Consider the following 57671-nt stretch of genomic DNA (forward strand, 5'->3'; position numbering starts at 1 on the left):
CACCTGTGCAGAGCATGCGGGCGCGCCCAGGACACCACGCACATCACCTGGTGCGGATGAACACCAGGACGCCGTAGGCCGCACTCAGGCCGGCCAGCATGGAGCCCGCGAAGCGCAGCACGCCGGCCACGGTGGGCCAGGCGCCCGGCAGTCCCGCCAACCACAGGGAACCGCCGAGGACCACCAGGCCGATGCCGAAGGCGACGAGCGGCCAGCGCAGTGCACGGGCACGCGTGCGCCGCGCAGGCTGCGGGGACCTCGGTTCCGGAGAAGACTTCACACCCCCAGTCTACGGGTGCGCAAGTGGTACCACCGAAAAGGCATGGCCCTCAGTCCCGCCGGCCCCGCACCGCATTGCTCAGCGTGGCGGCGGCACTGGCCACCAGCAGACCGCCGCTCATCACGAAGATCGCGGCCACGCCCACCGAGGCGCTCAGCGCCGAGGCCGCCAGTGGGAACGCCACCTGGCTCAGCCGGTTGCCGGCCAGGCGCAGCGACATCACGGCACCGCGGTTGGCGGCATCGGCCAGGGAGGACACCAGGGTCATCGTCAGCGGCTGGGTCATCCCGAAGGCGAACCCGCTGAGCACCATCATGAGCGCCAGGGGCCAGACCTGTGGGAACACCGGAATCGCGAACACACACAGGCCAGCCAGCAGACTGGCGGTCCACAGCAGCCGCAACAACCCCACCGTGTGCGTGAGCTGGGTGGTGAACAGCCTGGCCACGATCGTGGCCAGGGTGCGCACCGTGAGCAACAGGGTCACGGCCTCGACCGAGATCCCATGGGTCTGGCCCAGCACCGGCAGGTAGGCGCTCATCAGGTCGATCGCGGCCAGGGTCGACATGGACGCCAGGATCGCCGGCTTCATCCCGTGCAGTCCCAGCAGGGTGATGGGCGAGAGCGCCGCGGCCTTCGCCATCTCGCGGGAGACCCGCGGCATCCGGGGCCTGCACATGATGCCGAACATGCACGGAATCGCCAAGGCCCCGAAGGCGCACATCACCCACATGCCGCGCACCGGGTCGACGTGGGCGCCTGACAGGCCGCCGCCGGCCACCAGGCCCGCGATCGGCATGCCCAGGGTCTGCCCGATGGACACGCCCAGGGTCAGCGAGCCGAACCGGGCGGTCAGATCACCGGCGGGGAAACTCGAGGGGATGACGGCCTGCGAGCCGACGGTCATCAGCAGCTGGCCGGTGCCCAGGCCCACCGCCGCGACGGCCACGCCCGCGATCGACGGGCTCAGGGCCGCGCCGGCCACACTCACGGTGGACAGCACGGTGCCCAACCACAGCACGGGGATGACGAAGCCGCGATCGACCTTGCGCCCGATGTAGATCGCCAGGAACAGCGGCACGATCGAATAGACGCTCGTCAGGATGCCGACGGCCGCGGAGCCACCACCCAGTTCCAGCGCCCGGTAGCTCATCAACACCTTGGTGGCGTTGAAGATCCCGTGCATGAAGATGGTGTGCAGGACCAGGAAGAAGAACCATCCGGGACGGAACACCCTCAGCTCCGCTTCGCGCCGGCGCTGCAGGCTTCAGCGGCACCGTCGGCGCCACCGGGCTGCGCTTGCTGCGACTGCTGTGCGCGCCGTGCGGTCAGCTCGGCCAGGACCATCTCCGGAACCATCCCGGCCACGTCCCCGCCCAACGCGGAAACCTCGCGGATGAGCGAGGAGGACACGTGCTCATAGGCGGGATCGCCCGGCACGAAAACCGTCTCGATGTTCTTCAAGTGCCGGTTCATATGCGCCATCGGCAGTTCGTAGGCGTAGTCGGTGCCCGAGCGCAGTCCCTTGACCACGGCTCCCGCACCGATCCGCTCGCAGTAGTCGACCAGCAGGCCGCCGGGCACATCGTCGATCGTGATGTTGTCCACTCCGGCGAACCGGGGGTCGGCGGCCAGGCCCGCGCGGATGAACTCGATGCGCTGGGCCAGGGGGAAGTGGCCGGTCTTCGAGGGATTGTGCACAACCGCGATGACGACGTGCTCGAACATCCGCGCCGCCCGCAGGGCGATGTCGATGTGGCCCACCGTCACGGGATCGTAGGAACCGGGGCAGACGACCTTCATGCGTCGTTCATCTCCTTTGTGGATTTCACTTCTTCTCCAGCCACCACAGTGCCGTCTCACCGTGCGTCTTGTGTTTGAACACCTGCAGGTCCTCCGGCAGCGTGGGTTCGGGCGAGCGCGTGGAGCGCTCCAGCACCACCAGGCTGGACGCATCGCGCAGCAGCGGCACCAGGGCAGCGAGCACCTGGGTCACCTGGGCCTCCGTCAGCGGGTACGGCGGATCGGCGAACACCAGGTCGGTCTCGCCTGGCTCGATCTGTCCCAGCGCCGCGGGTGCGGTCCCGGTGATGAGCCTGGTGCGCTCGGCCACGCCCAGATCCGCGATATTCGCCGCCACCACGGCCGAGGCGGACCGCGCCTTCTCGACGAAGGCCGCGTGGGCCGCACCCCGGCTCAGGGCCTCCAGGCCCAGCGCACCGGAGCCTGCGAACACGTCGAGCACCCGGGCGCCATCGAGCATGCCGAGGGCCTCGAGCGAGGCGAACAGGGATTCGCGCACCCGGTCCGAGGTGGGCCGGGTGGCCGAACCACCGGGTGTGCGGATACGGCGGCCGGACAGGCTGCCCGCGACGATGCGCATCAGGAGACCTCCATCCAGGTTTCGTCGGCGTCGAGGATCTGCCGGTCGACGTGTGCGCGCAGGGCGGGGAAGGACTCCAGGGTGGGGTCCTCGTCGACCAGGGCGAAGGCGTCGGCGCGCGCGGCCAGCACCAGGTTCTCGTCCTTGATCACCGATAGGTATTTCAGGCTGGTGCGCAGGCCCGACTGGCTCAGGCCCAGCACATCGCCCTCGCGCCGGGTCTCCACGTCGAAGGTGGCCAGGGCGAAGCCGTCCAGGGTCCCTGCCACGGTGTCCAGCCGTTCCCTGGCGGGGTCGTCTGGCGGGCGGTGGGTGGCGAAGAAGCAGATCGCCTCGCGGCCGTCGCGGCCGATCCTCCCGCGCAGCTGGTGCAGCTGGGCGACTCCGAACATCTCCGCGTCCATAATGGCCATGCAGGTGGCGTTGGGGACGTCGACGCCCACCTCGATGACGGTGGTGGCGACCAGCACATCGGTATCGCCCGCGACGAAGGCCGCCATCGCCGCATCCTTGTCCTCCGGCGTCATCCGGCCGTGCAGGATGCCGATGCGCGCTGCGCGCGTCCCGCCTCCGGGTGTTGGGATCGCGCACAGTTCGGGCCGGGCCGCCAGGGCCGCAGCCGTGTCCTCGACGCCGGGCAACACTCCGCCCGGGGCCAGGCCGGTCTCGTCCGCCTTCGAATCGATCCGGCCGACGACGGTGAACACCTGCTGGCCCGCGGCGATGCGTTCGGCCATCACCTGGTACATGCGCTCATACCAGCGGGGGTGCTCGGCGCCGACGACGAAGGTTTTGATCCGCTTGGGCCCACCCGGCAGTTCATCGAGCACACTGACGTCCAAGTCCCCGAACACCGTCATCGCGACCGTGCGCGGAATGGGCGTGGCCGTCATCACCAGCATGTGAGGGACCCCCTCCCCGCCCTTGGTGCGCAGGGCCTCGCGCTGGCGCACCCCGAAGCGGTGCTGTTCGTCGACGACCACCAGGCCCAGTTCGGCGAATACGGTCTTCTCACTCATCAGCGCATGCGTGCCCACCACGATGTCGACCTCGCCCGAGGCCACGGCCAGCGCCACCTTGCGGCGCCGGGCCGCGGGCAGGGAGCCGGTGATCAGTTCGATCCGCACCCCATCGGGGTCCCCTGACAGCGTGCCGTCGTTCACGCGGGAGCCCAGCAGGGAGCGCAGGGAGTTGTAGTGCTGGGCGGCCAGCACCTCGGTCGGGGCGACCAGAGCGGCCTGCTTGCCGGAGTCCACCGCCTGCAGCATGGCCCGCAGGGCCACCAGGGTCTTGCCCGATCCGACGTCGCCGTGCAGCAGCCGGTTCATCGGCCGGCTGCGCAGCAGGTCGGCAGAGATCTCCGTGCCAACGCGGATCTGCGAGCGCGTCAGGGTGAAGTCGAGTTCGGCGTCGAAGGTGTCGAGGTGACCGCCGATGGCGCCGGCCAGGGCGATGGCGGACTGCTCCTCGAAACGCCTGCGCCGGCTGGCCAGTTCGGCCTGCAGGGACAGTGCCTCCTCGAACTTCAGCGCGTGGATCGCCTGCTCGGGCTGATCGGCCTCAGCGGGGTCGTGCAGGTACTGCAGCACGGTCCGGAAGTCCGGCAGGCCGTGTGCGGTGCGGATGCGCTGCGGCACGACGTCGGCGAAGCACTCCTGCGGGGCCGCGGCCAACAGCACCTTCGTCAGCCGCTGGATCCGGTTGCTGGCGATCCTGGCATTCGCCCGGTAGATCGGGATGGGCTTGGTGATGGCCCCTGGAGCGTATTCCTCCGAACCGTCCTGGGTGATGAACTTCGGGTTCTGCAACTGGGGACTGCCGCGGAACTGTTCGACCTTGCCCGCGATCAGCACGAAAGAGTCGATCGCATCCGCAGCCTTCTTCTCCATCCACTTCTGGTTGAAGAAGGTCGCCGAGATCGTCGCCTCCCCGTCGCTGAGGCGCAGCCTGGTCATATGCATCATGCGCGGGCCCCTGGAGCGCTGATTCGGTTTGCTCCACGAATCGGCATCGGTCACGCGCACGTAGAGGACCGCCTCCTGGCCCACTTCCAGCTCCCTGATCCGGGTGGCCTGGCCGGGGAAGATATAGCGGCGCGGCAGATTGCGGAAGACGTCGTGGATCGTCACCAGGCCCAGGGATTCGAGGTCCTTGAGGTCTTTGCGGGAGGTGATGAAGTCTTTCAGGAGCGGTTCGCGCGCGCTACTCATCAGCCCTCATTCCGCCGCGAGTTCCGCACACAGGCGGCTGGAGCGGCTCTCGACGACGTCGACGATGGCCTCGGGGTAGGCATCCTGCAGGTGGGCCCGGGCGGCGGCCAGGGCAGCAGGCGGCAGGGAGGTGCCGGTGACCAGGGTCAGCAGTTCGGCATCCGGGGCCAGCGCGTCGATGAGCCCCAGCAGTGCCGATACGGAGTCCTCGTAGACCGAGCGGACCCGGCCCACCTGGACGAACATGACCTCGTCGGGGGCCAGCGCGGGTTCTGCGGCATCCGCCGCACCCGGCAGCGAGGTCCCCGCCGGCCATCCGGACCCGCGGACGACCTGGCGCCCGGCGGCCCGGCCCGAGCGGACCACGGACCCACAGGACAGGGAGTCGACGACATCGGCCATATCCGCGGCCACTGCGGCCGGACCCGCGGCCGGGTCGTAGACGGCCAGGGCCGCGAACACCTGGGCCTGGTTGAGGGCGGGAACCAGTAGAACGTCGGTGTGCAGCGCGAGTTCGTGCAGGGCCACATGGCTGGCGGCGTCATGGGACACGACGACGGCAGGACCCTCCTCACCGGTCTCCCCCGGCACTGCCGAGGCGCCCGACTCGTCCGGCCCGGGGGCTGCGGACGCCTCGCCATCGTCTGCCGCCGGATCCGGGGTCGGGCTCAGTCCCGCTGCGAGTTCGGCCACCAGTGCCTCGTAACCGGGCAGGGCCGCATTGACGGCCACCGCCTCGGCCACGGCAGCGGCGAACAGCGAGCCGATGCCTGCTACGGTGACCAGCACCGTAGTGCGCCGCCGGGGGCCACCGCTGACCGTGAGGTCCTCGACGCGCAGCTGCGCGATGCCCAATGACTTGCAGGAGCGCAGCGCCTCCAGCGCGGAGGACGTGTCCGGCACGTGGACGTGGACCTTGGGCCAGGACACCACGATCGAGGTGCCACCGGCGGCTTTGAGCACGCGTTTGACATGACGGGCGCGGTCGCGTTTATCGGCGAGGAAGAAAACGAGCTCGTAGCCGGTCTCCCCCGCCCGGGCCTCCGGACGTTCGACGGTCACGCCGTCCAGTGCCTCCTGCCGCAGCCGACGGCCCGCCATGGCCTGTTCGGTCATCGTGGCCCCGGCCGGGTCGCGCCCGGTGGCCGTGAGGTAGAGCAGGTCGAACAGTTCGACGATGCCCGAGGAACCCGCATCGACCACATCGGCCTCCGAGAGCACATCGAGCTGGCCGGTGGTCTCCAACAGGGCCTGCTGGCTGCGGGTGCGCACCGCGGCGATCAGTTCGATGAGGTCGGCCCCTGCGTCGGCCTGTTCCCTGGCGCATTCGGCCATGGCGTGCAGGACCGTGAGCATGGTCCCGTCCACCGGATCGGCGATCGCCTCCGCTGCGCGGTCGGCGGCCAGTTCCAGAGCGGCCGCGAAGGTCGCGGAGTCGAGTTCCGTGACACCGGCGAGTCCGTCGGCCACCCCACGCAATGCCACGGAGAGGATCAGCCCGGAATTGCCGCGGGCCCCGCGCAGGGCGCCATTGGCCATCGCCTCGACGACCTGGCCCAGTGTCACCTGGCCGGTCAGTCCCTCGACTGCGCGGTAGGCCGAGCGGACGGTGTGATAGAGATTGGTGCCGGTATCGCCGTCGGGGACGGGGAAGACGTTGAGCGCGTCGATGTCGGTGCGCTCGCGCCGCATCCGTTCGACGATCCGCCTGGCCCAGCGGGCCGCCAAGCGACCGCCGAGCCGCTCGGGGTCCATGCTCATCCCGCCCTCCTTCGAGCCGTTGTGGGTCCGTCCTCGTCGTTGCAACAGCCGCGGCTAGGCGAAGTGTCTGAACGCCCCATCGGCAACCGCCGCCCCGGCCAGGTGAATGCCGAGGGCGCCGCCGGCATCCGGTGCGCCGGCCTCGACCGCCCGCCTGGTCACCGTGCCGATCGCCTCCCACTTTACCGGAGCCCGGTTCGCACCCGTGCCGGGCAGGGTGGGCGCGGTCACCAGGAAACCGTGGTCCTCTCCCCCGGTGAGCACCCAGTGGCGGGCCAGGTCCAGGGCCGGCGCCCCATCGGCGCGCAGTGCGCGAGCCGCGGGCAGGAGAGGCCGGGACAAGCGGTCGATGGCGTCCGGATCGAGGTCGATGACGACCTGCGAGGCCCGGGCGATGCGGCCCAGATCGCCCACCATCCCGTCCGAGGCGTCGATCCCGGCATGGGCCCACCCAGGCAGCCGCGCGGCCGCAGCATAGTCCGGCCGCGGCCCCAGTTGCACCGCCAGGGCCAGGTCCAGGTCCGGGTCCTCTCCGGGGCGCACCCCGGCCAGCAGCAGGTCGAGGCCCGCGGCGGCGAAGCCCACGGTGCCGGCCAGATAGACGGTGTCGCCCGGCCGGGCACCGCTCCGGCGCAGCGGCGGGGTGGAGCGCGGGTAGTCCCCGAGCGCGGTGATGGAGACGATGAGCTCCCCGGCCGCGCCGATATCGCCTCCGAGCACTCCGGTGCCGGCCCGCGCGCACTCGGCGAGCAGGCCGGCGTAGAACTCCTCGATCCGCTCAGATTCGGTGTCGCCCGGCAGTCCGAGGGAGACCAACAGTCCGTGGGGGCGCGCGCCCATGGCGAACACGTCCGCGAGGTTCTGCGCAGCCGCCTTGACCCCCAGGCGGTACCAGCCGCCCGGAGTGGTGCCGGCCGCCCGGCGGAGGCCGGCGCCCGGGCAGAGTGCATCGGGAAGTTCGCCGAGGTCCAGCCAAGCGGGCAGAAAGTCCTGTCCTGCCACGAGCATGTCGGTGGTGCTCGCCAGGGCGCCGGCGGGGTGGGTCACGGCGGCATCATCGCCTGGACCCACCGCCGCCGGATGGTTCAGGGCAGCGGCGGGCGCGCGATCGAGCGTATCGGTGATGAGGCGCAGCAGAGCGGTTTCGCCCAGCCGGTGCAGGGTGGCCATGGGCCCACGCTAGCAGGCGGATAAACTGCGGGTATGCGCAGATACACGGGTTGGACTCTGGCGGCCGCGAGCGTGGGGCTCGGACTGGTCCTCAGCGGGTGCACCGACACTCTGGTCGTCGAATCGGCGCCGCATCCGGAGGATCCGGCCTGCGCGAACACCATGCTCAGCCTGCCCGATGTGGTCGGCGACTTCCATCGCCGCGACACCTCCAGCCAGGCCACCGGCGCCTGGGGCGATCCCTCGGCGGCGGTGTTCAAGTGCGGGATGGACGTCCCGGCGCCCACCACCGATCCCTGCGTCAGCGTCAGCGGGGTCGACTGGATCTCCACGCAGCAGGACGAGAAGACCTGGCGTTTCGTGACCTACAACCGCAAACCGGCGGCCGAAGTCCTGGTCGACCCCACGCGGATGCCCGGCGCCACCGCACTGGCGGCCCTGGCCGATGCCGTGGGCAAGCTGCCCGAATCCGCTCGGTCCTGTGTCGCGGCCAAGGACCTCGACGAGTCCGGTACCCCGCAGGTCAGTGGTACGGCGACGCCGCCGGCGACACGCCCTTAAGGGACGCATCGCCGGCTGTTCCCGTCCTCAGCGGGTGCGGTCGCGCAGGGCGATCGCGATCAGCCGGTTCAGCAGCTCCGGGAACTCAACGCCCGTGCGCGCCCACATCATCGGATAGGCGGAGCTGGGGGTGAAGCCCGGCAGGGTGTTGAGCTCGTTGACCAGCACGCTACCGTCGTCGAGCACGAAGGTGTCGACCCGGGCCAGGCCCGAGCCCTCGAAGGCCTGGAAGGTCTTGCGGGCGACCCGGCGGACCTCCTCGGTCACGGCCTCTGGCAGTTCGGCCGGGCAGGTCACCTGGGAGGCGCCGTCGAGGTACTTCGCCTCGAAATCGTAGAACTCGTGTTCGGCCCCGAAGGTGATCTCCGAGGGCCAGCTGGTCGCGGGTTCGGTGTCGTGGAAGGAGCCCAGCACCGCGCATTCGACCTCGCGGGCGACGACTCCCGGTTCCACGATCACCTTCGTGTCGTGGGCGAAGGCCGCGGTGAAGGCCGCAGCCAGCCCGGAGGCGTCGTGGACCTTCGAGATCCCCACCGAGGAGCCCGCGCGGGCGGGCTTGACGAAGGCGGGGAAGCCCTGGGCGATCACCGCATCGTGTGCCGCCTGGGCGTCCGCGGTGTATTCGTCCTGCCGGATCGTCACCCACGGGGTGGTGGGGATCCCGGCCGCGGTCAACACGACCTTCGTGAAGTGCTTGTCCATCGCCGCGGCCGAACCGAACACGCCGGGGCCGACATACGCCGCTCCCATGAGTTCGAACAGGCCCTGCACCGTCCCGTCCTCCCCGTAGGGACCGTGCAGCAGGGGGAAGAACACGTCCACCGACCCCAGCCGACGGGTTGACCCGTCGGCGCGCCGTTCCACCAAGGGGTGGTCGGCGGAGGTCGGGGACACGAAGATGGCCGTCCCGTCGTCTTCGACTTCGGGCATCGCCTCCGCATCGAAGGCGAAGTCCTGCCAGTCGGGCACCAGTCGCCAGGTGCCCTCCCGGGTCACGCCGATCGGCAGGATCCGGTATGCGGCATCGTCCAGAGAGGACAGCACTCCGACGGCGCTGACGCAGCTGACGGAGTGTTCGGACGAGCGGCCACCGAACAGCACGGCGACCACGGGACGGTTATCAGGCATGTTTCCTTATTTCGTTGACGGAGTGGCGGGGGTTCACGCCTCGACTTCGAACGTGGTCTCCAGCCACGCCCGGCCGATGCTCTTGAAGAAGATGTTGAAGCCGACGAAGGCCGGCGAGGAATCCTCGGGCAGGTTCAGGGGCTCGCTGAGCGCGTGCACGATGAAGAAGTAACGGTGCGGGCCGTGTCCGGCCGGCGGAGCCGCGCCGACGAAGCGCGGTTCGCCCGCGTCGTTGCGGAACACGGAGACCCCTGCCGGCAGCAGGTCCGCAGCCGGATTGCCGGCGTTCGTGGGAAGTTCGGTCACCGTCCCTGGGATGTCGGCGACGACCCAGTGCCAGAAGCCGGATCCGGTGGGCGCATCGGGGTCGTAGCAGGTCACGGCGAAGGCTTTGGTCTCCTCCGGGAAGTCCGTCCAGGACAGCTGGGGCGATTCGTCCCGGCCGCCGGAGATCCCCATCGAGCCTGATGCCTGGGCCAGGGCCAGTGGTGCGCCCTCGGCCACATCGGTGCTGGTGACGGTGAAGCGCGGAACGTCGTTCAGGCGGGCGAAGGGCGAGTTCAACTGTTCGCTCATGATTCCTCCTCGGATTTCGGTATGCGTTGCACGGGGCGTATCCCACACTACAGGTGCGCGTCCGCTGCGGGTCGGGCCCTGCGGCCGGAGTGCGGCCCGGCGTTGGATGCGGACCGGGTCCGGCGAATCAGATCCGGGGATCCTCGACCTTGCGTTTGCGGGCCAGCAGCAGGGTGGCCATTTCGCCGACGCTGAGCTTCCCGGCCAGCACGCCCACGACCGCCTGCGCGATCGGCAGGTCGACACCGTGCTCGGCACCCAGGGCCAGCACGGCCTTGGCGCTCTTGACGCCCTCGGCAGTCTGCTTGGTCTTCGCCACCGCCTCCTCCAGGGTCAGTCCCTCTCCCAGCAGGCGGCCGAAGGACCGGTTGCGCGAAAGCGGGGAGGCGCAGGTGGCGACCAGGTCGCCCATCCCCGCCAGCCCGGACAGGGTGTGCGCCCGCCCACCCATGGCCAGGGCCAGGCGGGTCGTCTCCGCCAGGCCGCGAGTAATGATGGAGGCCTTGGAGTTATCGCCCAGGCCCTGCCCATCGGCCATGCCCACGGCCAGCGCGATGACGTTCTTGATCGCCCCGCCCAGCTCCACGCCCACCACATCGGTGTTCGTATAGGGCCGGAAGTAGGAGTTCGCGGAGATCTCGGCGACACGTTCGGCGACCTCACTGTCCTCGGCCGCGACGACGGTGGCCGTCGGCTGGCAGGCGGCGATCTCACGGGCCAGGTTCGGCCCGGAGACCACGGCGATCCGGCGCTTCGGCAGACCGGTGGCCTCGGCGACGACCTCCGTCATCCGCTTGCCCGTGCCGATCTCGATGCCCTTCATCAGGCTCACCACGATCGCATCCGGCCGGATGTGCCCGCCCCAGGCCGCAAGGTTCTCCCGCAGGCTCTGGGCCGGCACGGCCAGCACGACGATTTCGGCATCTGCCAGTGCCGCAGCCGGATCCGAGGTGGCGCTGAGATTCTCCGACAGTGTCACCCCCGGCAGATAGCCGGAGTTGGTGTGGGCGGAGTCGATCTCCGCGGCCACATCATCGCGTCTGGCCCAGATGGTGACGGGGTACCCGGCATCGCAGATGACCTGGGCGTACACCGTCCCCCAGGATCCGGCTCCCATGACCGCCGTCTTCACACCCGACTCCTTACACGTTTCGTCCGATAAGTGGAATAGGCCGCGATGGAGCGCGGCCTGCCGACTATTTTAGCCGTCCGCCCGATCCTCATCGGCCAGGCGGTGGTCGGTGGTGAACCGCGCGGGCAGTTCGACCCCGCGCAGACGGGCCAACAGCGCAGCCGTCTGATAGGTGATCTCATGGGTCAGCCGCGAGATCCCGTCGGGCACCCCGGCATACGGGGCGGGATCGATCCGCTCACCGTAGACCAGGTCCATCCGGCGGCCGAACTGCGGTTTGACGGCCTTGTTGTGCTTGGTCATCGTGTCCTGCAGTCCCCAGTGCGCGGCCGGCACCACGGGCGTCCCGGTCTCGATGGCCAGGCGCGCGGCCCCCGTGCGCGAGGGGTCGGGCCAGCCGTCGGGGTCGGCGGTGAGCGTGCCGCGCGGGAAGATCACGACGACCTCGCCGGCGGCCAGGGCCTTCTTGGCCGAGACCAGTGATTCCGCCGCCCCGGCGGAGCCGCGCAGCACGGGGATCTGCGCCAGCGGGCGCATGAACACGCCCAGGAACCCGGTGAACAGGGACGCCTTGGCCAGGAAGTGCGGCATCCGACCGTGGTGCCACAGGTCCAGCGACAGCAGCACAGGGTCGACCTTGCTCAGGTGCAGCCCCGCGACGATCACCGCACCGGAGTCGCCGACGTTCTCGAAGCCATGGCTGTGCGGCTTGCCCATGGTGCGAAACAGCGCGGTCAACGGGGGCGCCACGACGTGGGCGACCGAGCGCGAGCGGGCCAGCAGCTTCGGCGAGTAGTCGATCCCGGCGACCACCTCTTCCTCGTGCGCCCGCTTCCGCTGTTCCTTGGCGGCCCTGGCCGCGGCGTCCTTGCTCATACTTCCTCCACCCGGGCTCCCAGGCCCTGCAGTTTCATGTCGAAGTCCTCGTAGCCGCGGTTGATCAACTCGATCCCGCGCACCTCGCTGGTCCCCTCGGCGGCCAACGCGGCGATGACGTGGCTGAAGCCCCCGCGCAGGTCGGGCACGGTGATCGAGGTCCCGTGTAGGCGACTGGGCCCGGAGATCGCAGCGGAGTGCAGGAAGTTGCGCCGGCCGAATCGGCACGGCGTACCGCCGAGGCACTCGCGGTAGAGCTGGATCTGCGCGCCCATCTGCCCCAGCGCCTGGGTGAAGCCGAAACGGTTCTCGTACACCGTCTCGTGGATGATCGACAGGCCCCTGGCCTGGGTCAACGCCACCACCAGGGGCTGCTGCCAATCGGTCATGAAACCCGGGTGCACATCGGTCTCGAGGACGACGGAGTTCAGTTCGCCACCGGGGTGGCGGAAGCGGATGCCGTCCTCTTCGACGGTGAACGCCCCACCGATCTTGCGGAAGACGTTGAGGAAGGTGATCATGTCCTGCTGGTGCGCCCCGCGCACGAAGATGTCCCCGCCTGTGGCCAGGGCGGCCGAGGCCCAGGAGCCCGTCTCCATCCGGTCCGGCAGCGCACGGTGGGTATAGCCGGAAAGCGATTCGACGCCTTCGATCCGGATCACCCGCTCGGTGTCGACGGTGATGATCGCGCCCATCTTCTGCAGAACGGCGACCAGGTCCATGATCTCCGGTTCCACAGCGGCGTTCTTCAGCTCCGTGATGCCGTCGGCGCGCACTGCCGTCAGCAGCACCTGCTCGGTCGCCCCGACCGAGGGGTAGGGCAGTTTGACCTTGGTCCCGCGCAGGCGCTGCGGGGCCTCCAGCAGGATCCCGCCGGGGGTCTTGTCGACGCGCGCGCCGAACTTGCGCAGCACGTCGAGGTGGAAGTCGATCGGCCGGTCGCCGATCTTGCACCCACCCAAATCGGGGATGAACGCCCGGCCCAGGCGGTGCAGCAGCGGCCCACAGAACAGGATCGGGATGCGTGAGGACCCGGCGTGGGCGTCGATGTCGGCGATCGAACCCTGGGAGACGTTCGCGGGGTCCATCCGCAGCTCCCCATCGGCCCGACCGGCGTCCGGTCCCGAGGTCACCTCGACCCCGTGCAGGCCCAGCAGGCCGGTGACGACGTGGACGTCCTTGATATCGGGCACCGAACGCAGTACCGAGGGGGTGTCCCCCAGCAGCGAGGCGACCATGGCCTTGGGAACCAGGTTCTTGGCCCCGCGGACATCGACCTCGCCCGTCAGCGGTGTTCCGCCGTGGACTCGCAGCATGACCCTCCCATATGAGATCTGTGTAGGTTCGCACCGATCGGTGCGAACCTACAGAATCTTAACGGGTGTATATCAGAACTTCGCCGGAATGGTCTTGGGCTTGAACGACGGGCGGCGGGCCTCGAAGGCCGTGATCTCCGCTTCGTGCTGCAGAGTCAGCGAAATATCGTCCATTCCCTCCATCAGCCTCCAGCGCGTGAAGTCGTCCAGGGCGAAGGGCACGGTGACGGTATCGCAGCTGACGGTGCGCTGTACCAGGTCGACGGTGACATCGATGCCCGGGTTGTTGTCCATCACCTTCCACAGCAGTTCGACATCGGGCTGCTCGACCTGGCAGGTGACCAGGCCGTTCTTACCGGCGTTGCCCCGGAAGATGTCCGCGAAGCGGGCGGAGACGACCGCTTTGAAGCCGTAGTCGTGCAGGGCCCAGACAGCGTGCTCACGGCTCGAGCCCGTTCCGAAGTCGGGGCCGGCGACCAGCACCGAGGCGCCCTCGTAGGCGGGACGGTTGAGGATGAATTCCGGGTCCTCGCGCCAGCCGGCGAACAGGGCGTCCTCGAAACCGGTACGGGTCACGCGTTTGAGGTAGACGGCCGGAATGATCTGGTCGGTGTCGACATTCGAGCGGTGCAGCGGAACGCCGACGCCGGTATGGGTGGAAAACTTCTCCATGGTGGAACTCCCTTGTGGCTCTCAGGCGGACTTCTGGACGACGGTCAGCGGCAGCTGGGTGTGTGTTTCGCGCGGTTCGCGGGGCCGGTGGCTGTGGGCCACCAGTTCCGGATCTTTCTCCGGCAGGTCGGCCGGGCTGGACAGGGTGCCGCGCACGGCAGTGGCGGCGGCCACCAGCGGGCTGACCAGGTGGGTCCGTCCGCCCTTACCCTGCCTGCCCTCGAAGTTGCGGTTCGAGGTCGCAGCACAGCGCTCCCCCGGAGTCAGCTGATCGGGGTTCATGCCCAGGCACATCGAGCAGCCGGCGAAGCGCCATTCGGCGCCGAAGTCGGTGAAGACCCGGTCCAGGCCCTCTTCTTCGGCCTGTAGGCGGACCAGGGCGGAGGCCGGGACGACCATCATCCGCACGTCCGGATGCTTGACCTGCCCGCGCACCACCTCGGCGGCGGCGCGCAGGTCCTCGATCCGGCCGTTGGTGCACGAACCCAGGAAGACCGTGTCCACCTTGATCTCGCGCAGCGGGGTGCCCGGCGTCAGACCCATGTAGTCGATCGCGTTCTGGGCCGCCACCTTGGCGGATTCGTCGACGATCGCGGCGGGATCGGGCACCGTCGCGCTCAGCGGCAGCCCCTGCCCCGGATTGGTTCCCCATGTCACGTAGGGCGAAATGTCCTCGGCCTGCAGGGTGACCTCGGCGTCGAAGACCGCGTCGTCGTCGGTTTTCAGCGTCTTCCAGTATGCGACCGCGGCGTCCCAGTCCTCGCCCTGCGGGGCGTGCGGCCGGCCGTTGACGTAGTCGAAGGTCGTCTGGTCGGGGGCGACCATACCGGCCCTGGCACCTGCCTCGATGGACATATTGCAGATCGTCATCCGCGCTTCCATCGACAGCTTGCGAATCGCCTCGCCGCGGTACTCCAGGACGTAGCCCTGTCCGCCACCGGTGCCGATCTTGGCGATGATCGCCAGGATGATGTCCTTGGCGACCGAGCCCTCGGGCAGTTCACCCTCGATGTTGATCGCCATCGTCTTGAAGGGCTTGAGGCTCAGCGTCTGCGTGGCCATGACGTGTTCGACCTCGGAGGTGCCGATGCCGAAGGCCAGCGCGCCGAAGGCCCCGTGGGTCGAGGTGTGCGAATCCCCGCAGACCACCGTCATACCCGGCTGAGTCAGGCCCAGCTGGGGGCCGACCTGGTGGACGATGCCCTGCTGCATATCGCCCAGCGAATGCAGGCGCACGCCGAATTCGCGCGCATTGGTGCGCAGCGTTTCGATCTGGGTGCGGCTCGTCAGGTCCGCGATCGGCTTGTCGATGTCCCAGGTGGGGGTGTTGTGGTCCTCCGTCGCCAGGTGCTGGTCGACGCGGCGCAGCTTGCGTCCTGCCAGGCGCAGGCCCTCGAAGGCCTGCGGGCTGGTGACCTCGTGGAGGAGCTGCAGATCGATGTAGATGAGGTCCGGTGAGCCGTCCTCGCCGGCCACAACGACGTGATCGGCCCACACTTTCTCTGCCAGGGTCTTGCCCATTGCCCACACTTCCTTTGTCTTGAGCCTGAAGGGAATCAGCGGTTGCGGCGGTCGGGGTGAGACCGCCATCTGCCACTATTTTAGGTGCGGGTTTTCGCATTCCGGACTTGCATCTTGGATTGTGAGACCACAAAATAGTGCCTATGAGCACAGAAAACGGCAGCGGCGTCGGTGTCATCGACAAGGCCGCACTCGTCATGTCGGCACTGGAGGCCGGCCCCGCGTCCCTGGCGGAACTCGTCTCCCTGACCGGCCTGGCCCGACCCACCGCCCACCGGCTGGCCGTAGCCCTCGAATACCACCGCTTCGTCGGCCGGGACATGCAGGGCCGATTCGTCCTGGGCCCGCGTCTGAACGAACTGTCATCGGCCGCCGGCGAGGACCGCCTGCTGGCCGCCGCGGGCCCCGTCCTCAACCAGTTGCGCGACCGCACGGGCGAATCGGCCCAGCTGTTCCGCCGCCAGGGCGACCTGCGCCTGTGCGTGGCCGCGGCCGAACGGCCCGTTGGCCTGCGCGACTCGGTGCCGATCGGCGCGACCCTGAGCATGCGCGCGGGATCCGCGGCACAGGTGCTGTTGGCCTGGGAGGAGCCCGACCGGCTGCACTCGGGCCTGCGCGGGGCCAGGTTCTCGGCCACCATGCTCTCCGGCGTGCGCCGGCGCGGCTGGGCCCAGTCGATCTCGGAGCGCGAACGCGGGGTGGCCAGCGTGTCGGCCCCCGTGCGCGGACCCAGCAACCGGGTCGTGGCCGCCGTCTCGATCTCCGGACCGGTCGACCGGTTGACCCGCCAGCCCGGCCGACTGCACGCCCAAGCCGTGCTCGAAGCGGCGAAGGTCCTCACCGAGGCCCTCAACCGCGGCTGAGCCCACCGCCCCGATTCCACCGCATCCGACGGAACCGGGGCGGTTCCGTATTCACAATCGCCAGGAGGGTCCTGGCCGTAGTCCCCGAAAGGAAATCATGTCCCAGTCCCCCAACCCCGAGCAGCAGCCCTATCAGCCCACCGGCTACCCGCAGGCGGGCTACCCACAGACCGGGTCGCAACCGTCGGGCTCCCAGCCCTACGGCCAAGACGCCTACGCCGGCTATCAGCAGTACCCCTCCGCCGGCCAGCCGCAGGCGGCACCCGGTTACGACTACCAGGCCCAGCCGGGCCCGCAGGGCCAATGGGCGCCGCCGGCCAAGGCCGCGGGCGAACCCGGCTTCATCAAGGCGCTGTTCGATCTGCGCTTCAACCACTTCGTCTCCATCAAGTTCGCCTCGATCATCTACGTCATCGCGATCGTCCTGGCCGGGCTGACCTGGCTGTGGTACATCGTCATCGGTTTCATGATGGGCTTCGCCGTCGAAGAGGTCGGCTCCGACTATTCCCCGATCATGGGCATTCTGGCGATTTTCCTGGGCTGGATCCCCGCGGTCATCCAGATCGTCGTCTCCCGGGTCATCCTCGAGTTCCTGGTCTCCGGCGTACGCACCGCCCAGAACACCACCAAGCTGGTCGAACTCCAGTCCAAGTAACCTCCAGGTTCCACTACGACATGAATTGTCGATTGGGAACGGTCCCGATCGGTTTTTCCGACATTTCGGGTTGTAGTGGAACTCCAGAGGAACGGCGGGGATGAGAAAGGGCCCGGTTCACATGAACCGGGCCCTTCTTGGTACTCCCGAGCAGATTTGAACTGCCGTTACCGCCTTGAGAGGGCGGTGTCCTAGGCCGCTAGACGACGGGAGCAGGACACTTCGCGATGAAGCTGCTTCATAAGAAGCGCTGGGCTACCAGGACTCGAACCTAGACTAAGTGAACCAGAATCACTCGTGCTGCCAATTACACCATAGCCCAATGTTTTGCAATCAACCGGAAGTCCTAAGAACTTCTTTCCGTTGACCGCGGCAACAGAATGAAACTTTACACGACCCATTTCCGCGATGCAAAACCAGAACGGCCCTCCTGGCGGTGATCCTGCTCACGTAGGGGTATTAGGGCTCGTGTGCCCCGGAATTCCGGGGCACACGAGCCCTGACACCCGCCTACACCAGGCTGCCGTCGCGGGCCAGGCGTAGCAGCTTGTCCAGCACCACCCCGTTGGAGGCCCGCAGCCCGTTGTGCTCGTACTCGCTGGTCACCCAGGTCCGCACGCGCGGCAGCAGACCGGCCGTGGGCAGCGAGTACTCCCTGGGCACATAGGCGTCCTCGTAGTACACGGCGGCCACGACCGGGACCTCGGCGGCCCGCAGCGCATCGGGCTCCCACATCACGGGCCAGGAGAAGGCCGCCAGCTCCCCGGCCACCGGACGCCACGGCCGCAGCGGACCCGTGGCGAAGTGCTCCGGGGCGATGTGTTCGCCTGCCAGCCACAGCGGGTCCGTGGCCACGGCCCTGGGCATCCCGCGCACCCCGGCCCAGGTCGTAGCGGTGCCATTGGCCCAGCAGGATTCCTGTAGCACCGCATACAGGGGGTTGCGCGCACTGAACGGCAGGGCGGCCAGCAGGTCGTGCCGGAAGGCCGCCGAGTCGATGTCCTGGGCCAACAGATAGTGCAACGCCGCGGCCCCACCGGACGCCCCCAGCAGGTGTCCCAGGCCGCGCACATGGGCGGGACCCGCCTGGGTGCCGTCGGGCAGCTCGATCCCCTTGCCGTGCGCTGCCCGTTCGGCCAGCCGGCGCATCCGGGCGGCGTCGGCGGGGAACCGCTCGAAGTAACTCTGCGATTTCGCGCGCAGGGTGTGCCAGGTGGTGGTGTAGAGCTCTGCGGGGTCCGGCGTGTCCGCCAAGGAGCCGGCCACACGGGGCAGGCCACCGGTGAAGATCGCCAGGTCCAGGGACTCCGGATGCGCGGCCAGATATCGCAGAGTGGTGAACCCGCCGAAGGACTGGCCCATCACGGACCAGGATTCGCAGCCGATATCCCAGCGCAGGGCCTCGGCGTCCTCGACGATGGCATCGGCGCGGAAGTGGGTCAGGAAGGCAGCCACCGCACCCGAGTCCTGGACGGGGTCCGTACCCCTGGCCGAGGTCCCCCTGAAGGAGCCGTCGACGTATCCGATCGGGTGGGACAGACCGGTACCGCGTTGGTCGAGCAGGACCACCGAGTAGTCCTCGAGCGCCCTGGCGAGCCAGGACGGGTTCCCCGCAACCGGTCCGGGGACCTCGGAGCCTGGCCCTCCCTGCAGGAACAGCAGATAGGGTTTGGCCGCCTCGCCCGTGCTCACGATCCGCGCGGCCACGTCGATTTCACCGACGGCCGCCAACCGCCCAGGCAGGCCCGCCGCAGCCTGCGCACCGAAGTGGTCCACCGGCACGCGCACCCGGCGCTCATCGATCCGCAGGCCACCGGGCAGACGGTAACTGTCAACCAACATGAACTCATCCCTCCTGACCCGCCGGGCGGGCCGTGTTCGTTAGTCCCAGGGTATGCGCAGCTCCCGGCGGGTGGGACGGTCCCGACCGAGGCGACAGCCGGCAGATGGACGCGGATACGCGAATGCCCGGACCGAATCCGGTCCGGGCATTCGTGCGTGCCGCTGGCGGGCTGGGGCCGAAGGGCCGTCGCCCTATTGCCTAGGCGTTTGCCAGGTGATCGGCCAGGGCCCGCAGCCGGTTGAGAGTGGATTCCCGGCCCAGGATCTCCATCGACTCGAACAGCGGCGGTGAGACACGGCGGCCCGAGACCGCCACGCGCAGCGGCCCGAAGGCCAGGCGCGGCTTGATACCCAGCTCGTCGACCAGCTTGGCCTGCAGCCCTTCGTGCAGCGCGTCGGTGGTGAAGTCCGCCTCCGGTACGCCGGAGAGCAGTTCGATCGCGGCGGCCAGGACCTCGGGGGCGGTGTCCTTGAGCGTCTTCAGACCCTCCGGGGTCAGTTCCAGATCCGCATCCGCGGTGAACAGGAAGGACAGCAGATCGGGTGCCTCGCCCAGCAGGTTCATCCGCGTCTGGACCAGCGGAGCCGCCTGGGCCAGCACTGCGTGCTGCGCATCCGTGGGTGCGGCACCGCCCGCGCCGAAGACGTTCGCGGCCTGCAGATAGGGCACCATGCGCTCGGTGAAGTCGGCGACGTCGAGCAGGCGGATGTGGTCGCCGTTGATCGAGGTGGCCTTCTTGATGTCGAAGCGCCCCGGATTGGGCAGCACGTCGTGGACGTCGAATGCTTTGACGAATTCCTCGACGGAGAAGATGTCCTGGTCCGGTCCGATCGACCAGCCCAGCAGGGCCAGGTAGTTGATGAAACCCTCGGGGATGAAGCCGGCGTCGCGGTGGTGGAACAGGTTCGATTCCGGGTCGCGCTTCGACAGCTTCTTGTTCCCCTCCCCCATGACATAGGGCAGGTGGCCGAATTCGGGGGTGGCCTGGGCGACGCCGATCTTCTTCAGCGCCTCGTACAGCACGATCTGGCGCGGAGTCGAGGACAGCAGGTCCTCACCGCGCAGCACATGGGTGATGCCCATGAGCGCATCGTCGACGGGGTTGACCAGGGTGTAGAGCGGATCACCGTTGGCGCGCACCACCACGAAGTCCGGCACTGAGCCGGCCTTGAAGGTGATGTCCCCGCGGATCATATCCGTGAATGTGATGTCCTCATCGGGCATCTGCACGCGCAGCACGGGCTCGCGGCCCTCCGCGCGGAAGGCCGCCTTCTGCTCATCGCTCAGGGTGCGGTCGTAGCCGTCGTAGCCCAGCTTCGGGTCCTCACCCTTGGCCTTGTGGCGGGCCTCGACCTCTTCGTTGGTGGAGAACGATTCGTAGACCAGGCCGGCGTCCTTGAGCTTGGCGATGACGTCCTGGTAGATCTCACCGCGCTGCGACTGCCGGTAGGGGGCGTGCGGCCCGCCCACGTCGATGCCCTCGTCCCAGTCCAGGCCCAGCCAGCGCATGGCCTCGAGGATCTGCGCGTAGCTCTCCTCGGAGTCGCGTTGGGCGTCCGTGTCCTCGATCCGGAAGACGAAGGTGCCGCCGGTGTGGCGCGCATAGGCCCAGTTGAACAGGGCGGTGCGCACCATGCCGACGTGCGGGGTGCCGGTGGGTGACGGGCAGAAGCGAACTCGTACGTCGCTCATTGTCAGGTGATTCCTTTGTTCGTTCGGTAGGAAGAAAGAGGTCTGGGCTCAGGCGTCCAGCACTGGGTTGCTCAGCAGGCCCAGGCCGTCGATCGCGATGTCGACGCGGTCGCCGGCGTTGATCGCGCCCACGCCTTCCGGGGTGCCGGTGAGGATCACATCGCCTGGCAGCAACGTGATGACCTCACTCAAGTGCTCGATGACGGTCGGGATGTCGAAGATGAAGTCGTCGGTGTTCCCGTCCTGCTTGAGCTCCCCGTTGACCCAGGAGCGGATCCGCACACCTTCGGGATCCAGGTCCGTTTCGATCCACGGGCCCAGTGGGCAGCTGGTGTCGAAGCCCTTGGCGCGCGACCACTGCTTGTCGATCTGCTGGATGTCGCGCAGGGTCACGTCGTTGGCCGCGGTATAGCCCAGCACGTATTCGTAGGCCTTCTCCGCCGGAACGTTCTTCGCCACGCGGGAGATGACCACCGCGAGTTCGGCCTCATAGGAGACCTTCTCACTGATGGCGGGCAGACGGATCGGATCGCCGGGGCCCACCACCGCGGTGTTCGGTTTGAAGAAGGTCAACGGGCTGGCCGGGACCTCGTTGCCCAGTTCCTTCGCGTGGTCGGCGAAGTTCCGGCCCACGCCGATGACCTTGGAGCGCGGGATGATGGGGGCGATGAGACGGACGTCGTCGTACTTCAGGTGAGCGCCGGTCGATTGAGCCGGGCTGAAGAACGGGTCGCCGTCGAGGACCGCGATTTCGAGTTCGGAGGTGTCCAGAGTTCCGTCGGCGGCGGCTTCGGGCAGGTCCCCCTCGACGACGCCGTACGTGGGTGCATCGTTGTGCACGAATCTGACAATGCGCATGGAACCATTCTAGAAGGCCTCGGGCCCGGATGGGTGGTCGGGGCGCGAAGCGCTGCGACTACTGTGGTGCACATGCCCGATCGCCCCGCCTTCGTCTTCGACATCGACCGGATCGGCGCGGGCCTGCCCGCCGCCACGCTCGCCACGGGCCTGCGAGGGCTCGCAGGACCGGGCGCGGACGCAGTGGAACCGGGCGCCTCGGGCAGTGAACTGCCGGCCGGGGCGCACTCCGGCCCGCGCGCCGTCGTCGAGGCCCCGCCCGGCTCGGGCAAGACGACGGTTGTCCCGCCGGTCGTGGCGAACCTGGTGGCCGCGGGCCCGGGACGCGGGGCAGGCAGGGTGATCGTGACCCAGCCGCGGCGCATCGCCGCCCGCGCCGCCGCGAACCGGCTGGCCGAGCTCTCCGGGACCCGGGTCGGTCAGGAGGTCGGCTACACGATCCGCGGCGAGCGCCACGTCAGTGCCGCCACCCGCGTCGAATTCGTCACCACCGGCGTGCTGTTGGGCCGGCTGATGGGCGATCCGGAACTGGCCGGGGTGTCCGTGGTCGTGCTCGACGAGGTGCACGAGCGCGCGGTCGACTCCGATCTGGCCTTCGCGATGCTGCGCCAGTTGGTGGAATTGCGCGAGGACCTGGGCCTGATCGTCATGTCTGCGACCCTGGACGCCGGCCGCTGGGCGCAGCTGTTGGGTGAGGACGGGGCACCGGCGCCCGTGCTATCCGTGGCGGCCCGACCCCATCCCCTGCGCGAGGTCTGGACTCCCCCGCGCACCCCTGCCCTGGATACCCGTGGAGTCACGCCCGATTTCCTACGCCATGTGGCGGGCGTTGTGGCCGAGGCGCTCGGGGGCGAGACGGGCCCGGCCGGTGCAGCCACGGAGGCTGCACGGGCGGGCGAGCCAGTTGCCGGGGCGGCCGGGAGCGGCGGCGATGTGCTCGTCTTCCTGCCGGGTCAGCGAGAGATCGACCGGGTCGCAGGCGAGCTGCGCGGGCGCGTGGACCCGCGGTCAGCCGAGGTCCTCACCCTGACGGGACGGACGCCGGCCGCCGAACAGCGGCGGATCATGCGTTCACGCCAGGACGGCGCGCGCCGGGTCATCCTGGCGACCAATGTCGCCGAGTCCGCACTGACCGTGCCCGGTATCGACCTGGTGGTCGACGCCGGACTGGATCGGCAGCAGCGGCTGGACACCGGCCGGGCGATGGCGGGGCTGGTGACGGTGGGCGCGTCGAAGGCCGCGATGGTCCAGCGCGCGGGCCGCGCCGCCCGGCTCGGTCCCGGCACCGTCATCCGATGCATGGCACAGGCGGATTTCGCGGCGCGCCCGGCCCAGACCCCGCCGGAGATCCGCACCACCGATCTCACGGAGCCCGCTTTGCAGCTGGCCTGCTGGGGCGCCCCCGGCGGGGCTGGTCTGCGCCTGCCCGACGCCCCACCGGAGCGGCCACTGGCGCTGGCGCAGGCCACCCTGCGGGCTTTGGGGGCGCTCGACTCCCATGGCGCCGCCACCGCCCTGGGGCACCGGCTGGCCCGCGTCCCCGCGGATCCGCGGTTGGCACGCGCCCTGTTCGACGGAGCCGAGCTGACCGGACCGCGCGCCGCCGCCGAGGTGGTGGCCGCCTTGGTCTCGGACGTACGTGCCCCAGGTGGGGACCTGTGGTCGCTGCTGCGTGGCCTGCGCCGGGACAAGAACACCCGGTGGCAGGCCGATGTGCGCCGCTTCGAGGGATTCCTGCCCGGTGCGGGTGGGCACGACGGCGCGGGACCGGCGGCCGGTGCCGAGGATACGGGGCTCATCACCGCCTTGGCCTTCCCCGACCGGATCGCCCGACTCCGGCCGGGTACCGCCGGGGATTACCTGCTGGCCGGCGGCACGGGTGCCGAACTCCCCCGCGATTCGGCCCTCAAGGGTCATACGTGGTTGGCGATCGGCGATGTCGCCCTGACCGGCGCTCGGGCGCTGATCCGAGCGGCGGCCGTGATCGACCAGGACCAGGCGGAATTGGCCGGCGCGGAACTGCTGGAGACCACGACCACGGCGGAGTTCTCCGGTGGCAGGGTGCGCGCGCGGCGCGTCGAGGGCCTGGGCGCGATCGAGCTGAGTTCGACGCCCACCCGGGCCGACGCCTCGGCCGCCCGGACCGCGGTAGCCGCCTTCGTGCGCGAGCAGGGGGTGTTGGACTTTCTGGAGCTGGCCGAGGGCACCCAGGGCGACCGGCCGGCCGGGGACACCCGCGATGCCGCCTTCGCGCAGCTGCGCGGGCGCCTGGGACTGTTGCACGCCGTCTACGGCGAGCCGTGGCCCGATGTCAGCCTGAGCGCGCTGGCCGAACACGCGACGACGTGGCTGGGACCGGATCTGGAGCGGGTCGCGGGCGGTGCCAAACCGGGGCGGATCGACGCAGTGGGCGCGCTGCGCCGGCTTCTGCCCTGGCCCGCCGCGGCACAGTTGGACGAACTGGTGCCCGAGCGCGTGCCGGTGCCCAGCGGTTCCTGGGTCCGCCTGGACTACCCGGCGCCGGAGTCGCACGGGGCCGCGATCACCGCGCCCATCCTGGCCGTGAAACTCCAGGAGTGCTTCGGCATGGCCGACGGCCCGGCGGTCTGTCGGGACGGTGTCCCCGTGCTGCTGCACCTGTTGTCCCCGGCGCGCCGCCCCCTGGCGGTGACCGCCGACCTCAGGTCGTTCTGGGACAACGCGTATCCGCAGGTGCGCGCGGAGAACCGCGGCCGCTATCTCAAACACCCCTGGCCCGAGGACCCCTGGAATGCCGTGGCCACGGCCAGGACGAAGAACCGAATGTAGGGACGCTGGATGTCGGAGTGCGGCGACAGGTGCTGCTCGGTTCGGGTGCCGCTCAGTCGACCCGCAGCTGCGGGATGACGTGTTCGGCGAACGCCTCCACTGTCTGCAGCGTCAGATCCCGGTCGGCGCTCGCTTCGGGATGAATGGCGATACGCGCGGCACCGGTCCGCTCGACGAACGTACCCAGCTCGTCGACGACCTGGGCGGCGGAGCCGATGATCGCGCCCTGCGCGCTCATCGCCGCCTGTGCCGCCGGTCCGACCGGCTCTCCATCCGGTCCGACGTGCGAGCCCGCGTTGGGAACGTGGGGGTGCTCGCCGGCCTCGAACGACTGTTGCAGGGCGCGCTGGAGCCCGTCCCTGGCCGTGGGGTCCTCGCTGACGATGGCGATGAGGCAGTGCAGGTGTTCCGGTGCCGGACCCTGTACGCCTGCAGCCGCGCGCTCTGCCGCATAGCGCTCCTCGACTGCGATCCGGGGTTCCGCCGGCATCGCGAAGTAGTGCTGCAGCGCCAACCCGTGTGCCGCGGCGAAGCGGACCCCGTCCTGACTCGTCGTGCCGAGCATGAGCGGAGGGTGGGGCAGGGTGTGAACGGGCGGCTGTAGTTCGAAGTCCTTATCCCCTGCCGGATCCCAGGCGTTGAGGATTCCAGCCGCGGCGGCCTGTGGGTCGTGGTCCCAGCGCGCCACGTCCTTGTCCAGCACCTCGAAATCCTTGGCATATCCACCGCGACCCAGGCCCAGGGTGAAGCGCCCGCCGCTGAGCTGGTCGAGCAGCGCGGCCCGCTCCGCCATCTCAACCGGATGCAGCAGCGGGGAGAGGGTCACGGCGGTTCCCACATTCAGCCGCCGTGTGCGACCCAGGATGAAGGCGGCCATCGTCAGCGCACTGGGACTGATACCGAATCGGATGAAATGGTGTTCGGTGACCCACAGGTCGTCATAGCCCAGGTCCTCCGCGCGCTCTGCCTGGGCCCGCGTGAAGTCGAAGACGTCCTCGGCCGTGGGCCCGAGGTTTGAGCCGGTATTCACCAGCAGGCCGAAACGCATGTTCTACCTCCGCGATCATCATCGATGCATTCAATATAGCTAAGCCTAAGCATATCGATACAAGGGCGAGGCGCGGGGCCCCGAACAGTGATTTACGCCTCACCACGCGAAGGGGCTCAGGCGGCAGCAGGGAGCCGCTCAGCGTTTGACCGCGCCCAGCGGCAGCATCAGAAGCGCCGCCAACAGGGGGCCCGCGGCCAGAGTGGTGAACGAAGCGTAGACGGAATCCGTCGCGGAGAACACCGCGCCCACTGCGGTGGGGACGATCACGCTGCCCAGCTGCCAGATCGCGTTGATCGACCCGGCCGACGACCCGGAGAGCCCCCGGCCCGCGTAGCCCAGGATCAGGTTGTTCTGAATCGGCGAATAGCAGTATGCGGCGAATCCCAGGAAGGGCGCGGCGATATAGAAGAGAGTCAAGTCGTGCAGACGGCCGAAGACCAACAGCATGATGCTGAACATCAGCAGGATGCCGGCGGCCAGGTACTTCGAGTGGAACTTCGTGCGCCCGTCGATGAAACCGATGATCGGCTTGCACACGACCGCGGTGATGGCGAACAGGGAGACGACCGCACCCGCGTGGACCGGATCGATCCCGACTCCCTTGATCATCAGGGTATTGGCCCAGGTGATGAACCCGTAGGTGCCCCACAGGCTGAAGAACCCGGCCACCGCCAGGATCAGCAGGTTCCGGTTGCGCAGGACGTCCAGCAGGTTGGGGAAGGTGTGCTTGGGCTGCGCGCCGGGGCCGGTTTCGGCGCCCACCGCGGTACTCGGGGCGGCCGCACTCGCCCCAGCGGCCTCGGCACCGGTGGCGCCCGGGGCGTTGCGGTGCAGGATCAGGATGACGATGCCCAGCACGATGGAGATGGAGCCGAAGAGCTCATAGGACACGCGCCAACCATGGGACTTGATCAGGGTGGGCACAACCAGGTTCGCGATGACGGTGCCCAACGAGGTGGCGGTGGTGAACAGGGAAACGGCCAGGGCGCGTTCGCGTCCGGAGAACCACACGGAGATCGACTTGGCACCGGCCGCGTAGTCCGCGCCGGCGAACAGACCGACCAGGGCCTGGATGACGAAGCCCAGCGCCATCGAGTGAACGTTGCCGAAGGTGACCATGCCCGCGCCGGCCACCAGGATCGAGCCACCCAACACCGCGCGGGGACCGAACCAGTCGCTGGCCACGCCGCCTAAGAAGTTCGAGACGACGTAGCCCACGTAATAGCAGGTGGCGAAAACGCCCAGGGAGGACAGCGCAACGCCCAGATCGCCGCCCACGCTGGGCGCCGCCGGGCCCCAGACCGAACGGTCCAGGCTGGTCATGAGGAAAGCGGCCCAGGACAGGACGAGGATCAGCCAGCGGTAGCCGGGGAGCGGGCCCGAGGGTGTGGAGACGGATTGCGGGGATGTATGCAGAGAACTCACAGGACAAGGACTATATACCCGGGTTCTCCTTCTAGCGGGCGGTGTCCGCCTTGTGGTGCGACGCGTGCAATGCCGAACTCCCCTGCGGCACCGGCCGGGCCCGGCCCGGCCGCGGCTACCGCTTGGACTGGACTGCCACGCATGCGACCGTCACGCCGATGCCCACCAGCTGCAACCAGCTCAACCGCTCCCCCAGAACGAGAGAGCCCAGGACAACCGCGGACAGCGGCTGCAACAACAGGATCGTGGCGCCCAGATCCGCGGGCAGGCGCACGGTGGCGAAGCCGATGAGGACGAACGGCAGGAACTGGCCTCCGACGGCCAGCACCGCCAGCCAACTCCAGGCGGAAGCGGACAGGTGAACCACGATGGAACCCGTGACCAGGCCGAAGACCCCGATCACCACGGCGGCGCTCGCCGATCCCAGCGCCACCGGTCCGAAGGCCCGCCGCGGTTCCAGGGTGCCCGCGCGGCGGTTGCAGTACAGATAGCCCGCGTACAGACAGCCGGCCAGCACGCCCAGCACCGTACCGCGCACAGGATGGGACATCGTGGTCTCCCGACTGCCCAGCCCGCCGGTCAGCAGCAGGCCCGCGAGCATCACGGGAAGGACGAGGGCGAACCGCCTCCCCAGCACGGCCCCGTCGAGGACGCGGGCCAGCAGCGGGAAGACCAGCACCTGGGAGCCGATGAGCACGGTGGCCACCGCCGCGCCCACGTCCAGGACCGGCTGCGTCCACATCAGGTAGTCGCACGCCAGGAAGGCACCCGACAGCAGGGACCAGACCACGGCCGGCCGCGACATCCGGCCGTGGCGCCGCAGTTCGAGGCAGAACAGGACGGCCAGCGGGATGAGCGCCAACAGGCAGCGGTAGAACGCCGCAGTCGCAGCCGAGGTCCCCGCGAGTTTGATGAAGGTCGAGGCGGACCCGACCAGGATGCACCCGCAGATCATGGAGACCAGGGACGCGAAACGGGGGCTGGGCGCCGGACCGGGCCCCGACTGTGCGACTGTCATGGCTTCAGCATGACATCCCCCCCCGTCAGCTAGAGTCGTTGTCCAAGGATGCGCGGTCACCCCCCCGAGCACCGAGTCAATGACGAATCGGAAAGGACACCGATGGTCACCGGAATCGTTCTGCTCCTGGCAGGTGCCCTGATAGTGGTCATGGCCATCATGGCCGGAATCGGAAAGCTGGGGATGAATCCCCTGGTCGGCATCCGGGTCGCGCCGCTTATGCGTTCCGAGGAGGCCTGGCGGATCGGCCACAAAGCCGGAGCTCCGGCGTTGATCGTCGCGGGGATCGGCGCGATGATCGGCGGGATCGCCTGTTTCTTCATTTCCTCGGATGACACCGTCGGCATCGTCGCGCTCGTCTCCGCGGCCTGGCTCATCGCATTCACGCTCGGCGCATCCTTGGTCGCGGTCCGCGCTGTGAAGTCCGTGCGCTGAGGCGGTCCACGCACTGCAGGGAGGAGGACGAGCGTCCGGCTGATCGGCCAACTCCTCGGGCAGAACCGTCCGGCTCGCCGAGTCAGACCGTCCAGGCGCCGGCGGGCATGCCATAATGACCGCACCGAAGAATGGGAGAACGGACCGATGACTGATTGCGTGTTCTACACGGCTGCGACCCTCAACGGATTCCTGGCCTCGGACGATGATTCCCTGGACTGGCTGCTGCGCGTTCCGCAGGACGATGTGCAGGGCGATATGGACGCGTTCTTCGCAAGCGTCGGGGCCCTGGTCATGGGTTCCGCCACCTATGAATGGATGCTGCGCCAGGAGGATCTGCTGGCCCACCCTGCGAAGTGGGCCGAGATCTACGGCGAGCGCCCCGCCTTCGTCTTCACCACCCGCAGCCTGCCGGCGATCCCCGGCTCGGGCATCCGATTCGTCTCCGGAGATGTGGCCGAATGGTTCGACCTGATCGCCCGGTCCGCTGGCGACAAGGACGTCTGGGTGATGGGCGGCGGCGCTCTGGCCGGGCAGTTCGCCGCGGCCGGCCTGCTCAACCGCATCATCGTGGCTTTCGCACCGGCCACCCTGACCAGTGGCAAACCGCTGTTTCCGCACGATTTGAGCTGGGAAGACCTCGAACTGACCGGGGTCAGACAGATCGGTCGCTTCGCCGAGCTGAGCTACCGGGTGGGATAATCGGGGCGTGTCCTCCACCGTTTCAACCAGCCCCGCAGCTAATTCCGCAGATGTTTCCGCGCCCGGTTCGAGTGCCGGCGCAGCTGCGCCGACCACGCCGGCCGTCACCCGGTATCTGCCGGCCGAGGTCTGGCGCGCCCGCCGGGATGCCCATGAGAGCCTGGCCCATGCCCGCACCGATGCGCACCATGAGCGCCGGCTGCACGGTCAGAAGCACCCGGTCGAGGATTTTCTGTTCACCTACTACCCCTTCAAGCCCGGCCGGATCGCCCGGTGGAATCCCGGCGCCGGCGTCGCGGTGGAGATCCGGGACGAGGCCGACCGCGCCTACTTCGACCGGCGCTGGTACCGGTTCTTCGAGGCCGAACCGGCCTCGACGACGTATGCCGCCCTCGACCTGCCGGCCTGGCATGCCGACCGCGGCACGGGCGCCGGTTTCATCCGCTCCCTGCTGGAGGCCACCTTGGACCGCGAGGCCTCGTTCGGGTGCTTCGGCATGCACGAATGGGCGATGGTCTACCGGCTGGGCCCCGATCAGCGCCGCCATGAGCAGGTCCCCCTGCGGCTGAGCCAGGAGGAGACGGATCGGGTGGTGGAGAACCACCGCATCCAGTGCTCACACTTCGATGCCTTCCGCTTCTTCACCGAGCCCGCGCGGCCCCTGAACACGCTGCAGCCCACCCGCGCCTCGATGGTCGCCAATGAGCAGGCGGGCTGTCTGCACGCGGGGATGGACCTGTACAAATGGGCGATGAAGCTCGAGCCCACGGTGCCGGGCGAGGTTGTCCTGGACGCCTTCGACCTGGCCATCGACATCCGCGCCCTGGACATGGAGGCCAGCCCCTACGATGTGCGCGGCTGGGGCTACGGCGTGGTCCCGGTCGAAACAGCTGCGGGCAAGGCCGAGTACATGCGCCGCCAGCGGGAGTTGAGCGTGCGAGCGCAGGCGATGCGCCGCCGGCTGCTCGACTGTCTGGCCGCCGCCGGAGTCTGAGACCCGCGGTCGGTGGACCGGCTATCGCGGACTTCACCGTTCATGCAGTGGAATCCGCGATAACCGGTCCGCGGACTCCGCCCGCAGCCGGGCCAGCAGGTGGTCGGCCAGTGCCTCGTTGGCGCGGAATACGCGGGCGTCGGTGCCGGGCCGGGCGAAGGCCTCGGCGGTGGAACCGGAGACCGCGGGCCCGACCATGAACAGGGACCGCTGTGGCCGTCCCTCCGCGTCCAGCGCGCGCCCCGCCGGGTCCGTGGCGAACTTGCCCGCGCCGGCGAAGGACAGCTCCCCGTCCGCGATCAGCCCCCGCAGCAATCCGTCACGGGCCCGAGGCGCCACGACCGGGGCCAACCGCGCGTCCAGCAGGTGCCGCGCGGTCACAACCGCGTCGTGGGCCGGGCTACTCGCCGCGAAGTGCCGCGGGCACGAGCCGGCGGAACCTCCTGGGTCCGCGCCCGGTCGCGCGGCGACCGCCTCCACGTGCAGATCGGGTCCGAGGAATCGCAGGAGGCCCGCCCGGTGCAGGGCCAGCAGATTCTCCAGTCGCTCCGGCGGCGGTCCCGATGCGATATAGCTGAAGAAGCCATGCAGCACGGTGTCGATGCGGGCGGTCTGCTCCGGGTCGAAGAATCCCTGGGCGATGAACTCGCGCAGGGTGAAATAGGCGCTCACCAGTCCGGTGAACAGGGCCGCGTCCTGGGCAAAGTGGGGGTCCGCTGCACGGTCCAGCCGGCCCCTGATCAAAGTGGCGACGCGGGCCTCCAGATCCTCCAGGCGATCCGTCTGCGGCCGGGCCGCGCCGTCGCCGGTGGAGGGTTCAGCCGACCGGGATGGCGCCTGTGCGGTCGCGCCGTGCAACGGCCGGTCCAAGGTCGCCACGTCGTAGAGGTCGGCGGGATCCGGGACATGGGCTGTGGCGAACGCCCGCACCGCGGCCTTGACCCCGGCGGGGTCGGACCCGGTCACCAGCGCGGAGGCCCAGGCGTCGATCAGCTCCAGATACGCCCCGGGCCCACCCGCTGCGCGCCGCTCATCGCGGGCCAGCCAGACATAGTGGGCCGCCGCCATCTCCGCGTCGAACAGGCCGAGCACGCCGTCGACCAGGCTCTCCGCCGGAACCGCCGAGCGCAGGGAACGCAGGGCGTCCGCAGTGATGTAGCGGGCCGGGCCGATCGACAGTTCCGGCTCCGCATAGCCGAGTTTGGGAAGCAGTGGCACGCCGCGCCGGGAACCGACCCACAGCACTGGCTCCGAGCCGCTGGGAACGTAGTCGATCCGACCCCCGCCCTGGCGCTGTCCGGCGGCATCCCCGGCCGCCTCCGCCGCGGCGTCCCCAGCTGCGCCCCGGCGGACGAAGCGGCCCCCGCGGCCCTCGGTGAGCATCATCATCGCGTCGATGAATGCCAGGCCGAAGCCCCGGACGATCACATCCTCGCCGGCCGGCAGCACGCTCAAATCCAGGTCCGCGGTGTAACCAGGGGGAATATAGGTCAGATCGGTGCCGGCCGTGAAATCCAGCAGCGCGGCGGCCTGCTCATCGGGGTCGACTTCGATATACCCCTGGGCCAGGACCAGTAGCTGCGCGCGCAGATCGTAGTCGGCCCGTGCGTCCGCCGGGTGGACGCGGAGCAGATATCCGCCGTCCAGTGCGGCCGCCGCGGTGACCCACCCCCGGTGCACCCGGACCCGCCAACCGGCCGGCAGTGCTGCACGGGCCCGGTCGAAGGCCCAGGCCAGGTATCCGCCCTGGACGTGGCGGGGCGCGAAACCATCACCGGGAACGTGTTCGGATGGGTCCAGATGTTCGACGATCCACTGGTCCAGGGGCGGCCCCTGCACTGCGCCGGGCCGGTCGGAGAACACGGTGATATCGGCGGCCAGGGAGTTCATCCACAGCACTCCGTCCTGATTCGAGCGCCAGATTCTGCCGCCGCCCACCGGATACGGATCGATGACCTCGATGTCCAAGCGCGGTGGGATCCCGGCCCCGGGCCGGAAACCGGCCGGGGCGGGCCCGCCCGGATCCGGCGCGGCGCGGCGGGCGGCAGCCGCCAGGGCCAGTAGCAGTCCGGTGGTCTTGGGCCCGCCGCCGACGAACACCAGCCGTGGAACCCGGGGCTCCGCCGCCTCGGCCGGTCCGCCGGGTACGTCCCCGCTCCCGTCACTCGCCCTGGCCGCGGCTGCCCGGGCCGCGAACCGTTCACGCCTCACAGCGCTACGACCCGCTGCGCGGTCACCCCGGCGGGCGCCCCGGCCAGCTGCGCGTCCGGCGCCGCGGCCTCGGGCACCGGCAGCACGCGCACGGCGAGGTCGGCGAATCCGGGCGCGGAGGCCTCGGCGGCGGGAGTGTCGAGCACGACCACGGTGGGCAGGACGCCCTGCGGCGGCCGGGGCACGATAGCCGGCCCCTTGACCGAGAACTCCCCTCCCACCGAATCGGTGCCGCTGAAATCGACGTAGCGCACCCTGTCCGCGTCGATGAACCGCCCCGAGGACTGCTCACGGATGACCGCATCCGCGTCCCAGGAAAGCCACAGCCGTTCGAGCAGCCCGTCGATCTGCGCGGCCTCGGCCCAGGCGGCGGATTCGCCCTCCGGACCCACTGCCGGGCGGCGGCCGATCAGCCGCGCCTGCGCATCCGTGGTCTGCACGGTAGGCGCCCACGCGGCCCGCCCGTGCGTGATGTAGTCCAGCGTGGCGGTCGCACCGGCCAGGTGGAAGGGCTCGGCATGGGTCACCGGAGTCTCGGGGGTGATCGTCAGATTCCGCGTGACCGGGCCCAGCCAGGCGGCCAGGGTGCCCGCGTCGAGTCCCCCGGTCGAATCGTCGGCGATGATGAGCAGCCCGGGTCCTGCCGCGTCGATCCCCTCCACCCAGTGGCGCAGATCGTGCAGGTCGACGCGCAACGGGTCGACGGTGATGCGCAGACCGTGTCCGGCGACCGAGGCGCGCGGGCGCTGCGCCGATTCGGCGGCGCCGGTGTCCGGCCGGCTGCCGGATCGGCGGTCGGTATGCGCGCTGGGCGATGTGGTGGGCGGAATGCTCATGATACGACCTCCTGGAGTTCGGTTGTGGCGGCCCGGGTCGTCGAACGCGCGGCCGTCCATTCGGCCTCGGGCCGGAAGCGGGGCAGCCCCAGATTGTCCCTGAGGGTGGTCCCGTGATAGGCGTCGCGGTAGACGCCGCGGTTCTGCAGTTCGGGAACGACCCGATCGACGAACTCGTCCAGCCCGCCGGGTGTGAGATGTGGGACGAGGATGAAACCGTCGGCCGCTCCGGCCTGCACATAGGCGTCGAGCTGTTCGGCGATGGTGGCCGGGGTGCCGACGAAGGAGTGCCTGGCCGAGACTTCGACGACCAGGTCCCTGATCGACAGGTGCCGGGCTGCGGCCAGTTCCCGCCAGGCCGCGATGGTGGGCCGCGGATCCTTGATGTGCCGGACCCGGCCCCGTGTGATGGCCGCCGGATCGACGTCCGGTTCGACGTCGGGCAGCGGCCCGTCGGGATCGTAGGCCGTCAGATCACGGCCCCACAGCTGTTCGAGGAAGGCGATGGCACCGGCCGGGCTGACCTGCTGATAGCGGATGTGGCGAGAGCGTTCCTCCGCTTCCGCGGCCGTGTCGCCGATGGCGAAGGTGACACCGGGGAATATCTTGAGCGAGCCGGGCTCGCGGCCATAGCCTGCGGCGCGCGCCCTGAGGTCTGCGACGAAGGCCGCCCCGGCTTCGATCCCGGTGTGGCGGGTGAAGACGACATCGGCGGAACCGGCGGCGAAGTCGCGCCCGGCGGGGGAATCACCCGCTTGGAAGACCACGGGGTGGCCCTGCGGCAGAGGTGGCAGGCCGAAGGTGCCCGCGATGTCGAAGAACTCGGAGCGGTGGGAGAAGGATCCATCGCCGGGCCCGATCGCTGGCACGCGGGATTCCCACAGGGTCCGGGCGGTGGAGATGAAGTCCTCGGCCCGCCGATACCGGTCCGCGTAGTCAAGGTAGCCGCCGCGGCGGAAGTTCGCCCCGGTGAAGGCGTCGTTGCTGGTCACGACGTTCCATGCGGCCCGCCCACCCGATACCAGGTCCAGCGTGCCCAGTTTGCGCGCCAGATCGTAGGGCTCGTTGTACGTCGAGGACAGGGTGCCGGCGAGCCCCAGATGTTCGGTGACCTGGGCCAGCGCCGCCAGGATCGACACCGTCTCCGGCCGGCCGACGGTGTCCAGGTCGAAGACCCGGCCCTTGTGTTCACGCAGGCGCAGGCCCTCGGCCAGGAAGAAGAAGTCGAACAGCCCCCGCTCCGCGGTCCGGGCCATATGTTCGAAGCTGTCGAATTCGATGTTGGACCCCGCAGCGGGGTCCGACCACACCGTCGTATTGTTCACGCCCGGGAAGTGCGCGGCCAGGTGCACCTGGCGCCGTGTTCGCTCTGTCATGCCGTTCTCCTTACTACTGTGGTTTCCTCATCGTGGTTCGGCGCGGATCTCACGCCGCGTTTTCCAGGTGCGCGCCCCGCCCCGGCACCGCGTCCAGCAGCCGGCGGGTCACGTCCGATTCCGGATGGGCGAACACGTGCGCGGCCGGACCCGATTCCACCAGCCGACCGTCGGCCAGCACCGCCACCGTGTCGCTGATCTGCCGGATCACCGCCAGGTCGTGGCTGATGAACACATAGCTCAGTCCGAACTCCCGCTGCAGCCCGACCAGCAGGTCCAGGATCTGGGCCTGCACCGACACGTCGAGGGCCGACACCGGTTCGTCGAGCACCAGGAGTTGCGGCTCGACGGCCAGGGCCCGTGCAATGGCCACGCGCTGGCGCTGCCCGCCGGAGACCTCGCCCGGGTGGCGGTGGCCGAAGGACTGCGGCAGCCCGACCCGGTCCAACAACTCCGTCACGCGCAGGCGCCTGCTGCGCCGGTCCCCGATCCCGAAGCCCCGCAGTGGCGCCTCGAGGGTCTGCGCGATCGTCCGCCGCGGGTCCAACGAAGCCGAGGGGTCCTGATAGACCAGCCGTGCCGCGCGGGCTCTGTCCTGTGCGGTTCTCCCCCTGGCCCCGCGCGCTCGCCGGCCGGGCGGTGCCAGTTCTTTGCCGAGTAATTCGACGCGGCCGGCGTCCCAGGACTCCAGGCCCAACAGGATGCGGGCCGTGGTGGACTTGCCAGAACCGGATTCGCCCACCAGGCCCAGCGTGCGGCCGCGGCGCAGTTCGAGCGATACCCCGTCGACGGCGCGCAGACTGCGGCCGCGCCCCGCGAACTCCTTGACCAGGCCGCTCGCGCGAACGGCGAAGTCGCCCGGCCCGGCGGCGAGGCGGCCGCGCGCCCCACCTGGCCCGCCCGGCACCGCATCCTCGGCCCCGGCGCTGTGACCGCCGCCCGCCCCTGCGGCGGCCGAGTCCGCCTGCTCCGCCACGGACCGCAACGGCGTGGGGTCGCGCAGCAGTGCGACCGAGGGCGCGGCGGCGACCAGGGCGCGAGTGTAGTCGGCTTGCGGGTCCTGCAGAACGCGGCTGGCGGGTCCGGTCTCGACGACCCTGCCCTGTTCGAGCACCGCGATCCGGTCCGCGCGGTCGGCGGCGACCCCCAAATCGTGGGTGATGAGGACCAGCCCGGCCCCCGTCGACCCGACGAGTCCGGCCAGTAGGTCGAGGACCTGTTTCTGCACGGTCACGTCCAATGCCGAGGTCGGCTCATCGGCGATGACCAGTTTGGGATCGCCGGCCAGCGCCAGGGCGATGAGCACGCGCTGGCGCTGCCCGCCGGAGAGCTCGTGCGGATAGCGGCCGAGGTGCCCGGCCGTCAGGCCGACGGATTCGAGGGAGGCGACGGTGGCCTCGGACACGGTGCTGCTGCGCCCCAACCGCCCGGTTCCGCCCCGCACCACCTGTCCCAGCTGGGAGCCGATCGTGCGCACCGGGTTGAGGCCCAGCCCGGCGTCCTGGGGCACATAGCCCATGGCGCTGCCCCGCAGCCCGCGCCAGCCGGAGTCCCCGGCACCGCGCAGGTCGTGGCCCAGGATCGTGTGCGTCCGCACGCTGACCGCGGCCGCCGGCAGCAGGCCGGCGAGCGCCTTGGCCGTGGTGGACTTGCCGGATCCCGATTCGCCGACCAGGGCCAGGGTCTCGCCCGGGGCCAGGCTCAGGTCGATTCCGGTGACGGCCGGCGCCTGTGCCGTGGGATAGGTCACGGTGAGGTCGCGCAGTTCGAACAGCGTGTTCATGATGCTCTTCCATTCTGGGTGGAGGCCCCGCGGGCCAGGACGTTCACGGACAGGACGACGATGGCGATGACCAGGCCGGGCAGCGTCGTCATCCACCAGGCGCTGGCCAGGTAGTCGCGTCCCTCGGCGACCAGCAGGCCCCATTCCGGTTGGGGCGGCGCAGCGCCGAATCCCAGGAAGGACAGCGCCGAGACCGTGAGCACGGCCGACCCGAACTCCAGGGCGGCCAGGGCCAGCACGGGGCCGACCGAATGCGGCAGGATGTGCGTGGTGAGGGTGCGCAGGGCCCCGGTTCCGTCCAGCCTGGCGGCCTCGACGAATTGGGAGCCGCGCACGCGCAGGACCTCGCCGCGGGTGATCCGGGCGAAGGACGGGATGGTGCCGGCCGCAACGGCCGCTGTCAGCGGCACGACCCCGGTGCCCAGGGCTGTCACGATGGCCAGCGACAGCAGGAGGCCGGGGATCGCCTGGAGCACATCGATCAGCCGCATGATGGCGGTGTCGGCCGTGTGCCCTGCTGTGCCGGCGATCAGGCCCAGCCCGGTTCCCACGGTGCCGCCCGCGAGCACGGCGATGAACGTGATGCTCAGCGTGCGGGCGGTGCCGTGGACCACGCGGGCGAACACATCGCGGCCCAGGTGGTCGGTGCCGAACCAGTGGGCGGGGCCCGGCGGCTGCAGGCGGTCTGCGACCGTGCCGATCAGTGGATCCCAGCCGGTGAACAGGCCGGGCGCCACGGCCCAGGCGAGCGCCAGGCCGATGACCAGTGCTGCGCCCAGCCGCAGCGGGCCAACCCGGAGCGGGCCCCGGCGTTGCAGGCCCCGGCCCCGGTGTTGTGGGCCCCGGCCCAGACCGCGCGGGACGCCGGTCCGTTCTGTGAGGGCCGCCTGCGCTGTGGACTGCGCAGGCCCGGCGGAATCCGTCTGCGCGTGTGGAGCGGTGTACGTTTCGACGCTCATACCGGTGTTACCTCCTGTGTTGGATGGGCCGCGGGGTACTCCGGCGTGGTCTGTGCGCCCGACCGGCCGTTCCGAAGGCCGCTCCGGGCGGTCCGGCGGCCGGCCGGGGTGGGACGGGTGCGGGCGTCGAAGACGGGGTAGAGCAGGTCGGTGACGAGGTTGACCACGACGAACACCGCCGCGGCCACCAGCACGATGCCCTGGACCACCGGAATGTCCTGGCCCGCCACGCTGGTCTCCACCAGGCGGCCCAGGCCGTTGCGGGTGAAGACCGTTTCGACGACGACTGCCCCACCCAGCAGCTGGCCCGTCACCAGGCCGGCCACCGACAGCAGGGACAGGCCCGCCACCGGCAGCGCATGAGTCAGCAGGAGGGTCCAGCGGCGGAGGCCGGCCGCATGGTACGTGGTGATGAACTGCTGGGCGGCCGCGGCGTCCAGGGCCTGCAGCAGGACCTGGGCGATCACCGCGCCCACGGGCAGCGCCAGGGTGAGCGCGGGCAGGATGACGCCGGCCAGTCCGTGGGCGCCCAGGGCGGGGATCCACCCCAGCCGGAAGGACACGAGCTGGAGCAGGATGAGGCCCACCCAGAACGTCGGCAGGGACACGCCCAGGCCGGGCAGTCCCGCCAGTCCGCTGCGCAGCCAGGGCCGCTTGGCGCCTGCCGCCAGCACGGCCAGGGCGATCCCGCCGGTCACCGCGAGCACCAGGGTGGCACCCGCCAGTTGCAGAGTCGAGGGCAGGACCTGTCCGATCGCCTGGGCGACCGGCTGGCCACTGGCATAGGACAGCCCCAGATCACCGCGGAACAGACCGGCCATACTCTCCAGGTACTGTGCCCACAGGGGTCGGTCCAGCCCGTACTGGGCGCGGATCGCGTCGATCTGCTCCGGCGTGGCCGCGCTGGCGCCGGCGGCGCCCAACAGGATCTGGATCGGATCACCCGGCAGAGCGGACAGGATGAGGAAGGTCAGGGTGTAGGCGGCCCACAGCACGATCACGCCGTGGCCGAGTCGTCTGAGCACATAGGCCATCGTTCTCATTCCCCCTCCCCTGCCCGGCCCGCCAGCCAGGTGTCGTAGAGCTGGAACCTGCTCGAGGCCTCGTAGTGGAAGCCGCGGACCTGCGGCGCCAGCGCCATGACGGTCGACAGCTCGACCAGCGGCACTGCGAAGCCGCCCTTGACCAATTCGTCGCCGGCCCGGCCCAGCAGCGCATAGCGTTCGGCCGGGTCCACGGTGGCGGTCGACCGGTCGAACAGCTCGTCGATGCCGTCGCGGTGCTTACCGGTCTGGTTCTGCGCATCCACGGCGTAGACGCTGCGCAGGATGTCCGGATCGGCCCTGGTCAGGTTGGCGAACAGCAGATCCAGTTCCCCCGCCTGTTTGAGCGCAGTCTGCTGTGTCGACGTCACCCGCTTCAGTTCCAGTTCGATGCCGATGCCGCGCAGTTGTTGGGCGATGAGTTCGAGGAAGGGCGCATTCTGCCAGTAGGGCAGTTCCACCCGCAGGGGCCGGCCGTCCTTGACCCGGATATCGGAGCCCGCCCGCAGGTGCCAGCCCGCCTGGTCCAGGAGGCGCTTGGCGCCGGCCGGGTCGTAGGACAGGGTTCCTGCACGGTTCCGGTACCCGGGGGTGGACGCGGCCAGGGCCGAGGTCGCCTCGGACTGTTCGCGCGACAGCAGTGCCCGCAGCTCGGGCCGGTCGATGCCCTGCCCCAGTGCTCGCCTCACCCGGGCGTCGGCGAAGATCGGCGAGGCCGTGTTGACATAGAAGGAGTACACGACGCCGGGATTGGGCCGCGCTGCCAGTTGGAAGTTCGAGGCCTGCAGCAGTTCCTCGTTCTGCGGCTGGACGGATTGGTCCACGTCGATGTCGCCGGACGACAGGCTGCCGGTGCGCACCGATGCCTCCGCGACGTTCTGGAAGTCCAGGGCCGCCAAGTATGCGGGACCGCGGTGCCGGGGCAGGCTCGACGGCCACGCGTAGTCGGCGAAGCGCGTGAGTCGGGCCCCGGAGCCGGGGGTGTAGCCATCCAGTTCGAACGGGCCGGTGCCCACTAGACCGCCGGTGCAGCGCTGTTCGGGTGTGAGTTTCCATGTCGCGGGGGCGTAGAAGCCCAGGCTCATGGTCGAGGTCGCCTGGAGGAACTGCGCATTGGGCTCTTTGAAGGCGATCCGCACGGTGTGCGCGTCGGGCGTGCTGATGGATTTCAAACCCGCCAGGTACGTCGAGGCCAGTTGGGCCTTGGCGCCCAGTGCGGCGATGCCGGAGAAGTTCTGTTTGACGCTCTGCGCGGTGAACGGCGTGCCGTCGTGGAATTTCACGCCGTGGCGGAGTTTGAAGGTGTAGGTCCGCGCATCCTCGCCGACCGTCCAGGAGGTGGCCAGCCAGGGTTTGATCGCGCCGGTCTTCGGATCCTGGTCGGTCAGGGAGTCGGTCATCTGCCTGCTGATGTTCAGGGCGTTGTTCGTGCCGTTCTGCTGGCCGTCGATGCACTTGGGGTCGTTGTCGTAGGCCAGGCGCAGGGTTCCGCCCCGGGCCGGGGTGGAAGCGCCGGGGCCCGCGGCCGTCTGCGGATCGGCTCCGCAGCCGCTCAGCGCCATGGCCGCCGCGAGCCCCAGAGCGATCAGACTCCGGGCTGCGGGACTGGAGCGGCCGGCGGGGCCGCTCCGCTCGGAGGAGGACCGTCTGTCGGGTTCCGACCGGGATGGAAACCGGGATGGAAGGGGCAGGGGGCTGGACATGCCTGGGCTCCTGTGCTGTCCGGCTCAGGACGCGGCGTCGCGGCAGGCCGGACCCGTCCTCCGGGGTGCGGGCACGGGCACCGGGGCGCCATGGGCGCACGGGGGCCCGGACGCCGGCGGCATCCGGTGAGGACATGGGTTCGGATCTGCTCGGACGCGAGGGTCCGCGAGCGTGGTGACGTCGGGTCGGCAGCAGGGCCGCGGCGGGTTTCCAGGTGCACCGCCGGGACTCCGGGGTGTTGTCGCGAATCCTGGCGGGTCTGCTGTGGTGTACGACGTCGGGGATAGCGGATGAGGGCCGCCGTGGGGCGGGGCTCAACCGCGAGGGGTCAACGGATCACATACATCCGTCGACGCCGGCACGGGCACGACAATCGAGGGCTTCAAACCTGGTTGCAAGTGCCCAGACCTGAGAGTTCCTGAATGCCGTCGTCATATTCTTCCTGCCGTTGAAGTCGTGGCCCTCACATTACCCCGGCGGGAAGGCGCCCTTCAAACCGGATTGCCGATTATGACGGCCGGAGTCGCTCCGGTCTCCGGCACATCCCACATACGTTGTGCGCCTCCCACATACGCTGCACAGGCGTGCGGCGGGCCGGCGCTCAGGCCAGGTGGCGCAGCAGACCGACGGCCAGGCAGATCATGATGACGCCGGATCCCAGGTCCATCCAGCGCAGGGCACCCGGCCTGCGGGCGAACAGGCGACCCAGCAGCTTGGCCGCGAACCCCAGAACGGTGAACCAGGCGGCCGAGGCCCCCAGCACCCCGAGGGCGAAAATCCACCGCTGCTCGCCGTAGTTCGCCGACATCGAGCCCAGAATGACGACCACATCGAGGATCGCCTGCGGGTTGAGCCAGGTGAAGGCCAGCAGGGTCACAATCGCGGTGAGCATCGCATGGCGGCCGGTCTGTGCGGGATTCGCCCGCCCGTCGTGCGCACGACCGGTATGGGCACCTCCGGCTTCCGCACCACCGTGCGCCGCACGATCCTCGCGCAGCCCGCCGAGGTGCCCGGCGGCGGACGGCGCACCGGCGCCCACGGTCGCCGGTGCAGCCGCGGCGAAGACGACCTCGCGCTCGGTGTGGGCCGCGGGGTCTGCGGAGCGGGGCCGGAAGAAGTGCCAGACATTCAGGCCGCCGTAGCAGACCAGGAAGGCCACGCCGATCAGCGTCATGACCGTGAGCACGGAGGGGAAGGCCGTGACCAGGCGGCCCATCCCGGCCACGCCGACGATCGTCAGCAGGATGTCGGAGAGGAATCCGACGATGAGCAGCGGCAGCATGTGCGCGCCCGATGCGCCGTGCTTGATGAGGAACATCGTCTGCGCGCCGACGGCGGCGAACAGTGCGATACCAGCGAAGAATCCGGTCAGGGCGACGCTCATGACCACTACCTCCCAACGAGAAGACGAGGGGAACCGGGGATGCCCGGCCCAACGGATTCCACGCTAGGCCGCCACCCGAATGAAGCAAAGCAACGAATTCTTTCCCTCCCTAAGATATTCTTATCATCAAGGATCACACAGCCTTCTGACCTGGGATAACACAACCAATACCGGAGTCAGCACACAGAATCAGTGGGGGATCTCATATGGCCACTCTCAACGACCTGTCGACCGCTGCCCTGCGGACCTTCGCCACGATCGTCGACCTGGGCACGATCGAGGCCGCCGCACACCGTCTGGGCGTCACCGCCTCCGCCGTGTCCCAGCGGCTCAAGGCGCTGGAGACCCAAGCGGGCACCGTCCTCCTGCTGCGCACCAAACCGGTCGAGCCGACACAGGTGGGCAGGATCATCTACCGGCTGGCCAGGCAATACCAGGTCGCGATGCACGATGCCCAGGAAGCGCTGGACCGACGCACCCGGGTGCGCGACTTCACCCGCGTCACCCTGGTCGTCACCGCCGACGCCCTGGCCACCTGGATCACCACCGCGCTGGAGGGCGTGGCAGGCGAACACAAACTGCTGCTGAGCATCATCCGCGAGGACGAATCGCGCGCGGCCACCCTGGTGCGCGACGGCACCGCAATGGCAGCCGTGAGCGCCAGCCCGGAACCCGCCCCGGGTATCAGCGTGACCGAGCTGGGCACCTGGCGCTATTGGGCGGTGGCACACCCACAGTTCGTCCGACGCTATTTCCCGTCCGGAATGGACAGGCGCGCAGTCGGCAGGGCGCCCCTGCTGCGCTATGACGATGACGACCGGATGCCCGTGGATCTAATCGCCCGAACCGTGGGCCCCGGGACCAATCCGCCGACCCACTTCCTGCCGGAATCGCGCCAGATGGTGCTGGCGTGCGCCAGGCAATTGGGTTGGACCATGGTCTCGCGCGAGCTGCGCGCCCTGGTCCCCGGGGCCGCCGGCCTGGTCCCCGTGCCGGGCACCGAACCGGTCGACGTCCGCCTGTACTGGCAGCAGTGGGCCATGTCATCGCCCACCCTCGACGCGATCCAGCAGGCCGTCGGCGCTGCCGCCCGCCGCGCCTCGTCGACACCCGGCGCCCGGTGGTGAACCGGGCCGACGCCCTGCCGTGACAGAATGCGAAACGCGCAGGGCCCGACCGCGTCACGCCACATAGACTCGGAGGCATGCGAGCCGTATACATCACCTCCGCCGGCGCCACGCCGACCGTCGAGGACATCCCCTCCCCCGCCCTGCCCGCCGACGGCGTCATCCTCGACGTCGAGGCGACCGGGCTGTGCCGCTCGGACTGGCACGCCTGGTCAGGCCACGACGACACCGTGCACTTCCCGCACGTGCCCGGCCACGAGATGGTCGGCCGGATCGCCGCGGTCGGGCCCGAGGTGAAGAACTGGTCCGTGGGCCAGCGCGTCACCACGCCCTTCGTCTGCGGCTGCGGCCGGTGCGAGCTGTGCCTGGGCGGCAACGCCCAGGTCTGCCCCACCCAGACCCAGCCCGGTTTCACCCACTTCGGCTCCTGGGCCCAGCAGGTGGCCCTGCACGCGGCCGACGCGAACCTCGTCGCCGTGCCCGAAACCCTGCCGGCGGAGGCCGCGGTGCCCCTGGGCTGCCGCTTCGCCACCAGCTACCACGGACTGAAGAACCGCGCCCGGCTGCGAGCCGGCGAGATCGTCGCCGTCTTCGGCTGCGGCGGCGTGGGACTGTCCGCGGTGATGATCGCCGCGGCCCTGGACGCCCACGTGATCGGCGTGGACATCAGCGATGACGCACTGGCGCTGGCCCGCGAACACGGCGCCGAGGCCGTGGTCAACACCCGCGGCATGTCCGTCGACGAGGCCGCCGCGGCCGTGGCAGCCGCCGCCGGGGACGTGGCTGCGGCGAACGGGCTGACCGGGGTGGGCACGACCTCGGGCCCGGCCGTGACCGTCGAGGCGCTGGGCCTGCCGGCCACAATGAACGCGGCGCTGAAGTCCCTGGCCCCGCTGGGCCGGCACGTGCAGATCGGGCTGCTCGCCGAATCCCCCGTGACCGAGGTCCCGCAGGTCATCGGCAAGGAGATCGCGTTCTTCGGCTCCCACGGGATCGCCGCTGCGGGCTACCCCGAGCTCATGGCCCTGGTCGAATCCGGCCGGCTGCGGCCCCAGGACCTGGTGACCCGCACGATCGATCTGGAACGGGCCTGCACCGAGGTCGTCGAATTGAGCAACGGTTCGACCCCTGGCATCACGATCATCCGTCCCTGAACCGAGGGCCCCGGCCCCGGACACACAATGAGCAGGCGCTTTGGTCTGGGTCTCGCAAGAGAATCAGACCAAAGCGCCTGCTCATTCGGGTTGAGTCCCGGGTGACTCAGGAAGCCTGGTGCTTCAGGTGCTCCCTGCGGACCAGACGGACGATGACGCGGATGATCATGAGCGCCAACAGCAGCATGCCGACGTAGCCGTTGAGCTGGTAGACGATGTTGACCAGCGTGGAGAAGTCGAAGGACATGCCGATGAACATGCCCACGATCGCCAGCACGATGGTCGTAATCTTGAACGAGCCGGTGCCGTCGGTGGTGAACCTGGAGCTGACGGTCCACAGCATCGGCACGGCGGTCGTGTAGATGCCGGCGAGGATCATCACGGAGATGATCGCGGCGATCGCCGGGCTCAGCTGCCGGGCCAGGACCAGCATGGGGATCTGCGCATCCCAGGTCTGGGCCAGGTTCGCCAGCAGGCCCAGTCCCACGACGATGCAGGTCGCAGCGAAGAAGAACCCGCCGAGGGCACCGCCCCAGACGGCCTCCTTGCGCACCTTGGCGGTCTTGCCCAGGGCAGCCAGGAAGGGCACGGTGGCCAACATGTTGTAGCCCACGTAGCTGAAGCCGGCCATGAACCAGTTCGAGGCCGCCGCCTTGACCTCCAGGGTCGGCAGCAGGGTGTCCGATTCCTTGATCCCGCCGGGGTTCTGGATGATCCCGACGATGCCCAGGATGATCGCGACGATGACGATGAGCGGTCCGATCTTGCCGATGATGTCGACCAGCCGGTTGAGGCCGAACCAGGCGGTGACGATGACCAGCAGGGTCATGCCCACACCGCCCACCCAGGGCGAGACGCCGTACTGTTCGTTCGCGGTCGCCGCGGCGCCTGCGATCATGACGGTGAAGATCAGGAAGATGAATACGATCGTGAAGTAGTCGAAGAACGTGCCCAGGGCGCGGCCGCCGTAGTAGTGGAAGATCTTGCCGGGGCGCTCGAACCGCTCCCGCTGACCGGTGGTGAACAGTTCGACCATGATGAAGACGAACAGCACCATGACCAGCAGACCGGAACCGAAGACGCCCCAGCGACCATAGGCGGTGAAGTACTGGAAGATCTCCTGGCCGGTGGCGAAGCCCGAACCGATGAGGAATGCGAGGATCGCGCCCGCATAGGTCAGGATGCGACCGGTGGTCGATCCGGTGCCGGTGTGCGTTTGGCCGCCGGTGGACGCGGCGGTACTACTGCTCATGGTGGCGTGTGCTCCTTGGGGTGTGTCTACGGGGTCGTGCTGCGGGTCTGACGGTGGATGGACTCACCCTCCACCGTCGGGGATTGACGAACACCTCAGATTAGTCGCCCCTGCACACAGTCCACACCCACGTCCGCATAGTGATACGACCGTACGGCGGGTGCACCACGGAATCCCCGCCGGGTGAAACCGCTCAGTCGATCAGACGGGCCGCGACGACCGTCCGGGCGGGCTTGCCCTGGACCACCGGCAGCTGGACCAGCAGCTGGCCTGCCGGCGTGTCCAGGGCGGTGCCGCGGGAACCGCCCGGACTGCGTTCGAGTGCCAGCGTGTAATCGCCCAGCCGGCTGATCGACAGGCCCTCGAGCTCTTGGACCACGGGCAGGCCGCGGGCTTCGGCATCGGCCGCTGGCCCCCGCAGTTCGGGACCATAGGGCTCGGGTGCCCCCGTCCCCCAGGCGCGCACGACCTCCTGGGTCGTCTCCTGCGGGCCGGTCTCCGTTTCGACCATGAAGGGCACTGACTCACCGCTTTCCACGATGGCGCGCACGGCCTCGGCGACGAAAACCGGATCGGCGGCACCGTCGTAGACCCAGCGCTTGCCCAGCACGGAGTGCTGCATGGTGCCGAGCAGGGAATTCTCCGCCCCGTCCAGGGGCGCATCCCGGTAGGACAGCGGGATCTGCAGCAACGGCAGGGACTCCTCACCGGCTGCCTCGGCCAGCACGGCGCGCCACCCGTTGGGGACCATGCGGACCAGCAGAACCTCGGCGCCCACCTCACCTGCAGGATCGTCGAAACGATAGCTGCCGACCTTGACCAACGAGGTGTCCTCGCCCAACTGCGCCCACGGCTGGTAGGGCAGCCACTCGGCGATGAGTTCGAGTTTGCCCGGCTGGAGTTCGGCCTGATGGATGATTGCCACTGCGTGCTCCTTTGCGTTGCGGTATCCCGGGGCGTGGGCCCCGCTCACGGCCCCCGGTGATCGAATCGTGCTGGTGCTCTTCTGGATCAGGCCTTGCGGGTCCCCGGGATCCACTCCCCGTCCTCGGTGACGGTGTAATCGGCGAAGATCGCCGGCGCCTGCTCACGCATGATACGCGCCACCCGGTCGAAGACCAGCCGGATCTCCTCTTCAGCGCCCTTGGCCGTGCGCATCTCGATGACGTGTCGCAGGGTCCGCAGATTCGCAGTCCACACGATCCCGGTGGCCAGGCCCTCCGGGGCGAACCGGCGCATAAAGGACGTCATGTGCTTCTTGTGTGAGAACTTCTGGCCCTCTGAGTCGAGTCCGAAGTGTTCGGCCATCCACTTCTGGTGCTCCTCCATCTGATCGAGCAGCTTAAGTGAGCGCTCCATCAGCTCCGAGTCCTGACGCGCCCATTCCGGGAACCACAGGGGGATGTCGTCGAGGCGCACATAGCGCAAGGACTCCTGGCTGAACGCGGAGCCGGCACGGTGGCGGATCAGCTCATGCGTGAAAACCCGCGAGACGTTGTGGAAGATGAAGGTGAAGTTCGCATGTTCGAGGACGGAGCCGTGCTGGCTGCCAATCACATTGCCCAGGTAAGCGGTCGAATCCGTGCGCACGCGCGAGACGTTCTTGTTCAGTCCGGGCTCCCACGAGCGGTAGCACATGCGTCCGGCGAACTCGACCAGGTCCTCGGCATCGGGGCTGTCCTGTTCGGCGACCCGGTCGGACCAGCTGGAACCGGAGACCTCACCCAGATATGCGTTGACCGCGTCCCAGTCCAGCTGGGGTTGGGCGATGAGTTCGACGGACGGTTCGACCTGGCGCACGGAAGCTCCTTGGAAGACGGGTGCGGACCTGACAAGCATAGTAGGACGCATCCGTGCGGAGACAGCCGGGTTCAGCTGGTGGAACCCGTCACCGGTACTGCGGCCGACATACCCGCCCGGCCGGCGGGGACCTCGGCGGCGGTGGAGGTCGTGCGCCGCAGCTGCGGCCGGCGCCAGCCGGTGCACCAGCGCCACAGGTACTCCACCGGTCCCATCCGGAAGCGGCGGAGCCAGGCGGTCGACCAGGCCCACTGGGCCAGGAAGACCACGCCGGCGAACAGCAGCGCCACCCGCCAGGCAACGGTACCGGCAGCGGCGGACATCTGCTCGGCCGGCCGGCCCGCCGAGCTTGCACCGATGCCGAACTCGCCGGTGAAGGCCAGGGAGAAGAGCAGGATCAACAGGGTCGCGCTGAGATAGTTCGTGCACGCCATCCGGCCCAGCGGAGCGAAAACCGCCACCAGCGGGCGGCGGACCGGGGTGGAGAGCAGGAAGATGAAGGCCGCGACATAGGTGGCGGCCATGAGCAGGCCCAGGCCCGCGGACAGGCGCGTGTCGGCCAGGCGTTCCAGCGCGGTGGTCTGGGCGAAGACCAACAGGGTCAACGAGGCGCCGACGATCGCAGTACTGCCGGCCGTCCAGCCGGCCCGCGGGCACGCCTCGATGCGCTGGGCCAGGCCGCGCACCCCGGCCAGGGCGCCCAGCAGGAACAGCCCGGGAATCAGTGCCAGTCCCCCGCCGAGGAACACCCCGGCGACCAGGAGGAACACCCCGGCCAGCCCCAGACAGCCATCCGTCCAGGTGCGCGCCCTGGCGGTGGCCCGCGGCAGCCGGCTGATCGGCACCAGCAGGACCAGGCCGTCCAGGGCGTAGGGCAGCAGGGCCTCGCCGGGTTGGAACAGCTGGTGGACAGAGCCCAACACCGCCAGGAAGAGCATCCGTCGCAGCAACTGCGCCCCCGTGTAGCCGCGGCGCCACATTATGCCGAAGCCCACCCCGAACAGCAGGCTGAAGATGGGGAAGAACCGGTTCTGCACGAAGTCCTGGAGCCAGCCGTAGGCGGGCAGGACTGTGCCCGAGGTGTCGATGACGGGCAGGTGCAGCAGCGGACCGATGTTGACCAGCAGGATCCCCACGAGGGCGAACCCGCGGATCGCATCCAGACCGTCGAGCCTGGCGGTGGGCGAGTCATCCCGGCCGGTGGGAGCGGGTGCGGGCTGTCTGAGATCCATACCCTCCACCCTAGGAATCCGAGGGCTCCTACGGAATGCGGTGCGCACCCGTGCCCGGGTGGGGTTTTCCCCTCCTCCGTCTGGAGGAGGGGCGGGGTCGGCTCAGGGCACCCGGTGGGTCCAGGCCTCGGTGCCGAACTTCGTCTCCACCAGTTCCAGAGCCCGGTCCAGTTCCGCCTGGGTGACCTCGCCGATCCGGGCGTTCGTCAGGCCGATGAAGGCCCGCTGCATCGCGGCGATGACCTCCTGACGGGGCACACCGGTCTGACGACGCAGCGGGTCGACCCGCTTCTTGGCCGAGCGAATCCCCTTATCGGAGAGCTTCGCCTTGCCCACGCGCAGCACCTCGGACATCTTGTCCGCGTCGATGTCATAGCTCATCGTGTCGTGATGGAGCAGCGGCCCGTCGGTCAGACGCCGCTGCGCGGCCCCTCCGATCTTGCCGTGGTCGGAGGAGATGTCGTTGATCGGCACGTAGAAGGCGTTCACCCCCAGGTCCCGCAGCCCCTGCAGCACCCAGGTGTCCAGATACTTGTAGCTCTCCTCGTAGTCAAGACCCGCGACCAGGGATCCAGGGGCGTACATGGAGAAGGTCACGCAGTTCCCGCCCTCCATGAACATGGCGCCGCCGCCGGAGATCCGCCGGACCACCTCGACGCCGTACTTGTCCACGCCGGCCTGATCGACCTCGTTGACATAGGACTGGAACGCCCCGATCACGGTGGCGGTGTCCTCCCACTCCCAGAACCGCACGGTGGGGTTGCGGCGGCCGGCCGCGACCTCTTCGAGCAGTACCTGGTCCAGGGCCACATTGTGGCGGGTGGGGCGGACCACGTCGTGGATGAAATCCCAGTCGTGATCGTAGAACTCCGTGGCGCCCGCCATCCCCCGCTTGAGCGCCCAGGCCACGTCCGCGGCGGAGAAGCCGTGCAGGGCGGGTGCCGACATGCCCGCCTCACGGGCGGCCCCGGCCAGGGCCCGGTCGATGCGCTCGATGATCTGGGCGCGGTCGTCGGTGGTGGCCACGCCGAGCAGCGCCGGGGCGATCGCGAAGTAGCCCTCTTCCGGTTCGATGAAGAAGTCCCCGGAGAGCTGGAGTGCACTCAGCACCCCGTCGGTGAGGGTGCCGTCCAGGACGATCAGCTTGCCGCCGGGGACCTTGCGTTCGGAATGGAAGTCACGATTCTCTGAGCTCATAAGCCCAGCCTAACGCGTACCCTGGCGCCGATGACCCGGCTACTCCCTGGTCAGCTGCCGCCAGAGGAAGCGATAGGTCAGCGCGCGGGTCTCGGCGGCCTGGCGGTTGTCCGCGGCTGCGGAATGGCCACCGGCGGTGTCCTCGAAGAACCAGACCCGATCCGCGACCTCCTCCCAGTCCTCCATCTTCGCCGCCATCTTGCGCGCCTGCACCGGGCCCACCCGGTCGTCCGAGGTGGCAGTCCAGAACAGCACAGGCGGATAGTCCTGTGCCGCGCGCCGCTGGGAGTCGATCAGCTGGTACGGCGAGAAGGTCTTGATGAAGTCCCAGTCGTCCGTGTCCGGATCACCGTATTCGGCGATCCAGGAGGCACCGGCGGACAGCTTCGTATAGCGGCGCATGTCCAGCAGCGGCACCCCACAGCTGATCGCCCCGAAAAGCTCGGGGTACTGCGTGAGCATATTGCCCACCAACAGGCCACCATTGGAGCCGCCCGCACAGGCCAGATGTGAGGGGGTCGTCACGCCACGGTCGACCAGGTCGCGGGCCACCGCGGCGTAGTCCTCATAGGCGCGGTGCCGGTTCTCGCGCAGCGCCGCGGTGTGCCAGGTGGGGCCGTATTCGCCGCCGCCGCGAATGTTGGCGACCACGTAGACGCCGCGCCGACCGGTCGGCAGGGTGCCACCGGCCCCGGTTCCGACCGGATCAGTCCCCGCGGCCGAGGCGCCGGTTGCCGGAGCCGGCCCCGTCGCCTCGGCCCGGCCGGGGTTGGGCCCGGTCGTCCGGGTCAGCCAGCCCAGGCCGATGGTGGGCGCGTAGCCGGGCAGGCGGGAGAGCTCGAAGCCGCCGTAGCCGTCCTGGTAGACGGGGTTGAGGCCGTCGAGTTCCATGTCCGCCGGTGCCACCTGGAAGTAGGGCACACGGGTGCCGTCGGCGCTCGTGGCGAAGTGCTGGGTGACGGCGAAACCCGTCGCATCGAACAGTTCGGGCCCATTCTTGATCCGTACGGGCTCCGTGGCCGAGGTCCCCCTGATGCGCGCCGCCGCACGCACCTGTGGACTGGGCTCCGGGGCCAGGGACTGCGCAGTGGCCGGCTCATGGGGACCGGCCGGCACATCCAGGATCGTCCCGCGCATGAGCGTGGTGGGGGTGAGGAAACCGGAGACGGTCATCCAGAAGTCGTCGGCCGACTCATGGTGCTCATCGTCGGGATCTACCGCGGCGACGGACACCGTGTGATTGGCGGGCACGCCAGGCAGATCGCGGGTGGTGAAGCCGTGGCCCAGGTCGACCACGCGCACGACGGACTGCACATCGCGCAGCAGGCCCAACAGCATGTAATTGCGGGTGATCGACCAACCCTGCAGGCTGGTGTGCTCGTCCGGGGTGAAGAGGATCCGCACCGAGGTATCGCCCGCGGTGAAGGCCGCGAGTTCGGCCACTGCCAATCCGCCGGCCGGTACCTCGCCCCAGTCGGTGCGCGGACGCAGCAGGAGCAGTTCGCGGTCGACGTCGACGGATACGTCGGTGGGCACGTCGATGGTGGTCCACGGGACGTCGGGGCGGCCGGAGGGGTCGTTCGCCCCGCCGGCGGGGGCTTCGGGCGCGTCGAGTGCTGCGAGGAAGTCCGGCAGGGGCACGAACTTCAGGCGGGTGTTGAAGAAGTCCAGGACCTCGACGACGAACACCCGCTCGAAACCGCGGGTGTGGTCCACGGCGATGGAGATCTCCAGTTCGTCCAGCGGCACGGCCGCCACCTCGCGCGCCAGTGCCGGGTCCTGGCCGCGCTGCAGCACCCGCGCCGATGCCGGATAGGACGATTCGGTCATGGAGCCGGGGCCGAAGTCGGTGGCCACCAGCAGTTTGTCAGGTGTCAGCCAGCTTGCCTGGGCCTTGGCCGTCGGCAGCACGAAGCCGCCGTCCTCGGGGGCGAGGAATTCGCCGGTCCCCAGGTCGAATTCGCGGATCGTGTGCGCGTCCCCGCCGTCGGGGCTCAAGAAGATCAGCGCCCGGTCGTAATCGGGCCGGCGCAGGCGGGAGCCGTGGAACACCCAGTCGATCCCGTCGGCTGCGGCCAGGGCGTCGACGTCGAGCAGGACCTCCCAGTCCGGGGAATCGCTCAAATATTCGTCCCAGGTGGTGCGCCGCCAGATCCCACGCGGATGCGCCGCATCGCGCCAGAAGTTGTAGTAGTGGTCCCCGATCTTGGACACCCCGGGAATCCGGTCCTCGGAGTCCAGAGCGGTGTGGATGGCCGCGGCGGTCGCGTCGAAGTCGGCATCGCAGAAGTCCGCGCGGGTGCGGGTGTTCTGCCCCTGCACCCAGTCCAGGGCGTCCTTGCCGTGGATGTCCTCAAGCCACAGGAACGGATCGTCGGTCACTGTTCTTCTCCTCGTCTATGTCCATATACGAAAGCGTCCACTACTTGACGAAATGTCGAAAAATCGGCGATTGCGCCGGAAATTCGACATTTCGTCAAGTAGTGGACGGGTGGGGCCGGTGGTGGCTCAGGCGAGCTGGACCATCCAGCCCTCGGGGGCCTCGGCGCGGCCGTACTGGATGTCCAGCAGGGCCTTGCGCAGCGCCATGGTCTTCTCGCCGGGCTCACTGCCCATCTCGACGGTGAAGTCGGTGGACTTCAGCGCGCCGATCGGGGTGATGACGGCGGCGGTGCCACAGGCGAAGGCCTCGACGATCTCGCCGGCGGCGGCGCGCTCGCGCCATTCGTCGACGGTGATGAGGCGCTCCTCCGGGGTCAGGCCCAGGCGCGGAGCCAGGTCCAGCAGCGAGCGGCGGGTCACGCCGTCGAGGATCGTATCGGACACCGGCGGGGTGACGAGCTTGTCATCGGAGGTGACCAGCATGAGGTTCATGCCGCCCAGTTCCTCCAGGTACTTCGATTCCGCGGCGTCGGTGAACATCACCTGGGCGCAGCCCTGTTCCTTGGCCTCGATCATCGCGCGGGTGGAGGCGGCGTAGTTGCCGCCCGTCTTCGCGAAGCCGGTGCCACCGGAGCCGGTGCGCTTGAGTTCATTGGACAGCCAGATGTCCACCGGCTTCACGCCGCCGGAGAAGTAGGCGCCCGAGGGGCTGGCGATGACGTAGTAGTCCGCCTGCTCCGTGGGACGCAGGCCCAGGAAGTACTCCGCGGAGAACGTGAACGGGCGCAGGTACAGGCTGACCTCGTCCGATTCGTCCTTCGGCATGGGCACCCAGTCCTTGTCCTGGGCGACCAGGGCCTTGAGGGACTCGACGAAGTCCTCTTCGCTCATCTCCGGCAGGGCCATGCGCACGGCGGACTTGTTCATGCGGGCGGCGTTGCGGTCGGGACGGAAGGTCCAGATCGTGCCGTCTGCGTGCTTGTATGCCTTGAGGCCCTCGAAGATCTCCTGCGCGTAGTGCAGGACCGCCGCGGCGGGATTCAACGGGATCGGACCGAAGGGAACGACCTCACGGCCGTGCCAGCCCTGTTCGTCCGTGTAGCGGATGTGCGCCATGTGGTCGGTGAATTCCACGCCGAACGCCGGCTTCTGCAGCAGCAGGTCGCGGATTTCAGCGGGGCGGGGCTGAGGATTCTTGTTCACCTCAAAATTAGACATAACAGCTTTCTCTCTCACGAGATGGTCAGAACGCCGGAATGGCGTACTTCAGTTTATCGCCTCAGCCTATCCGTGCGGCGATCGCATCGCCGATCTCGCTGGTCGAGCGCTGCGCGGTACCGCGCTCGGCGAGGTCGGCCTCGGCTGCGGTGCGGATCGCCTTGGCGACGACCTCCAGGCCCAGGTTCTCGGCCATGAGGGCGCCCGACAGGATGGCTGCCGTCGGGTCCGCGATCCCCTGACCCGCGATGTCCGGCGCGGATCCGTGGATGGGTTCGAACAGGCTGGGGCCGGTTCCGGACACATTGAGGTTGCCCGAGGCCGCCAGGCCGATTCCGCCGGTGACGGCGGCTGCCAGGTCGGTGACGATGTCGCCGAACAGATTGTCGGTGACGATCACATCGTACTGGGCCGGGTCGGTCACCAGGTAGATCATGGCGGCGTCCGTGTGCTGATAGTTCACGGCCACGTCCGGGTAGTCCGGGGCAACGGATTCGACAACGCGGCGCCACAGGTGCCCGGCGTGGACCATGACATTGTGCTTGTGCAGGTAGGTCAGCTTCTTGCGGCGCTTGTTCGCCTGTTCGAAGGCGAAGCGCACTGTCCGCTCGATGCCGTACCAGGTGTTCACGGACACCTCGGTGGCGACTTCGTGGACGGTGTCGGTGCGCATCGAACCGCCCTGGCCCACATAGGCGCCCTCGGTGCCCTCGCGGACGACGACGAAGTCGATCTCGCCCGGGTTGGCCAGCGGGCTGGTGGTGCCGGGGAAGAACTTCGAGGGCCGCAGGTTGACCCCGTGGTCCAAGCCGAAGCGCATCTTGAGGATGATGCCGCGCTCCAACACACCGGACGGAGTGGTGGGATCACCGCAGGCGCCGAAGTAGATCGCATCGAAGCCCTTGAGCTCTTCGAGTTCCGCATCGGTCAGGGTCTCGCCGGTCTCGTGCCAGCGCTTGGCCGAGGCCTCGAACAGCTTGGTGTCCAGCGTGGTGTCGTCACCGGCTGCCGCAATGGCGCGGTTGAGGACCTTGAGGCCCTCGGCGATGACTTCCGGTCCGATGCCGTCTCCGGGCATCACTGCGATCTTGAAAGTGCTCATGGGGCAAGTCTAGAAGCAGCGTCTCATTATGCGTCTCAATGTCTCATATGGTGGCAAGTGAGCAAGGCGCCGTTAGAACTGGCCCGCCGAGGGCTACGCCGCAACCGACTCTCCAACGCGCGCCAGGACAGCACGCCCGCTCTTCTTCACCTTGATCCGCCAACCACAGCCTTCCCCTTCGTAGGTAGCGGGAAGCCGCACAAGAACAGGTGCTCCCACAGGCATCTCGTCCAGAGCGCACATGAACAAGGTGCACGTACCCTGCTCCGCGATCCGGTCCAGAGGAACCCTGACGACAAAGCCCGGATCGCCCTTCCGGGTCCCCGGCCTAGACTTTTTTCGCTCCACCGACCGCGCGGAATGGACCGGGCGCGCAGTATCGGTCTGCACGATGACCGCCACATCTCCGGGTACCGTTGACCTGCCGAGGAGAGAACGCAACCCCATCGTGGCCCCCAAAGTGCCGGACCCGGTGGCCAATGCGCGCAGGGTACGGGCAACTGCCGCGAGCTTCCGCCGGTTCGATGCGGCCGGGTCGGCGCCGGACAACCCGATGGAAGCGCTCACGTGCAAAGTCAACCCGGTTGCGTCCGCAGACACCTTGTGCACTGTGAAATCGGGCTTGATCAACTGCTCGAGCTTGGCCAACCGGTCCAGGCGTCGCCGGTTCCCCTGCACCAGGGCCACAATGCGCTCAGCTTGCAGTGGGGTGAACCGTTGTGACCACACCGGGGCCGCAACGCCGAAGTCCCACTTCACCAATTCTCCAAGGGCCACCAGGGAGGCTGCTGCCGCCTTCGCCCACATGCGCTGGTCCCCGGGGCTGCTCTGCAACCAGTGCACGCTGTCAAAACGCCGCAGAATCTTGGTCCGCACAAGTTCACCGATCAGGTCCTCGACCCGGTCCGAGGACCCAACGAGGTTGTGCCCGATCGACACAACCGACTTCATGTATTCAAACGGGTCCGCTCGGCGCGACGAGATATGGCCGGAAGCCTCATGCCTGACCGCGATGTAAAGAGGCTTGCCTCCGGCGAATACGATGCGATCGGACTGCGCATAGACCTGGGACATGAAGATCCCGTCTTCCAGGCGAACAGCACCCTCGGCAAAGCGAATGTCACCCTCCAATAAGAGCGAACGTCGAATCATCCGCAGGCAGCACAACGAGGCAATCACGTCGGCCACTTCCACGGGTCCCAGCTTCAAGTGTCTGTTGAATGCCGCGACTCCCCGGCCCCCTTCGGTCCCCATCCGCGGCACCACGACATCCGCGTCGAATCGTTTGGCCGCGGTACCCATTTCACGCAGAGCCGTCGGCGCCAGAACATCATCATCGTCGACGAAGAGAACATACTCGCCCAGAGCCGCATCGACCCCGACATTCCGAGGTCGGCCCGGCCATCCACTGTTCGATTGGTGTATTACCCGAAGGCGAGCATCCGTGTGGGCTGCAGAATCGAGGATGGCAGCGGTCCCATCTGTACTCCCATCATCGACGATGACGACTTCAAAACCCCCAGGAGGCTCTTTCTGGGCTTGGATCGCCGCGAGAGTCCGGTGAATCGTGGCAGCGGCGTCGTGCGCCGGCATGACAATGGAGATCTGTGGAGGCATTTCCCAAGGTTCACATCGGAAAGCGAACCATGTCGTTCAAATCACCAGTTCTTGAAAACTTTGAACGTTCGAAGTCTTCACATTTTTCAGAAATACCCGTCGAACGGCCCGAAGCAGTGCAGCTACGCGCCCAGCCGGGCCGCAGCACATCGACTCCCGCCACAGCTACCGGTGTCGCACGCCGAGGCCGCACGGCCACCCGCTGTCACCTCGGCAATCGTTTATTAGACTGGGCCCATGCCTGATTCGATTCGCAACTCCCGCGCCGCAGCACTCCCGGCCAAGCTGTCCCGCACCTGGCTGCTGACGAACGCCGCCAAACCGGAACTCTTCGAACCGGCGCAGCGCTCCGAAGCCGACTCGATCATCTTCGATATGGAGGCCGCCGTCCCCGACACGCTGAAGTCCGAGGCCCGTGACAACGTCGTCGATGCGCTGTCGAAGGGGATGTCCGGCTGGGTCCGGATCAACGCCTCGACCTCTGACTACTGGGAGGACGACCTGGCCGCGCTCAACGGCCTGCCCGGCCTGCGCGGGGTGATGCTGCCCAATACGGAGAAGCCCGACCAGGTGACGCTCACGGCTATGCGCGCCGGAGCCGGCATGCCGGTCCTGGCCCTGATCGAAACGGCGGTGGGGATCGAGAACGCCACCCGCATCGCCGAGGCCCCCGGCACCTTCCGCCTGGCTCTGGGCACCAACGACTTCCGCAAGGACACCGGCGTGGGCGACGATCCCATCGCCCTTGCCTACGCTCGCTCCCGTCTGGTCATTGCGACCCGGGTAGGTGGACTGCCCGGCGCGATCGACGGTCCGTCCGCCGCGGGTGCGGCACCTGCGACGGTGGAGACCGCCTGCCAGTGGACGATCAAGATGGGTATGACGGGCAAACTCGTCCTGAACCCCGAGCAGGCCGAGGAGATCAACAACTGGTTGGCACCGAGCGCCGACGACCGTCGCTGGGCCAAGGAACTGCTCAGCGAGGCCGAGGCCGCAGGCGACGCCGCATTCGTCGACGGCTCCTACCTGCCGCGTCTGACCAGGGCCAAGAAGATCGCCTCCCTGGCCGACTCCTACGGACTCTGGAAGGCTTGAGCAACCGGGTCGCCACATCATTGGACCGGCTGTTTCAGATTCCACTGTTCGAACGGTGGAATCTGAAACAGCCGGTCCAATGATTCTGTGACTTCCGCTCCTGGCTGCGGTCCTCAGCCCCGCCGGCGGCGACTGATCACCATCAGCCCGATACCACCGATGAGCAACACGGCGCCGATGCCCGCGGCAGTCAGCTCCATACCGGTACGCGGCAGTCCGCCGTCGTCGGTGGGTTCCGATGTCGCAGGGTCGGTCGGTTCGGCACTGACAGTTTCCGTGGGTTCACCCGATGTCGAAGGTTCCGGCACCGAGGTCTCCGTCGGCTCGCCGGGCACCGTGGGCTCTGCGGTCTCGCTGGGCTCCGCCGGCCGGCCCAGCACGGTGAAGTCCAAGCGCGCGAAGGTCTTCGCGTTGTCGGCCGACTGCACCAGGATCGAATGTTCGCCCGGGTAGAGTGCGGGTACCTTCGTCGTCACCGTACCCGCAGCCGAGACCTCCACATCATCGGCCACAGTTACGGGATCCGAGTGGAAGACCACATCGACCTTCGTCCCGGCCAGTGAGTCCAGACCGGAGATCGTCAGTTCATCCCCCGGCCGGCCAGAGTCAATGCTCACCTGGGCATCGACCCGATCATCCGTGGGTGTGGACGTTGGCTCGTCCGTGGGCACCGAAGAGGGCTCGTCCGTCGGCTCCGTGGTAGCCGTATCAGTCGGCTCCGAACTCTCCGTAGGCTCCGGCGTGCCCTCCGGCTCAGTCACCAAGATCTCCTTGGAGGTCTGACGGGTTTCATAGTGCGTGTAATTATTCGCGATGGTCCATGTCGAGACGGAGATCTTATGACCGACATCTTTAGGGGTGAGCACGTAGGTCTCCGGCATCTCCGTACTTTCCCTGTCGGGATCGATATCCTCACCATCGCGCAGCCAGGTGAGGTTGTGACGTATCGGGAATTCCCTGCCATCCCCATAGTTGTCTGGGCCGTTCCATGGCACCGTCGCCTTCAGCGTCGAGCCGGCTGTCGAACCCCCGGTGACCGTCAACTCACCGACGGGGGCTTCCGTCAAGGAGGCGATAGTTCCCTCTATGGTCTTCTCGGTCGAACCGGGCTTCGGCACCGTGTAGGTGGTTCCCGCTGCGATCCCGAAGTTCTTCGAGCCGAGGAACTGTGTGATGTGCCAGTCGGCGTTGCTGGTCTCGAACTGGGTGAAGTACGCCTTGTATTCCTTACCCGGTTTCAGCCCGGAGAACGTCCACTTACCGTCGGTC

Annotated in this window: 48 protein-coding genes and 2 tRNA genes (1 of these 50 only partly in view); 10 read left to right on the forward strand and 40 right to left on the reverse strand. The window is 68.8% G+C overall.

The genetic code is table 11. The annotated features are described in order from the left end of the window. Window positions 1-43 precede the first annotated feature (43 nt). The 7 genes from NQ036_RS05965 to NQ036_RS05995 are packed head-to-tail and all read right to left on the reverse strand — an operon-like array spanning window position 44 to window position 7804. Entirely contained in the window at window positions 44-280 is a 237-nt protein-coding gene (locus NQ036_RS05965) for a hypothetical protein (protein ID WP_257047379.1), read from the reverse strand. 49 nt (window positions 281-329) lie between these two features. Continuing rightward, window positions 330-1514 (reverse strand): MFS transporter, encoded by a 1185-nt coding sequence (locus NQ036_RS05970; RefSeq protein WP_257057670.1) that lies wholly within the window; start codon window positions 1512-1514, stop codon window positions 330-332. A 2-nt stretch (window positions 1515-1516) separates the two neighbouring features. Continuing rightward, the gene (gene coaD / locus NQ036_RS05975) at window positions 1517-2083 is read right to left on the reverse strand and encodes a pantetheine-phosphate adenylyltransferase (RefSeq protein ID WP_257047377.1); all 567 of its coding nucleotides are present in this window, start codon (window positions 2081-2083) and stop codon (window positions 1517-1519) included. A gap of 25 nt (window positions 2084-2108) precedes the next feature. Continuing rightward, window positions 2109-2663 carry a 16S rRNA (guanine(966)-N(2))-methyltransferase RsmD gene (gene rsmD, locus NQ036_RS05980; protein WP_306427748.1) on the reverse strand — a complete coding sequence of 185 codons (555 nt, stop codon included), beginning with the start codon at window positions 2661-2663 and terminating at the stop codon, window positions 2109-2111. Further along, window positions 2663-4873: an ATP-dependent DNA helicase RecG gene (locus NQ036_RS05985; protein ID WP_257047376.1), complete on the reverse strand. Its 2211-nt coding sequence runs from the start codon at window positions 4871-4873 to the stop codon at window positions 2663-2665. Before NQ036_RS05985 ends, rsmD begins: the two co-directional genes overlap by 1 nt. Before the next feature lie 6 nt (window positions 4874-4879). Then, window positions 4880-6634: a DAK2 domain-containing protein gene (locus NQ036_RS05990; RefSeq protein ID WP_257047375.1), complete on the reverse strand. Its 1755-nt coding sequence runs from the start codon at window positions 6632-6634 to the stop codon at window positions 4880-4882. A gap of 54 nt (window positions 6635-6688) precedes the next feature. Next, window positions 6689-7804, reverse strand: a complete 1116-nt coding sequence (locus NQ036_RS05995) for a thiamine-monophosphate kinase (RefSeq protein ID WP_257047374.1) — start codon at window positions 7802-7804, stop codon at window positions 6689-6691. Between the two features lie 33 nt (window positions 7805-7837). On the opposite strand from NQ036_RS05995, the gene NQ036_RS06000 reads away from it, so the two are divergent. Further along, entirely contained in the window at window positions 7838-8365 is a 528-nt protein-coding gene (locus tag NQ036_RS06000) for a DUF3515 domain-containing protein (RefSeq protein ID WP_257047372.1), read from the forward strand. Window positions 8366-8392: 27 nt separating this feature from the next. On the opposite strand, the gene NQ036_RS06005 is transcribed toward NQ036_RS06000, so the two are convergent. From NQ036_RS06005 to leuC, 7 genes are all read right to left on the reverse strand, one after another. Next, window positions 8393-9493: a D-alanine--D-alanine ligase family protein gene (locus NQ036_RS06005; protein ID WP_257047371.1), complete on the reverse strand. Its 1101-nt coding sequence runs from the start codon at window positions 9491-9493 to the stop codon at window positions 8393-8395. 33 nt (window positions 9494-9526) lie between these two features. Further along, complete coding sequence (locus NQ036_RS06010) at window positions 9527-10069, reverse strand: YbhB/YbcL family Raf kinase inhibitor-like protein (protein ID WP_257047370.1); 543 nt, start codon at window positions 10067-10069, stop codon at window positions 9527-9529. 127 nt (window positions 10070-10196) lie between these two features. Continuing rightward, complete coding sequence (locus NQ036_RS06015) at window positions 10197-11201, reverse strand: NAD(P)H-dependent glycerol-3-phosphate dehydrogenase (RefSeq protein ID WP_257047369.1); 1005 nt, start codon at window positions 11199-11201, stop codon at window positions 10197-10199. Window positions 11202-11270: 69 nt separating this feature from the next. Beyond that, a complete protein-coding gene (locus tag NQ036_RS06020) occupies window positions 11271-12077 on the reverse strand; it encodes a 1-acyl-sn-glycerol-3-phosphate acyltransferase (RefSeq protein WP_257047367.1) in 807 nt (268 codons plus the stop codon). Then, window positions 12074-13393 (reverse strand): UDP-N-acetylglucosamine 1-carboxyvinyltransferase, encoded by a 1320-nt coding sequence (murA, locus tag NQ036_RS06025; RefSeq protein ID WP_257047366.1) that lies wholly within the window; start codon window positions 13391-13393, stop codon window positions 12074-12076. The genes NQ036_RS06020 and murA overlap by 4 nt, the downstream gene beginning before the upstream one ends. 72 nt (window positions 13394-13465) lie before the next feature. After that, window positions 13466-14065 carry a 3-isopropylmalate dehydratase small subunit gene (gene leuD, locus NQ036_RS06030; protein ID WP_257047365.1) on the reverse strand — a complete coding sequence of 200 codons (600 nt, stop codon included), beginning with the start codon at window positions 14063-14065 and terminating at the stop codon, window positions 13466-13468. Window positions 14066-14086: 21 nt separating this feature from the next. Further along, the gene (gene leuC / locus NQ036_RS06035) at window positions 14087-15586 is read right to left on the reverse strand and encodes a 3-isopropylmalate dehydratase large subunit (RefSeq protein WP_257047363.1); all 1500 of its coding nucleotides are present in this window, start codon (window positions 15584-15586) and stop codon (window positions 14087-14089) included. Window positions 15587-15729: 143 nt separating this feature from the next. Between leuC and NQ036_RS06040 the strand changes: the two genes are divergently transcribed. Both NQ036_RS06040 and NQ036_RS06045 read left to right on the forward strand, forming a co-directional pair. Then, window positions 15730-16449 carry an IclR family transcriptional regulator gene (locus NQ036_RS06040; RefSeq protein WP_257047362.1) on the forward strand — a complete coding sequence of 240 codons (720 nt, stop codon included), beginning with the start codon at window positions 15730-15732 and terminating at the stop codon, window positions 16447-16449. A gap of 97 nt (window positions 16450-16546) precedes the next feature. Beyond that, window positions 16547-17104 (forward strand): DUF4282 domain-containing protein, encoded by a 558-nt coding sequence (locus NQ036_RS06045; RefSeq protein WP_257047361.1) that lies wholly within the window; start codon window positions 16547-16549, stop codon window positions 17102-17104. A gap of 138 nt (window positions 17105-17242) precedes the next feature. Here NQ036_RS06045 and NQ036_RS06050 read toward each other — a convergent pair. The 5 genes from NQ036_RS06050 to NQ036_RS06070 all read right to left on the reverse strand — a co-directional run bounded on the left by NQ036_RS06050 (window position 17243) and on the right by NQ036_RS06070 (window position 21497). Next, window positions 17243-17318, reverse strand: a tRNA-Glu gene (locus tag NQ036_RS06050). Between the two features lie 36 nt (window positions 17319-17354). Continuing rightward, window positions 17355-17426: transfer RNA gene (locus NQ036_RS06055), tRNA-Gln, on the reverse strand. A gap of 188 nt (window positions 17427-17614) precedes the next feature. Then, a complete protein-coding gene (locus NQ036_RS06060) occupies window positions 17615-18946 on the reverse strand; it encodes an alpha/beta hydrolase (RefSeq protein WP_257047360.1) in 1332 nt (443 codons plus the stop codon). A 199-nt stretch (window positions 18947-19145) separates the two neighbouring features. Beyond that, window positions 19146-20639, reverse strand: coding sequence for a glutamate--tRNA ligase (gltX, locus tag NQ036_RS06065; RefSeq protein WP_257047358.1), 1494 nt, complete (start codon window positions 20637-20639; stop codon window positions 19146-19148). A gap of 48 nt (window positions 20640-20687) precedes the next feature. Further along, the gene (locus NQ036_RS06070; protein WP_257047357.1) at window positions 20688-21497 is read right to left on the reverse strand and encodes a fumarylacetoacetate hydrolase family protein; all 810 of its coding nucleotides are present in this window, start codon (window positions 21495-21497) and stop codon (window positions 20688-20690) included. Between the two features lie 72 nt (window positions 21498-21569). On the opposite strand from NQ036_RS06070, the gene hrpB reads away from it, so the two are divergent. Continuing rightward, the gene (gene hrpB / locus NQ036_RS06075; RefSeq protein WP_257047356.1) at window positions 21570-24305 is read left to right on the forward strand and encodes an ATP-dependent helicase HrpB; all 2736 of its coding nucleotides are present in this window, start codon (window positions 21570-21572) and stop codon (window positions 24303-24305) included. Window positions 24306-24357: 52 nt separating this feature from the next. Here the strand turns inward: hrpB and NQ036_RS06080 are convergent, their stop codons facing one another. From NQ036_RS06080 to NQ036_RS06090, 3 genes are all read right to left on the reverse strand, one after another. After that, a complete protein-coding gene (locus tag NQ036_RS06080) occupies window positions 24358-25353 on the reverse strand; it encodes an LLM class flavin-dependent oxidoreductase (RefSeq protein ID WP_257057672.1) in 996 nt (331 codons plus the stop codon). Between the two features lie 138 nt (window positions 25354-25491). Then, complete coding sequence (locus tag NQ036_RS06085) at window positions 25492-26781, reverse strand: MFS transporter (protein WP_257057674.1); 1290 nt, start codon at window positions 26779-26781, stop codon at window positions 25492-25494. Window positions 26782-26896: 115 nt separating this feature from the next. Then, a complete protein-coding gene (locus NQ036_RS06090) occupies window positions 26897-27799 on the reverse strand; it encodes a DMT family transporter (RefSeq protein ID WP_257057686.1) in 903 nt (300 codons plus the stop codon). A 102-nt stretch (window positions 27800-27901) separates the two neighbouring features. Here NQ036_RS06090 and NQ036_RS06095 point away from each other — a divergent pair, with 102 nt between their 5' ends. The 3 genes from NQ036_RS06095 to NQ036_RS06105 all read left to right on the forward strand — a co-directional run bounded on the left by NQ036_RS06095 (window position 27902) and on the right by NQ036_RS06105 (window position 29930). Further along, on the forward strand, window positions 27902-28234 hold the full coding sequence (locus NQ036_RS06095) for an SdpI family protein (RefSeq protein ID WP_257057698.1): 333 nt from the start codon (window positions 27902-27904) through the stop codon (window positions 28232-28234). Window positions 28235-28381: 147 nt separating this feature from the next. Continuing rightward, window positions 28382-28936, forward strand: a complete 555-nt coding sequence (locus NQ036_RS06100) for a dihydrofolate reductase family protein (protein ID WP_257057700.1) — start codon at window positions 28382-28384, stop codon at window positions 28934-28936. A gap of 115 nt (window positions 28937-29051) precedes the next feature. Next, window positions 29052-29930, forward strand: a complete 879-nt coding sequence (locus NQ036_RS06105) for a 3-methyladenine DNA glycosylase (protein ID WP_257047562.1) — start codon at window positions 29052-29054, stop codon at window positions 29928-29930. Window positions 29931-29963: 33 nt separating this feature from the next. On the opposite strand, the gene NQ036_RS06110 is transcribed toward NQ036_RS06105, so the two are convergent. The 8 genes from NQ036_RS06110 to NQ036_RS06145 form a co-directional block, all read right to left on the reverse strand. Further along, window positions 29964-32141, reverse strand: coding sequence for an FAD/NAD(P)-binding protein (locus tag NQ036_RS06110; protein WP_257047350.1), 2178 nt, complete (start codon window positions 32139-32141; stop codon window positions 29964-29966). After that, a complete protein-coding gene (locus NQ036_RS06115) occupies window positions 32138-32977 on the reverse strand; it encodes an LLM class flavin-dependent oxidoreductase (RefSeq protein WP_257047349.1) in 840 nt (279 codons plus the stop codon). Before NQ036_RS06115 ends, NQ036_RS06110 begins: the two co-directional genes overlap by 4 nt. Next, on the reverse strand, window positions 32974-34353 hold the full coding sequence (locus tag NQ036_RS06120) for an LLM class flavin-dependent oxidoreductase (RefSeq protein WP_257047348.1): 1380 nt from the start codon (window positions 34351-34353) through the stop codon (window positions 32974-32976). The genes NQ036_RS06115 and NQ036_RS06120 overlap by 4 nt, the downstream gene beginning before the upstream one ends. A 49-nt stretch (window positions 34354-34402) precedes the next feature. Continuing rightward, a complete protein-coding gene (locus tag NQ036_RS06125; RefSeq protein ID WP_257047346.1) occupies window positions 34403-36136 on the reverse strand; it encodes an ABC transporter ATP-binding protein in 1734 nt (577 codons plus the stop codon). Further along, on the reverse strand, window positions 36133-37095 hold the full coding sequence (locus NQ036_RS06130; RefSeq protein ID WP_257057702.1) for an ABC transporter permease: 963 nt from the start codon (window positions 37093-37095) through the stop codon (window positions 36133-36135). The genes NQ036_RS06125 and NQ036_RS06130 overlap by 4 nt, the downstream gene beginning before the upstream one ends. Continuing rightward, window positions 37092-38138 (reverse strand): ABC transporter permease, encoded by a 1047-nt coding sequence (locus NQ036_RS06135; protein WP_257047343.1) that lies wholly within the window; start codon window positions 38136-38138, stop codon window positions 37092-37094. The genes NQ036_RS06130 and NQ036_RS06135 overlap by 4 nt, the downstream gene beginning before the upstream one ends. After that, entirely contained in the window at window positions 38135-39700 is a 1566-nt protein-coding gene (locus NQ036_RS06140) for an ABC transporter substrate-binding protein (protein WP_257047342.1), read from the reverse strand. The genes NQ036_RS06135 and NQ036_RS06140 overlap by 4 nt, the downstream gene beginning before the upstream one ends. A gap of 743 nt (window positions 39701-40443) precedes the next feature. Continuing rightward, a complete protein-coding gene (locus tag NQ036_RS06145) occupies window positions 40444-41226 on the reverse strand; it encodes a LysE/ArgO family amino acid transporter (protein ID WP_257047341.1) in 783 nt (260 codons plus the stop codon). A gap of 206 nt (window positions 41227-41432) precedes the next feature. Between NQ036_RS06145 and NQ036_RS06150 the strand changes: the two genes are divergently transcribed. Both NQ036_RS06150 and NQ036_RS06155 read left to right on the forward strand, forming a co-directional pair. Beyond that, window positions 41433-42353: an ArgP/LysG family DNA-binding transcriptional regulator gene (locus NQ036_RS06150; protein WP_257057704.1), complete on the forward strand. Its 921-nt coding sequence runs from the start codon at window positions 41433-41435 to the stop codon at window positions 42351-42353. 77 nt (window positions 42354-42430) lie between these two features. Further along, window positions 42431-43507 (forward strand): alcohol dehydrogenase catalytic domain-containing protein, encoded by a 1077-nt coding sequence (locus tag NQ036_RS06155; protein ID WP_257057706.1) that lies wholly within the window; start codon window positions 42431-42433, stop codon window positions 43505-43507. Between the two features lie 106 nt (window positions 43508-43613). On the opposite strand, the gene NQ036_RS06160 is transcribed toward NQ036_RS06155, so the two are convergent. The 9 genes from NQ036_RS06160 to NQ036_RS06200 form a co-directional block, all read right to left on the reverse strand. After that, a complete protein-coding gene (locus tag NQ036_RS06160) occupies window positions 43614-44759 on the reverse strand; it encodes a hypothetical protein (protein ID WP_257057708.1) in 1146 nt (381 codons plus the stop codon). Window positions 44760-44952: 193 nt separating this feature from the next. Further along, window positions 44953-45684, reverse strand: coding sequence for a hypothetical protein (locus NQ036_RS06165; protein WP_257057710.1), 732 nt, complete (start codon window positions 45682-45684; stop codon window positions 44953-44955). Between the two features lie 86 nt (window positions 45685-45770). After that, window positions 45771-46559 (reverse strand): FAD-dependent thymidylate synthase, encoded by a 789-nt coding sequence (gene thyX, locus NQ036_RS06170; RefSeq protein ID WP_257049918.1) that lies wholly within the window; start codon window positions 46557-46559, stop codon window positions 45771-45773. A gap of 71 nt (window positions 46560-46630) precedes the next feature. Next, window positions 46631-47791, reverse strand: a complete 1161-nt coding sequence (locus NQ036_RS06175) for a DUF418 domain-containing protein (protein WP_257057712.1) — start codon at window positions 47789-47791, stop codon at window positions 46631-46633. 102 nt (window positions 47792-47893) lie between these two features. Next, the gene (locus tag NQ036_RS06180; protein WP_257049916.1) at window positions 47894-48988 is read right to left on the reverse strand and encodes a biotin/lipoate A/B protein ligase family protein; all 1095 of its coding nucleotides are present in this window, start codon (window positions 48986-48988) and stop codon (window positions 47894-47896) included. 39 nt (window positions 48989-49027) lie between these two features. Beyond that, complete coding sequence (locus NQ036_RS06185) at window positions 49028-51370, reverse strand: prolyl oligopeptidase family serine peptidase (RefSeq protein ID WP_257057713.1); 2343 nt, start codon at window positions 51368-51370, stop codon at window positions 49028-49030. 126 nt (window positions 51371-51496) lie between these two features. Beyond that, on the reverse strand, window positions 51497-52588 hold the full coding sequence (locus NQ036_RS06190; RefSeq protein WP_257057715.1) for a branched-chain amino acid aminotransferase: 1092 nt from the start codon (window positions 52586-52588) through the stop codon (window positions 51497-51499). Between the two features lie 61 nt (window positions 52589-52649). Further along, window positions 52650-53690, reverse strand: coding sequence for a 3-isopropylmalate dehydrogenase (locus NQ036_RS06195; protein WP_257049913.1), 1041 nt, complete (start codon window positions 53688-53690; stop codon window positions 52650-52652). A 93-nt stretch (window positions 53691-53783) separates the two neighbouring features. Next, window positions 53784-55307: a glycosyltransferase family A protein gene (locus NQ036_RS06200; RefSeq protein ID WP_257057718.1), complete on the reverse strand. Its 1524-nt coding sequence runs from the start codon at window positions 55305-55307 to the stop codon at window positions 53784-53786. 237 nt (window positions 55308-55544) lie between these two features. Between NQ036_RS06200 and NQ036_RS06205 the strand changes: the two genes are divergently transcribed. Next, a complete protein-coding gene (locus tag NQ036_RS06205) occupies window positions 55545-56402 on the forward strand; it encodes a CoA ester lyase (RefSeq protein ID WP_257049911.1) in 858 nt (285 codons plus the stop codon). 113 nt (window positions 56403-56515) lie between these two features. On the opposite strand, the gene NQ036_RS06210 is transcribed toward NQ036_RS06205, so the two are convergent. Continuing rightward, a protein-coding gene (locus NQ036_RS06210) for a hypothetical protein (protein WP_257057720.1) crosses the window boundary here: on the reverse strand, window positions 56516-57671 show its 3' portion. The gene runs 320 nt beyond the window's last position; 1156 of the gene's 1476 nt are visible here — the last part of the coding sequence; its start codon lies off the right edge, out of view — the gene reads right to left on this strand; it ends in the stop codon at window positions 56516-56518.

The sequence above is a fragment of the Brevibacterium sp. 91QC2O2 genome, assembly GCF_024580695.1.
Lineage (GTDB): Bacteria > Actinomycetota > Actinomycetes > Actinomycetales > Brevibacteriaceae > Brevibacterium > Brevibacterium moorei.

What these genes read in the sequence shown, in the direction of transcription:
- coaD (WP_257047377.1), bottom strand. Translation starts at nt 2,083, where the DNA reads ATGAAGGTCGTCTGCCCCGGTTCCTACGATCCCGTGACGGTGGGCCAC.
- rsmD (WP_306427748.1), bottom strand. Translation starts at nt 2,663, where the DNA reads ATGCGCATCGTCGCGGGCAGCCTGTCCGGCCGCCGTATCCGCACACCC.
- NQ036_RS05985 (WP_257047376.1), bottom strand. Translation starts at nt 4,873, where the DNA reads ATGAGTAGCGCGCGCGAACCGCTCCTGAAAGACTTCATCACCTCCCGC.
- NQ036_RS05990 (WP_257047375.1), bottom strand. Translation starts at nt 6,634, where the DNA reads ATGAGCATGGACCCCGAGCGGCTCGGCGGTCGCTTGGCGGCCCGCTGG.
- NQ036_RS05995 (WP_257047374.1), bottom strand. Translation starts at nt 7,804, where the DNA reads ATGGCCACCCTGCACCGGCTGGGCGAAACCGCTCTGCTGCGCCTCATC.
- NQ036_RS06000 (WP_257047372.1), top strand. Translation starts at nt 7,838, where the DNA reads ATGCGCAGATACACGGGTTGGACTCTGGCGGCCGCGAGCGTGGGGCTC.
- NQ036_RS06005 (WP_257047371.1), bottom strand. Translation starts at nt 9,493, where the DNA reads ATGCCTGATAACCGTCCCGTGGTCGCCGTGCTGTTCGGTGGCCGCTCG.
- NQ036_RS06010 (WP_257047370.1), bottom strand. Translation starts at nt 10,069, where the DNA reads ATGAGCGAACAGTTGAACTCGCCCTTCGCCCGCCTGAACGACGTTCCG.
- NQ036_RS06020 (WP_257047367.1), bottom strand. Translation starts at nt 12,077, where the DNA reads ATGAGCAAGGACGCCGCGGCCAGGGCCGCCAAGGAACAGCGGAAGCGG.
- murA (WP_257047366.1), bottom strand. Translation starts at nt 13,393, where the DNA reads ATGCTGCGAGTCCACGGCGGAACACCGCTGACGGGCGAGGTCGATGTC.
- leuD (WP_257047365.1), bottom strand. Translation starts at nt 14,065, where the DNA reads ATGGAGAAGTTTTCCACCCATACCGGCGTCGGCGTTCCGCTGCACCGC.
- leuC (WP_257047363.1), bottom strand. Translation starts at nt 15,586, where the DNA reads ATGGGCAAGACCCTGGCAGAGAAAGTGTGGGCCGATCACGTCGTTGTG.
- NQ036_RS06040 (WP_257047362.1), top strand. Translation starts at nt 15,730, where the DNA reads ATGAGCACAGAAAACGGCAGCGGCGTCGGTGTCATCGACAAGGCCGCA.
- NQ036_RS06045 (WP_257047361.1), top strand. Translation starts at nt 16,547, where the DNA reads ATGTCCCAGTCCCCCAACCCCGAGCAGCAGCCCTATCAGCCCACCGGC.
- NQ036_RS06060 (WP_257047360.1), bottom strand. Translation starts at nt 18,946, where the DNA reads ATGTTGGTTGACAGTTACCGTCTGCCCGGTGGCCTGCGGATCGATGAG.
- gltX (WP_257047358.1), bottom strand. Translation starts at nt 20,639, where the DNA reads ATGAGCGACGTACGAGTTCGCTTCTGCCCGTCACCCACCGGCACCCCG.
- NQ036_RS06070 (WP_257047357.1), bottom strand. Translation starts at nt 21,497, where the DNA reads ATGCGCATTGTCAGATTCGTGCACAACGATGCACCCACGTACGGCGTC.
- hrpB (WP_257047356.1), top strand. Translation starts at nt 21,570, where the DNA reads ATGCCCGATCGCCCCGCCTTCGTCTTCGACATCGACCGGATCGGCGCG.
- NQ036_RS06080 (WP_257057672.1), bottom strand. Translation starts at nt 25,353, where the DNA reads ATGCGTTTCGGCCTGCTGGTGAATACCGGCTCAAACCTCGGGCCCACG.
- NQ036_RS06090 (WP_257057686.1), bottom strand. Translation starts at nt 27,799, where the DNA reads ATGACAGTCGCACAGTCGGGGCCCGGTCCGGCGCCCAGCCCCCGTTTC.
- NQ036_RS06095 (WP_257057698.1), top strand. Translation starts at nt 27,902, where the DNA reads ATGGTCACCGGAATCGTTCTGCTCCTGGCAGGTGCCCTGATAGTGGTC.
- NQ036_RS06100 (WP_257057700.1), top strand. Translation starts at nt 28,382, where the DNA reads ATGACTGATTGCGTGTTCTACACGGCTGCGACCCTCAACGGATTCCTG.
- NQ036_RS06115 (WP_257047349.1), bottom strand. Translation starts at nt 32,977, where the DNA reads ATGAGCATTCCGCCCACCACATCGCCCAGCGCGCATACCGACCGCCGA.
- NQ036_RS06120 (WP_257047348.1), bottom strand. Translation starts at nt 34,353, where the DNA reads ATGACAGAGCGAACACGGCGCCAGGTGCACCTGGCCGCGCACTTCCCG.
- NQ036_RS06125 (WP_257047346.1), bottom strand. Translation starts at nt 36,136, where the DNA reads ATGAACACGCTGTTCGAACTGCGCGACCTCACCGTGACCTATCCCACG.
- NQ036_RS06130 (WP_257057702.1), bottom strand. Translation starts at nt 37,095, where the DNA reads ATGAGCGTCGAAACGTACACCGCTCCACACGCGCAGACGGATTCCGCC.
- NQ036_RS06135 (WP_257047343.1), bottom strand. Translation starts at nt 38,138, where the DNA reads ATGAGAACGATGGCCTATGTGCTCAGACGACTCGGCCACGGCGTGATC.
- NQ036_RS06140 (WP_257047342.1), bottom strand. Translation starts at nt 39,700, where the DNA reads ATGGCGCTGAGCGGCTGCGGAGCCGATCCGCAGACGGCCGCGGGCCCC.
- NQ036_RS06145 (WP_257047341.1), bottom strand. Translation starts at nt 41,226, where the DNA reads ATGAGCGTCGCCCTGACCGGATTCTTCGCTGGTATCGCACTGTTCGCC.
- NQ036_RS06150 (WP_257057704.1), top strand. Translation starts at nt 41,433, where the DNA reads ATGGCCACTCTCAACGACCTGTCGACCGCTGCCCTGCGGACCTTCGCC.
- NQ036_RS06155 (WP_257057706.1), top strand. Translation starts at nt 42,431, where the DNA reads ATGCGAGCCGTATACATCACCTCCGCCGGCGCCACGCCGACCGTCGAG.
- NQ036_RS06160 (WP_257057708.1), bottom strand. Translation starts at nt 44,759, where the DNA reads ATGAGCAGTAGTACCGCCGCGTCCACCGGCGGCCAAACGCACACCGGC.
- NQ036_RS06175 (WP_257057712.1), bottom strand. Translation starts at nt 47,791, where the DNA reads ATGGATCTCAGACAGCCCGCACCCGCTCCCACCGGCCGGGATGACTCG.
- NQ036_RS06180 (WP_257049916.1), bottom strand. Translation starts at nt 48,988, where the DNA reads ATGAGCTCAGAGAATCGTGACTTCCATTCCGAACGCAAGGTCCCCGGC.
- NQ036_RS06190 (WP_257057715.1), bottom strand. Translation starts at nt 52,588, where the DNA reads ATGTCTAATTTTGAGGTGAACAAGAATCCTCAGCCCCGCCCCGCTGAA.
- NQ036_RS06195 (WP_257049913.1), bottom strand. Translation starts at nt 53,690, where the DNA reads ATGAGCACTTTCAAGATCGCAGTGATGCCCGGAGACGGCATCGGACCG.
- NQ036_RS06200 (WP_257057718.1), bottom strand. Translation starts at nt 55,307, where the DNA reads ATGCCTCCACAGATCTCCATTGTCATGCCGGCGCACGACGCCGCTGCC.
- NQ036_RS06205 (WP_257049911.1), top strand. Translation starts at nt 55,545, where the DNA reads ATGCCTGATTCGATTCGCAACTCCCGCGCCGCAGCACTCCCGGCCAAG.